Source organism: Kitasatospora sp. NPDC096140, assembly GCF_040303045.1.
Classification (GTDB): domain Bacteria; phylum Actinomycetota; class Actinomycetes; order Streptomycetales; family Streptomycetaceae; genus Kitasatospora.
In genome coordinates this window covers 200,994-247,106 of the sequence record NZ_JBEOUW010000009.1, presented here as the reverse complement: position 1 = coordinate 247,106, position 46,113 = coordinate 200,994, and the positions used below count along the sequence as shown (strand labels likewise).

At 72.2% G+C, this 46,113-nt stretch carries 42 protein-coding genes and 2 tRNA genes; 36 read left to right on the top strand and 8 right to left on the bottom strand.

The annotated features are described in order from the left end of the window. Positions 1 to 225: 225 nt before the first annotated feature. Positions 226 to 639 (bottom strand): SsgA family sporulation/cell division regulator, encoded by a 414-nt coding sequence (locus ABT048_RS12300; protein ID WP_030056266.1) that lies wholly within the window; start codon positions 637 to 639, stop codon positions 226 to 228. Positions 640 to 834: 195 nt separating this feature from the next. Here ABT048_RS12300 and ABT048_RS12295 point away from each other — a divergent pair, with 195 nt between their 5' ends. The 3 genes from ABT048_RS12295 (at position 835) to ABT048_RS12285 (ending at position 1,721) form a co-directional block, all read left to right on the top strand. Further along, entirely contained in the window at positions 835 to 1,293 is a 459-nt protein-coding gene (locus tag ABT048_RS12295; protein ID WP_350521283.1) for a TIGR02611 family protein, read from the top strand. A 78-nt stretch (positions 1,294 to 1,371) separates the two neighbouring features. Then, positions 1,372 to 1,443: transfer RNA gene (locus ABT048_RS12290), tRNA-Val, on the top strand. 206 nt (positions 1,444 to 1,649) lie between these two features. Then, positions 1,650 to 1,721: transfer RNA gene (locus ABT048_RS12285), tRNA-Val, on the top strand. Positions 1,722 to 1,800: 79 nt separating this feature from the next. Here ABT048_RS12285 and ABT048_RS12280 read toward each other — a convergent pair. Continuing rightward, positions 1,801 to 2,568 carry an exonuclease domain-containing protein gene (locus tag ABT048_RS12280; RefSeq protein ID WP_350521282.1) on the bottom strand — a complete coding sequence of 256 codons (768 nt, stop codon included), beginning with the start codon at positions 2,566 to 2,568 and terminating at the stop codon, positions 1,801 to 1,803. A 169-nt stretch (positions 2,569 to 2,737) separates the two neighbouring features. Here ABT048_RS12280 and ABT048_RS12275 point away from each other — a divergent pair, with 169 nt between their 5' ends. From ABT048_RS12275 to ABT048_RS12260, 4 genes are all read left to right on the top strand, one after another. After that, positions 2,738 to 3,292: a DUF4365 domain-containing protein gene (locus ABT048_RS12275; RefSeq protein WP_350521281.1), complete on the top strand. Its 555-nt coding sequence runs from the start codon at positions 2,738 to 2,740 to the stop codon at positions 3,290 to 3,292. Positions 3,293 to 3,324: 32 nt separating this feature from the next. After that, positions 3,325 to 4,482, top strand: a complete 1,158-nt coding sequence (locus tag ABT048_RS12270; RefSeq protein WP_350521280.1) for a hypothetical protein — start codon at positions 3,325 to 3,327, stop codon at positions 4,480 to 4,482. 88 nt (positions 4,483 to 4,570) lie between these two features. Next, on the top strand, positions 4,571 to 6,550 hold the full coding sequence (gene thrS / locus ABT048_RS12265) for a threonine--tRNA ligase (protein WP_350521279.1): 1,980 nt from the start codon (positions 4,571 to 4,573) through the stop codon (positions 6,548 to 6,550). Positions 6,551 to 6,631: 81 nt separating this feature from the next. Then, positions 6,632 to 7,192 carry an HIT family protein gene (locus ABT048_RS12260; protein ID WP_097238679.1) on the top strand — a complete coding sequence of 187 codons (561 nt, stop codon included), beginning with the start codon at positions 6,632 to 6,634 and terminating at the stop codon, positions 7,190 to 7,192. Between the two features lie 73 nt (positions 7,193 to 7,265). Here ABT048_RS12260 and ABT048_RS12255 read toward each other — a convergent pair whose 3' ends face one another. Beyond that, complete coding sequence (locus ABT048_RS12255; protein ID WP_350521278.1) at positions 7,266 to 8,912, bottom strand: AbeC-like domain-containing protein; 1,647 nt, start codon at positions 8,910 to 8,912, stop codon at positions 7,266 to 7,268. A 173-nt stretch (positions 8,913 to 9,085) separates the two neighbouring features. Here ABT048_RS12255 and ABT048_RS12250 point away from each other — a divergent pair, with 173 nt between their 5' ends. Continuing rightward, positions 9,086 to 9,544 (top strand): thiol-disulfide oxidoreductase DCC family protein, encoded by a 459-nt coding sequence (locus tag ABT048_RS12250; protein ID WP_350521277.1) that lies wholly within the window; start codon positions 9,086 to 9,088, stop codon positions 9,542 to 9,544. Positions 9,545 to 9,679: 135 nt separating this feature from the next. On the opposite strand, the gene ABT048_RS12245 is transcribed toward ABT048_RS12250, so the two are convergent. Then, positions 9,680 to 11,728 (bottom strand): elongation factor G-like protein EF-G2, encoded by a 2,049-nt coding sequence (locus ABT048_RS12245; RefSeq protein ID WP_350521276.1) that lies wholly within the window; start codon positions 11,726 to 11,728, stop codon positions 9,680 to 9,682. Positions 11,729 to 11,983: 255 nt separating this feature from the next. Here ABT048_RS12245 and pgsA point away from each other — a divergent pair, with 255 nt between their 5' ends. From pgsA to ABT048_RS12165, 16 genes are all read left to right on the top strand, one after another. Beyond that, positions 11,984 to 12,631, top strand: coding sequence for a phosphatidylinositol phosphate synthase (pgsA, locus tag ABT048_RS12240; protein WP_350521275.1), 648 nt, complete (start codon positions 11,984 to 11,986; stop codon positions 12,629 to 12,631). Between the two features lie 16 nt (positions 12,632 to 12,647). After that, positions 12,648 to 13,625, top strand: a complete 978-nt coding sequence (locus tag ABT048_RS12235; protein ID WP_350521274.1) for a phosphatidylinositol mannoside acyltransferase — start codon at positions 12,648 to 12,650, stop codon at positions 13,623 to 13,625. Between the two features lie 40 nt (positions 13,626 to 13,665). Further along, complete coding sequence (locus ABT048_RS12230) at positions 13,666 to 14,850, top strand: glycosyltransferase family 4 protein (RefSeq protein ID WP_350521273.1); 1,185 nt, start codon at positions 13,666 to 13,668, stop codon at positions 14,848 to 14,850. A 100-nt stretch (positions 14,851 to 14,950) separates the two neighbouring features. After that, positions 14,951 to 15,319, top strand: coding sequence for a 5-carboxymethyl-2-hydroxymuconate Delta-isomerase (locus tag ABT048_RS12225; protein WP_350521272.1), 369 nt, complete (start codon positions 14,951 to 14,953; stop codon positions 15,317 to 15,319). 43 nt (positions 15,320 to 15,362) lie between these two features. Next, the gene (locus ABT048_RS12220) at positions 15,363 to 15,908 is read left to right on the top strand and encodes a LemA family protein (protein ID WP_257032868.1); all 546 of its coding nucleotides are present in this window, start codon (positions 15,363 to 15,365) and stop codon (positions 15,906 to 15,908) included. 128 nt (positions 15,909 to 16,036) lie between these two features. Then, complete coding sequence (pdxS, locus tag ABT048_RS12215; RefSeq protein ID WP_350521271.1) at positions 16,037 to 16,948, top strand: pyridoxal 5'-phosphate synthase lyase subunit PdxS; 912 nt, start codon at positions 16,037 to 16,039, stop codon at positions 16,946 to 16,948. Positions 16,949 to 17,051: 103 nt separating this feature from the next. Beyond that, positions 17,052 to 17,675, top strand: coding sequence for a pyridoxal 5'-phosphate synthase glutaminase subunit PdxT (pdxT, locus tag ABT048_RS12210; RefSeq protein ID WP_350521270.1), 624 nt, complete (start codon positions 17,052 to 17,054; stop codon positions 17,673 to 17,675). A 112-nt stretch (positions 17,676 to 17,787) separates the two neighbouring features. Continuing rightward, positions 17,788 to 18,546, top strand: a complete 759-nt coding sequence (locus ABT048_RS12205; RefSeq protein ID WP_350521269.1) for a YebC/PmpR family DNA-binding transcriptional regulator — start codon at positions 17,788 to 17,790, stop codon at positions 18,544 to 18,546. 143 nt (positions 18,547 to 18,689) lie between these two features. Beyond that, positions 18,690 to 19,241 (top strand): crossover junction endodeoxyribonuclease RuvC, encoded by a 552-nt coding sequence (ruvC, locus tag ABT048_RS12200; protein ID WP_350521306.1) that lies wholly within the window; start codon positions 18,690 to 18,692, stop codon positions 19,239 to 19,241. Continuing rightward, positions 19,238 to 19,849, top strand: a complete 612-nt coding sequence (ruvA, locus tag ABT048_RS12195) for a Holliday junction branch migration protein RuvA (protein ID WP_350521268.1) — start codon at positions 19,238 to 19,240, stop codon at positions 19,847 to 19,849. The genes ruvC and ruvA overlap by 4 nt, the downstream gene beginning before the upstream one ends. Before the next feature lie 55 nt (positions 19,850 to 19,904). Beyond that, a complete protein-coding gene (gene ruvB / locus ABT048_RS12190; protein WP_350521305.1) occupies positions 19,905 to 20,975 on the top strand; it encodes a Holliday junction branch migration DNA helicase RuvB in 1,071 nt (356 codons plus the stop codon). Positions 20,976 to 21,236: 261 nt separating this feature from the next. After that, a complete protein-coding gene (yajC, locus tag ABT048_RS12185) occupies positions 21,237 to 21,644 on the top strand; it encodes a preprotein translocase subunit YajC (RefSeq protein ID WP_350521267.1) in 408 nt (135 codons plus the stop codon). Between the two features lie 148 nt (positions 21,645 to 21,792). Then, positions 21,793 to 23,613 (top strand): protein translocase subunit SecD, encoded by a 1,821-nt coding sequence (gene secD / locus ABT048_RS12180; protein ID WP_402800480.1) that lies wholly within the window; start codon positions 21,793 to 21,795, stop codon positions 23,611 to 23,613. A 4-nt stretch (positions 23,614 to 23,617) separates the two neighbouring features. Continuing rightward, complete coding sequence (gene secF, locus ABT048_RS12175) at positions 23,618 to 24,706, top strand: protein translocase subunit SecF (protein ID WP_350521266.1); 1,089 nt, start codon at positions 23,618 to 23,620, stop codon at positions 24,704 to 24,706. Positions 24,707 to 24,734: 28 nt separating this feature from the next. Then, complete coding sequence (locus ABT048_RS12170; protein ID WP_350521265.1) at positions 24,735 to 25,286, top strand: adenine phosphoribosyltransferase; 552 nt, start codon at positions 24,735 to 24,737, stop codon at positions 25,284 to 25,286. Positions 25,287 to 25,477: 191 nt separating this feature from the next. Then, entirely contained in the window at positions 25,478 to 27,892 is a 2,415-nt protein-coding gene (locus tag ABT048_RS12165) for a RelA/SpoT family protein (protein ID WP_396550483.1), read from the top strand. A 64-nt stretch (positions 27,893 to 27,956) separates the two neighbouring features. Here the strand turns inward: ABT048_RS12165 and ABT048_RS12160 are convergent, their stop codons facing one another. Both ABT048_RS12160 and ABT048_RS12155 read right to left on the bottom strand, forming a co-directional pair. Continuing rightward, positions 27,957 to 29,186, bottom strand: coding sequence for a DUF349 domain-containing protein (locus tag ABT048_RS12160; protein ID WP_350521264.1), 1,230 nt, complete (start codon positions 29,184 to 29,186; stop codon positions 27,957 to 27,959). Between the two features lie 276 nt (positions 29,187 to 29,462). Further along, positions 29,463 to 30,305, bottom strand: a complete 843-nt coding sequence (locus ABT048_RS12155; protein ID WP_350521263.1) for a peptidylprolyl isomerase — start codon at positions 30,303 to 30,305, stop codon at positions 29,463 to 29,465. Between the two features lie 250 nt (positions 30,306 to 30,555). Here ABT048_RS12155 and ABT048_RS12150 point away from each other — a divergent pair, with 250 nt between their 5' ends. The 8 genes from ABT048_RS12150 to rpsD all read left to right on the top strand — a co-directional run bounded on the left by ABT048_RS12150 (position 30,556) and on the right by rpsD (position 38,968). After that, on the top strand, positions 30,556 to 31,263 hold the full coding sequence (locus tag ABT048_RS12150; protein ID WP_350521262.1) for an MBL fold metallo-hydrolase: 708 nt from the start codon (positions 30,556 to 30,558) through the stop codon (positions 31,261 to 31,263). 11 nt (positions 31,264 to 31,274) lie between these two features. Next, a complete protein-coding gene (gene hisS, locus ABT048_RS12145) occupies positions 31,275 to 32,537 on the top strand; it encodes a histidine--tRNA ligase (protein ID WP_350521261.1) in 1,263 nt (420 codons plus the stop codon). Beyond that, a complete protein-coding gene (aspS, locus tag ABT048_RS12140; protein WP_350521260.1) occupies positions 32,534 to 34,324 on the top strand; it encodes an aspartate--tRNA ligase in 1,791 nt (596 codons plus the stop codon). Before hisS ends, aspS begins: the two co-directional genes overlap by 4 nt. Before the next feature lie 97 nt (positions 34,325 to 34,421). Continuing rightward, a complete protein-coding gene (locus ABT048_RS12135; RefSeq protein ID WP_350521259.1) occupies positions 34,422 to 34,928 on the top strand; it encodes a GNAT family N-acetyltransferase in 507 nt (168 codons plus the stop codon). A 143-nt stretch (positions 34,929 to 35,071) separates the two neighbouring features. Then, a complete protein-coding gene (ppk2, locus tag ABT048_RS12130; protein WP_350521258.1) occupies positions 35,072 to 35,875 on the top strand; it encodes a polyphosphate kinase 2 in 804 nt (267 codons plus the stop codon). A 72-nt stretch (positions 35,876 to 35,947) separates the two neighbouring features. After that, complete coding sequence (locus tag ABT048_RS12125; RefSeq protein ID WP_350521257.1) at positions 35,948 to 36,559, top strand: antibiotic biosynthesis monooxygenase; 612 nt, start codon at positions 35,948 to 35,950, stop codon at positions 36,557 to 36,559. A 53-nt stretch (positions 36,560 to 36,612) separates the two neighbouring features. Further along, positions 36,613 to 38,043, top strand: a complete 1,431-nt coding sequence (locus ABT048_RS12120; protein WP_350521256.1) for a replication-associated recombination protein A — start codon at positions 36,613 to 36,615, stop codon at positions 38,041 to 38,043. Between the two features lie 310 nt (positions 38,044 to 38,353). Continuing rightward, the gene (gene rpsD, locus ABT048_RS12115) at positions 38,354 to 38,968 is read left to right on the top strand and encodes a 30S ribosomal protein S4 (protein WP_196952100.1); all 615 of its coding nucleotides are present in this window, start codon (positions 38,354 to 38,356) and stop codon (positions 38,966 to 38,968) included. Between the two features lie 147 nt (positions 38,969 to 39,115). On the opposite strand, the gene ABT048_RS12110 is transcribed toward rpsD, so the two are convergent. Continuing rightward, positions 39,116 to 39,442, bottom strand: a complete 327-nt coding sequence (locus tag ABT048_RS12110; protein WP_350521255.1) for a tetratricopeptide repeat protein — start codon at positions 39,440 to 39,442, stop codon at positions 39,116 to 39,118. Positions 39,443 to 39,490: 48 nt separating this feature from the next. Further along, positions 39,491 to 41,719: an ATP-binding protein gene (locus ABT048_RS12105; RefSeq protein ID WP_350521254.1), complete on the bottom strand. Its 2,229-nt coding sequence runs from the start codon at positions 41,717 to 41,719 to the stop codon at positions 39,491 to 39,493. Positions 41,720 to 41,939: 220 nt separating this feature from the next. On the opposite strand from ABT048_RS12105, the gene ABT048_RS12100 reads away from it, so the two are divergent. Genes ABT048_RS12100 through ruvX form a run of 4 tightly spaced genes read left to right on the top strand, consistent with a single transcriptional unit; the run spans position 41,940 to position 45,985 of the window. Beyond that, positions 41,940 to 42,419 (top strand): DUF948 domain-containing protein, encoded by a 480-nt coding sequence (locus ABT048_RS12100; protein ID WP_350521253.1) that lies wholly within the window; start codon positions 41,940 to 41,942, stop codon positions 42,417 to 42,419. A 4-nt stretch (positions 42,420 to 42,423) separates the two neighbouring features. Beyond that, on the top strand, positions 42,424 to 42,837 hold the full coding sequence (locus ABT048_RS12095) for a DUF6167 family protein (RefSeq protein WP_350521252.1): 414 nt from the start codon (positions 42,424 to 42,426) through the stop codon (positions 42,835 to 42,837). Continuing rightward, positions 42,837 to 45,506 (top strand): alanine--tRNA ligase, encoded by a 2,670-nt coding sequence (gene alaS, locus ABT048_RS12090; RefSeq protein ID WP_350521251.1) that lies wholly within the window; start codon positions 42,837 to 42,839, stop codon positions 45,504 to 45,506. Before ABT048_RS12095 ends, alaS begins: the two co-directional genes overlap by 1 nt. Further along, positions 45,506 to 45,985 carry a Holliday junction resolvase RuvX gene (ruvX, locus tag ABT048_RS12085; protein ID WP_350521250.1) on the top strand — a complete coding sequence of 160 codons (480 nt, stop codon included), beginning with the start codon at positions 45,506 to 45,508 and terminating at the stop codon, positions 45,983 to 45,985. The genes alaS and ruvX overlap by 1 nt, the downstream gene beginning before the upstream one ends. Positions 45,986 to 46,113 lie beyond the last annotated feature (128 nt).

Sequence of the window (46,113 nt, the reverse complement as noted above, 5' to 3'; positions counted from 1 at the left end):
GGCGCCCCCCGGCCCGGCGCCGCGCCCCCCGTCGGGGGGGGCCGGCCTCGGTGCCGGGCGCCTGCGGTGCTGCGGGCCCGCTCCGGTGGGAACGGGCCGTCCACCGGCCCCGAGACCGCGTCGTGCGCGGCTGAGTGCGCTGCCGTGCCCCCGAGTAGGACGGCTGCGATGACGGCAGGGGGATCGACCCCGCCGACGGCGGGGCGTGACCTCCTCCGGTCGGGGTCAGCTTTCGGCGAGGATGTGGGACAGCTCCCGGTCGAGGTCGAAGTGACGGTGTTCGGTGCCGGGCGGCACCGCGGCGTCCGTCCGCTTGAGGAACGACTCAAGCGCCCGGGCCGGGGCCTCCAGCAGGGCTTCTCCTTCCGGAGAGCTCAGCGCGATGCAGACCACCCCTTGCCCGTGACTGCGCGACGGCCACACCCGGACGTCGCCGGTACCGGTGGGTCGGTGCAGCCCCTCCGCGAGGAGATCTCGGGCGAACACCCACTCCACGGTCTCGTCGGCGCCCGTGTGGAACGTGGCGTGCACGGCGTAGGGGTCGGCGGTGTCGTAGCGCAGGCCCGCGGGGACGGGCAGTGAGGACTCGCTGGACACGATGAGGCGCAGGTGCAGCTCGCAGCTGACCGTGGTGTTCATAAGCGCCATGGCCTTTCGCTCAGTGTGCGCTCGGGGAATCGCACGTCGGCGAACGGACCATCCCACCCCCAAGACCGATGTAAACCCCTCTGTCCCGATTCGGGCGCGAGTCGTACCCCTGACGGCGCATTGCGGAATCACCCCGGAGCGGCCGGGCCCGGCATTACCGAGGCACTTCTTGGTTAGTTTCCTGGCATGACTGTGCGAAACGACAAGACGGCCGGGAACACGAGAACGGGTGAAGCGATCACGCCGGATGACGGACCCCCCGACGGGGGCCGGGCGGTCGGCTCCCTGGCCCCGGCCTTCGTGCGCCGCTCCCGCGCGCTGCAGCGGGCCTGGCAGGTGGCGATCTTCCTGGCCGGCCTGGCCGTGGTCGGGCTGGGCGTGGTGCTGCTGCCGCTGCCCGGGCCGGGCTGGGTGGTGATCTTCCTGGGCATGGGGATCTGGGCCACCGAGTTCGTCTGGGCCCGGCTGGTCCTGCGCTGGACCCGCCGCAAGGTCGCCGAGGCGGCCCACCGGGCCATGGACCCGCGGGTGCGCCGGCGCAACCTGACGATCACCGCCGTCGTGCTGGCCGCCGTCGTCGGGGCGGGCGGCTGGTACCTCGCCCGGTACGGCCTGGTCGTCCCCTGGCAGCTGGACGGGAGGTGAGCCGCCCGGGTCCGGGGCGGAGAGCAAGGAGGGTGTTCGGACCACCCTCCGGGATGCGGTAATGTTTTCCCTGCACCCGGGCGATTAGCTCAGCGGGAGAGCACTTCGTTCACACCGAAGGGGTCACTGGTTCGATCCCAGTATCGCCCACCGGAATGCATTGTGATATGTGAGGCCCAGCCGATTATCGGCTGGGCCTCACATGTTTTTCCGGAATCCCTTCGAGGAGTCCGGTAATCGACTGAGGCACAGTCACCTTCCGCGCGGAGCGCGAGTTCTGCGGATGCGTCGGCGCACCTCGGAAGGGCGAGTTGTACGACGACCTCCGAATGGTGCTACAGTTCATCTCGTTGCCCGGGCGATTAGCTCAGCGGGAGAGCACTTCGTTCACACCGAAGGGGTCACTGGTTCGATCCCAGTATCGCCCACCGGACAGCACGCAGGCCCTGACCAGGAAACCGGTCAGGGCCTGCGGCGCGTTCCGGCTCTGGTGCGCCGGGCCGCCCGCTACGCCGCCGCCTCGCAGCCGTGCTCCGGCTCCAGCCGCCGCCCGCAGCCGCACCGGGCCGGCCGCAACGGCCAGGACGGGTCCACGCGCTCCGCCACCCCCGAGCGGTCGAACCAGCCCTGCAGCCCGCGCGCCTGCGCCGCGTGCCAGACCGCCTGCCGAAGGTGCAGCTCCGCCGCCGTCAGCCCGCCGACCGCCGCCGGGTAGCGGGCACCTATGCACCGGGTCAGGCCCAGCGCCGCCGTCGCGTCCGCCGCCGCGTCGTGCGCCCCGGCCAGCTCCACGCCGTAGTGCGCGCACAGGTCGGTCAGCGTCCGGCGGCCCTTGCGGTAGCGGTCCACGTGCTTGTCCAGCACCCGTGGATCCAGCACCAGCAGCCCGGCCGCCGCCAGGCCGCCGACCAGCGTCAGCCCGTGATGGCGGCGCAACTCGCGGTCCAGCAGCGTCAGGTCGTACGGCGCGTTCATCACCACCACCGGGTGCCCGGCCCGGGCCTCGGCCGCCAGCGCGCGGGTGACCTCCGCCACCACCGCGCGGGCCGGGCGGCCGTGCAGCCGGACGTGCTCGTCGGTGATGCCGTGCACCGCGCGGGCGCCGTCCGGGATCGGGACGCCCGGGTCGGCGAGCCACGTGGTGGTCCGCACCGGTGCGCCCGGGGCGAGTTGGACGACCAGGGCGGCCGAGACGATCCGGTCGTTCTCCACGTCCACGCCGGTGGTCTCGGTGTCGAAGGAGGCGAGTGGGCCGGTGTACCAGTGCTGCTGCATGACTGCCCCTCAGGCGTGCGTTCCGCGCCCGGTTGATACCCGGTTCTGACGGACCTTCAACCCGTTTGGCCCAGGCCGGACCGGGGATCCTGCCCATGACTGTCCCGTTCGAATCGACCGGCCCGTTCGAATGCCGGACGGGCCCGCAGCCGGGGGAGGCCACGGGGCGATGGCACTGACACAGCCGCAGCCCGAGGAGGCGGCGGCCGTCCTGCGGGGGAACCTCGCGGTCACCGCCTGCATGGAGACGCTGCAGGTCGGCTACCTGCACGCGGTCGCCGCCGCGGCCGGCTGCTCGCTCTCCCAGCCGTTCCCGGACAACGGCATCGACTGGCAGGTCAACCACGGCTCCCGGGCGCACCAGGTGGACGACGAGGTCACCATCAAGATCCAGCTCAAGGCCACCCAGCAGATCGCGCCCGACCCGGCCGGGCGCTTCTTCAGCTTCACCCTGGACAACGACCACCTGCGCAAGCTCGCCCGGTCCCGGGTCGCCGTCCCCCGGATCCTGGTCGTGATGCTGCTGCCGAGCCGGGTCGACCACTGGCTGCGGGCCCGCCCGGACGCCCTGGAGCTGCGGCACTGCTGCTACTGGGTCAACCTGGCCGGCCACCCCGTCACCGGACAGCGGCGCACCAACGTCCGGGTTCCCACCGACAAGGTCTTCGACGACCGCGCGCTCTGCGACATCATGGCCCGGGTCGGCGCGGGCGGCAGCCCGTGACCGCCCGGCCCCGGCAGCGAGGAGCCGACCCCATGACACCGCCGCACGGACCGGGCGAGCCGCCCCTGCCCGACCCGGCCACCCTCGACCCCGCGGTGCTGACCACCCTGCTCGCCCGGCACGGCTGGATCCGCCGCGGTGGCCCGGCCGCCCGGTACGGCCGGTGGACCCCGCCCGACGGCGAGCCCGGCACCAGCCTCCTCGTCCCGGCCGCGGACGGCTTCGACGACGCCGTCGAACTCCTCACCGACGCCGTCACCGCACTCTCCCGCTCCCGCACCCCCTCGGCCCGCTCGATCCTGCTCGCCCTCGCCGTCCCCGGCGACGAACTGCGCTGGCGCCGCGAAGCGCCCGGCCCCGCCGGGGCCACCCCCTGGGACGACGCCGAGCGGCTCCGCCGGGCGGCCCGCGGGATGCTCGCCGCCGGGGCCAAGGCCGCCCGCGCCAGGGCCGCCTACTTCGGCGCCCGGCTGGACGGCCCCGCCGCGGACTTCCTGGACCGCGTCCTGGTGGTCGAACACGGTGCCGCGCTCACCGCGTACACCCCCGCCCCCGAGGGCCGCGCCGCCGTCACCACGCTGGTGCGCGCCCTGGAGGCACTGCGCGACGCCGTCGACTACCGCCGGGTCAGCGGCGGGCCCGAGGCCTTCGAGAACGCCGTCCGGGCCGGCGTCAGCCGGGAGCTCGTCCAGTCCGTCGGGGAACTCGTCCGCGGCACGACGGCGGCCCGGCTCACCGTCGCCTGGTCACCCGCCGCCGGAACGCCGGGCGGCTTCGGCGACCGCCGGATCGACCTCGACTTCTCACCCGGAGACCTGCCCGCCCTGACCGAGGCCGCCGACCTGCTGGAACGGATCGAGCCCGCCGTCGCCGTCACCGTCGTCGGCGTCGTCACCCGGCTCAAGCGCGCCGACCCGGCCGGCCCAGGCTCGGTACGGCTGCGCGTCCTCACCGGCGCCGAGGTCCGCGAACTCAGGCTCCGGCTGCCCGACCCCGACTACCGGCTCGCCGCCGAGGCCCACCTCGCGGGCCTGCCCGTCCGGGTCTCCGGCCGGCTGGAGCGGCACGGCGGTTTCCGCCGACTGACCCGCCCGCACGGACTGGAACCGTGCGGCTGGGAGGAAGGGGACCGCGAGCGCCTGCTGAAGTCGCTCGGGGAGAAGGCGGACGGAGGGGGAGAAGGGGCGTAGGTGGACGGCGGGGGCGGCGCTCTCGGTACCATCGTCACGCGCAGCGCTGTGCTGCGTCCTCTGAAATCCAGTACGTCAGGAGAGACCGGTGACGGACGTCCGGGTAATCATCAGCCGCGAACCCGATCGGGAAGAGCGCGTGGTGACGACGGGCACCACGGCCGCCGAGCTCTTCGCCGACGACCGCTCGATCATCGCCGCCCGCGTCGCCGGCCAGCTCAAGGACCTCGCCTACGCCGTCCAGGACGGCGACGAGGTCGAGCCGGTCGAGATCGGCAGCAAGGACGGCCTCGACATCCTGCGCCACTCCACCGCGCACGTGATGGCCCAGGCCGTGCAGCAGCTCTACCCCGAGGCCAAGCTCGGCATCGGCCCGCCGGTCAAGGACGGCTTCTACTACGACTTCGACGTCGAGAAGCCCTTCCACCCCGATGACCTCAAGGCCATCGAGAAGAAGATGCAGGAGATCATCAAGCGCGGGCAGAAGTTCTCCCGCCGCGTGGTCACCGACGAGTCCGCCCGCGAGGAGCTGGCCGGCGAGCCGTACAAGCTGGAGCTGATCGGCCTCAAGGGCTCCGCCGCCACCGCCGGCGAGGGCGCCGACGTCGAGGTCGGCGCCGGCGAGCTCACCATCTACGACAACCTGGACGCCAAGAGCGGCGAGCAGTGCTGGGGCGATCTCTGCCGCGGCCCGCACCTGCCCAGCACCCGGCACATCCCGGCGTTCAAGCTGATGCGCAACGCGGCCGCCTACTGGCGCGGCAGCGAGAAGAACCCGATGCTGCAGCGCATCTACGGCACCGCCTGGCCGACCAAGGACGAGCTGAAGGCGCACCTCGACTTCCTGGTCGAGGCCGAGAAGCGCGACCACCGCAAGCTCGGCAACGAGCTCGACCTCTTCTCCATCCCGGAGGAGATCGGCTCCGGCCTCGCCGTCTTCCACCCCAAGGGCGGCATCATCCGCCGGGCGATGGAGGACTACTCGCGCAAGCGGCACGAGGAAGAGGGCTACGAGTTCGTCTACACCCCGCACGCCACCAAGGGGAAGCTCTTCGAGAAGAGCGGCCACCTCGACTGGTACGCGGACGGCATGTACCCGCCCATGCAGCTCGACGAGGGCGTGGACTACTACCTCAAGCCGATGAACTGCCCGATGCACAACCTGATCTTCGACGCGCGCGGCCGCTCGTACCGTGAACTGCCGCTGCGCCTCTTCGAGTTCGGGACGGTGTACCGCTACGAGAAGTCCGGCGTGGTCCACGGCCTCACCCGTGCCCGCGGCTTCACGCAGGACGACGCGCACATCTACTGCACCCGCGAGCAGATGGCCGAGGAGCTCGACTCCACGCTGACCTTCGTGCTCAACCTCCTTCGCGACTACGGTCTGACCGACTTCTACCTGGAGCTGTCGACCAAGGACCCGGTGAAGTACGTCGGCAGCGACGAGACCTGGGAGGAGGCCACGGCCGTCCTCGCCAGCGTGGCCGAGAAGCAGGGCCTGCCGCTGGTGCCGGACCCGGGCGGTGCGGCCTTCTACGGCCCGAAGATCTCGGTGCAGGCGAAGGATGCCATCGGCCGTACCTGGCAGATGTCGACCATCCAGCTCGACTTCAACCTGCCGGAGCGCTTCGACCTCGAATACACCGCGGCGGACGGCTCGCGCCAGCGCCCGGTCATGATCCACCGTGCGCTGTTCGGCTCGATCGAGCGGTTCTTCGCGGTGCTGCTGGAGCACTACGCCGGCGCCATGCCGCCGTGGCTGGCCCCGGTCACCGTGACCGGCATCCCGATCACCGACGAGCACGTGCCGTACCTGCTGGAGGTCGCGGCCGAGCTCAAGAAGCACGGGATCCGGGTCGAGGTGGACACCTCGGACGACCGCATGCAGAAGAAGATCCGCAACGCGCAGCGCAGCAAGGTGCCGTTCATGCTGATCGCCGGCAACGACGACGTCGAGGCGGGTGCCGTCTCCTTCCGCTACCGCAACGGCGAGCAGAAGAACGGCGTCCCGGTCGCGGACGCGGTCGCCGAGATCGTGGATGCGGTGAAGAACCGCATCCAGGTGTGATCCGGTAGCACGACCGTCACGCGCGGGGCAGGCTCTCGATGAGTCTGCCCCGCGCGGCTTTGCATCCACCGTCGGGCGAATATGCTGATCAGCATGACGACTGAGCCGGAACTGCAGCGGGGCGTCGGTGAGCCGGACGGCTTCCGCCGCTTGTGGACCCCCCATCGGATGGCGTACATCCAGGGTGAGAACAAGCCCACCGGCCCGGCTCCGGACGACGGTTGTCCGTTCTGCTCGATCCCGTCGCTGAGCGACGAGGACGGGCTGGTCATCGCCCGGGGCAGCGCCGTGTTCGCGGTGCTGAACCTGTACCCGTACAACGGCGGGCACCTGATGGTGGTCCCGTACCGGCACGTGGCCGACTACACCGACCTGGACGAGGCGGAGACGGCCGAGCTTGCGGACTTCACCAAGAAGGCGATGACCGCGCTGCGGGCGGCCTCCGGGGCGCACGGGTTCAACATCGGGATGAACCAGGGCGCGGCGGCCGGTGCCGGGATCGCGGCGCACCTGCACCAGCACGTGGTGCCGCGCTGGGGCGGGGACACCAACTTCATGCCGGTGGTCGGCCACACCAAGGTGCTGCCGCAGCTGCTGGCGGACACCCGGAAGATGCTGGCCGAGGTCTGGCCGCAGGGCTGATCCGGAGAACGCGGAAGGGGCCCGCCACCGAGGAGATCGGTGGCGGGCCCCTTCCGTCCGTCGTGGGCCGGGCTCAGCCGGCGTTGAAGGTGTCGACGTCGTACGGCCGGGGGCTCTGCGCCTCGGACTTGATGATCGAGGTGCGGGTCTTGAAGAACCGGTCGGCGTCGAGGTCGTGCTCCTCCAGGAACTCCAGGGTGGCGGTGTGGACCGCGTTGAGCACCGGGACGGAGGCGTTCATGGCGTTGTCGACCATGGAGCGGTTGTCCCAGGCGCGGCCGGCCCAGACGTGCCGCAGGCCGAACGGTTCGGGCAGGCCCAGCCCGCCGCCGAGCCAGCCGAGCAGGCCGGGAATCCGGTAGAAGGGGGCGCGGACGGCCTGGCGGACGACCTCGTCGTTGTCGATCAGGGGGAGCTTGACGGTGCGGTCCTCCCAGAACTTCACCGTCTTGGAGACCGTCTTCTCCTTGTCCTTGGGCTTGTCGAAGAAGACGCCCTTGACCGGGCCGAGCGCGTAGCCGGCCACCGAGATGGTCAGCACGTTGGCGAGCAGGGTCACCGTGATGGTGAAGGTGAGGACGAGCTTGCCGTCGTGGGTGATGAACTGGGTGGCGAGGTAGTGCCGGGGGCCGCCGGAGAAGGTCTGCTTGTCGGCGATGCTCTGCACGGCGAAGTCGCGCATCCGGTCGCCGTCCATGTCGGCGTTGCCGGGGCGGCTGATCTCGTCGGCGCCCTCGCCGATGTCGAAGACCACCCACTGCTTGATGGTGACGTTGGGCATGCCGCTGTTGGCGACGTGGCTGATGCCGAGGCCCTTGAGGTGGGTGGAGATCCGGCGGACCAGGTCCCAGGGGTGGAAGGCGCGGAAGTCGACGTGGCCCTCGGCGGGGTGGAGGGTGTCGGCGAGGCGCCACTCGCCCCAGCGGCGGCCGGCGCCGAGGATGCCCTTGGGGCCGGCGTAGTGGTGGACGTTGGTCTCCTGCTCGGCGTCCAGGCGGCCGAGCTTGTCGCGCAGGTCGACGGCCTTCTTGTCGAGGTCGTCGCGGGGGACGGCCTTGGCGACGGTCGCGGCGACGGCGGAGCCCTCGACCAGGGACTGCCAGCGGGCGCGCAGGTCCTTGGCGGAACGCTCGACGATCCGGCGGGCGAGGTACCAGCCGATGACCGGGGCGAGCATCGTGATGCGCAGGTAGATGCCGAGGACGCCGGCGGCCGGCGGGCGCAGCACGAGGAAGACGGCGAGGGCGGCGGCCAGCGCGAGGGTGATGCCGCCGTAGACGCCGGCGTTCTTCGGGTTGTCCCGTTTGAGCCAGGCGCGCACCTGGAAGGCGGCGAGCCAGACCAGGGTGCCGGGGAGGAAGAGTCCGCCGGTGACCAGGGTGACGGTGGTGAGGTGGCGGTCGCGGGTGTTGCGCAGTTCCTCGGCGGCCAGGCAGTGCTCGACGACCTGGCGGGTGTCGACGCCGAAGGCCGGGACGATGGGCTTGCGGTCGCCGCCGAGGGCGCGGGAGACCAGCGCCTTGCTGAAGGCCTCGCCGAGGTTGGGGCGGAAGAGGGCGAAGCGGCCCTTCTTCTCCTTGGCGTCGGTGACGGCTGTGACGAAGCCGCCGATCTCGCCGTCGCGGTAGGCGGCCGAGGAGAGCGCCTGGGTGACGGCGGTCTGCGGGCCGGCGTCGGTCCGGGGTATCTGCGCGCCCGGGGTCATGTCGAGTGTGGTCACGGTGGCGTCCCCTCCTCCCCTTGTCAGCGGCAGGTTACCGTGCCGCGGCCCCCGGGCGCGGATGATCGTCTGAAGTACCGTCACGATCGAGCCGTACCGGGGCTGAGAGGCATGATGCCCGGGTTCGGGTGCATCGATACCCGCCGGAGCGGTCGGGTGTGGGGTGGAGGAGGATGGTGGTGGAGACGAGGAAAAGGGGAGCCGTTGTGAAGGATCCGGTGCTGGTCTTCGACGGGGACTGCGCGTTCTGCTCGTCGTGCGTGCGGTGGGGGGAGCGGTACCTGCGGCAGACGCTGGCCTCGGGGGGCTGGGAGGCGGTGGCGTTCCAGTTCGCGGACCTGGCGGCGCTGGACGCGCTCGCGGGCGGCCGGGGCGAGGTGTCGGCCGAGCGGGCGGAGCGCGAGGTGCTGTGGGTGACGCCGAGCGGGCGGGTGTACGGGGGCGCACAGGCGGTTGCGCGGCTTCTGATGCGCTCCGGCGGCGCGTGGGCGTACCTGGGCGCGGTGTTGACGGCGGCGCCGGTGCGGCCGGTGGCGGGTGTGGTGTACCGGTGGGTGGCGCGGAACCGGCACCGGATGCCGGGGGGTACGGCGGCGTGTGCGCTGCCGAACCGCGGGGCCGTCCGGCCGTGAGCCCGTCCGGCGGGCCCGTCCGGTCGCGAGTCAGCCGGTCGCGAGCCTGTCGGTCGCGAGCCTGCTGGTGGTGAGTCGGCCCGGCGGCAAGTCCGCCCGCTGGTGGGGCCGTTCGGCCGGTGCGCCGGTCGGTGGTCAGTCCGTGTAGCGCTCGGCCAGGGCGGTGGGCATGGGTTCGTGGCGCAGGTAGGCGCGGGAGAACTCGGCGGTGCCGTGGGTGAGGGAGCGCAGGTCGACGGGGTAGCGGACGAGTTCGAGTTCGGGGACCTCGGCGCGCAGCAGGGTGAGGCCGGTGCCGCCGGTCTCGGTGCCGAGGACGCGGCCGCGGCGGGCGGAGAGGTCGCCGAGGACGGCGCCGAGGTAGTCGTCGGGCAGCAGGATGCTGACCGCGGCGACGGGTTCGAGCAGGCGGATGACGGCGTGCTCGGCGGCGTCGCGCAGGGCGAGGGCGGCGGCGTTCTGGAAGGACGCGTCGGAGGAGTCGACCGAGTGGGCCTTGCCGTCGGTGAGGGTGACCCGGACGTCGACGAGCGGGTACCCGGTGGAGACGCCCTTGGCGAGTTGGGCGCGGATGCCCTTCTCGACGGAGGGGATGAAGTGCTTGGGGACGGCGCCGCCGACGACGTGTTCCTGGAACTCGAAGCCGGATCCGGCCGGGAGGGGCTCGACTTCGAGGTCGCAGATGGCGTACTGGCCGTGGCCGCCGGACTGTTTGACCAGGCGGCCGTGGCCGGCGGCCGCGGTGCCGAAGGTCTCGCGGAGGGCGACCTTGGGGGCGACGGTGTCGACGTGGACGCCGTGGCGGGTGCGCAGGCGGTCGAGGACGACGTCGGCGTGGGCCTCGCCGGTGCACCAGAGGACGAGCTGGTGGGTGTCGGGGTTCTGTTCGAGGCGTAGGGCCGGGTCCTCGGCGGTGAGCCGGGTGAGGGCCTGGGAGAGCTTGTCGTCGTCGGCCTTGCTGTGGGCTTCGACGGCGATCGGCAGCAGGGGCTCGGGGAGGGTCCAGCCGTCGAGGTCGACGGGGTGGCCGGGGTCGTGGACGGTGTCGCCGGCGCGGGCGCTGGTGAGCTTGGCGGCGCAGACGAGGTCTCCGGCGACGGCGTGCGGGACGGGGCGCTGGAGCTTGCCGAACGGGCTGGTGAGGGCGGTGACGCGTTCGTCGCCGTTCTGGTCGGCGGTGTGGGCCGGGCCGACGAGGTGGATCTTGGTGTCGGGGCGCAGGGTGCCGGCGTACAGGCGCAGCAGGCTGATCCGGCCGACGTAGGCGTCGCCGGTGACGCGGACGACCTGGGCGGCGAGGGGGGCGTCGGGGTCGCAGTCCGGGCCGGGGCGGGTGCGTTCGGTGGGGTTCGGGAAGGCGTGGACGACGAGGTCGAGGAGTTCGGCGGCACCGAGGCCGTTGTCGCTGGTGGGGACGGCGGGGTGGAGGGTGCAGTCGAGGACCTCGCGGCGCAGTCCGGCTTCGAGGGAGTCGGTGTCGAGGGTGTCGCCGGAGAGGTAGCGCTCCATGAGGGTGTCGTCCTGGCCGGAGATGGCCTCGACGAGGCTGTCGTGGGCGGGGCCGGTGTCGGGGAGCGGGGTGGCGTCGCCGTAGGTGTCGCCGGTGAGGAGGTCGACGCTGCCGTCGGGCCGGCCGTCGTGGAGGACGGGGAGGAAGAGCGGGCGCAGGGTGTCCGGGCCCAGCCCGAAGGCGTCGTGGCAGGCCGTGAGGATCTCGTCGAAGCCGGTGCGGGCGAGGTCGAGCTTGGCGACGGCGATGGCCCGGGGGATCCCCTCGGCGGCGCACTCGCGCCACAGGGCGCGGGTGGGTGCGGTGACGGGGTCGGTGGCGGAGACGACGAAGACCGCTGCGTCGGCGGCGTGCAGGGCGGCGCGCAGGTCGGCGGCGAAGTCGGGGTGGCCGGGCGGGTCGATCAGGTTGATCTTGACGCCCTTCCATTCGAGGGGCAGCAGCGAGAGCTGGACGGAGCGTTGCTGCTGGTGCTCGATGTCCTCGTGGTCGGAGACGGTCGTGCCGTCGGTGACGCGGCCGGCGCGGCCGGTGGCGCCGGCGGCGTGGGCGAGGGATTCGGCGAGGGTGGTCTTCCCCACACCGCTGGAGCCGATGAGGACGACGTTGCGCAGGTCCCGGGGGCCGGTGACGGCGGGTGCCTGGCCGGCTCGTGCCGTGCTGCGGTCGGGCATCGGGGTCTCCTCCCGTGGCGCCGAGGCTGTCCATCGCAGTCTAGGACCGGGTGTCGCGGCGGCGCGTGTCGTACGGCCGCTCGGTGACCGTGCGTGTGCGTGCCGTGGTGGGTGCGTCGCGCGGCGGTGCGTGCGGTGGAGCGCGTCTCCGGCGTGGCTACGATGGGTGCGCCGGACGGGCTTATCCGTCGGGCCGTCTGCCGTGTCGTGTTGCGCCAGGCGGGTATCTGGGAGATCGGAGCGGCTGGGAAGGCCATGCTCAACAAATACGCGCGTGCCTTCTTCACACGTGTTCTGACCCCGTTCGCCGCGTTCCTGATCCGGCTGGGCGTGAGCCCGGACACCGTGACGCTGGTCGGTACGGCCGGTTCGGTGACCGGTGCGCTGGTGTTCTTCCCGCGTGGGGAGTTCTTCTGGGGCACCATCACGATCACGCTGTTCATCTTCTCGGACCTGGTGGACGGCAACATGGCCCGTCAGCTGGGTCGGAGCACGAAGTGGGGGGCGTTCCTCGACTCCACGCTGGACCGGGTCGCGGACGCGGCGATCTTCGGCGGCCTGGCGATGTGGTACGCGGGCAAGGGTGACAACAACCTGCTGTGCGCGGTGGCGATCTTCTGCCTGGCGAGCGGCCTGGTGGTGTCGTACACGAAGGCGCGGGCGGAGAGCCAGGGCCTGCCGTGTGACGTGTCGGGGCTGGTGGAGCGGGCCGAGCGGCTGGTGGCCAGCCTGGTGGCGGCCGGCATCGCGGGCCTGCACGAGTTCGGTGTGCCGTACGTGGAGTGGCTGCTGCCGGTGGCGCTGTGGCTGGTGGCGGCGGGCAGTCTGGTGACGGTGTTCCAGCGGATGCTGACCGTGCGCCGGGAGGCGTTCGAGGCCGACCGAGCGGCGGCCGGGAGCTGATGGGGGGCGTCCTGCGGTGACGGACCGACTGGTGTACTGGGCGTACGCGCTGGGCTGGGGGCTGCTGAAGCACCTGCCGGAGCGGGTGGCGCGCGGGTTGTTCGAGCGGCTGGCGGACTACGCCTGGCGCAAGCGCGGCAAGCGGGTGCTGCAGCTGGAGGCGAACCTCCGGCGGGTCCGTCCGGAGCTGGACGAGGCCGCGGTGCGGTCGCTGTCGCGGGCCGGGATGCGCTCGTACCTGCGGTACTGGATGGAGTCGTTCCGGCTTCCGGTGTGGAGCCCGGAGCGGGTGGCCCGGGACGTGCAGGTCGAGGGCTTCGAGCACCTGCGGGAGGCGATGGAGTCCGGTCGGGGCGCGGTGATAGCGCTGCCGCACATGGGCAACTGGGACCTGGCGGGCACCTGGGTCGCGCAGCGGGGCTACCCGTTCACGACGGTCGCGGAGCGGTTGAAGCCGGAGCGGCTGTTCGACCGGTTCGTCGAGTTCCGGGAGGGCCAGGGCATGGAGGTCCTGGCGCTGACCGGCGGTTCGGTGAACGTGATCGGCACGCTGGCGCGGCGGCTGCGCGAGGGCCGGCTGGTGTGCCTGGTGGGGGACCGGGACCTGTCGGAGGCGGGCATCGAGGTGTCGTTCTTCGGCGAGGCGACCCGGATGCCGGCCGGTCCGGCGGCGCTCTGCCAGCGGACTGGGGCGGCGCTGCTGCCGGTGACGCTCTGGTACGACGGCCCGCTGCTGCGGGCGCGGATCCACCCCGAGGTGACGGTCCCCGAGGGGGACGACCGCAAGGAGCGGACGCGGGCGATGACCCAGGCGATGGCGGCCGTGTGGGAGCGGGGCGTCCGCGAGTACCCGCAGGACTGGCACATGCTGCAGAAGTTCTGGCTGGCCGACCTGCCGGTCCGTGAGACGGTGAAGGAGTCCTCCGCGGTGCGCGCGGAGGCGGTACCCGCGGCCGAGGCCCCCGAGCCCGCGGCCGAGGCCTCCGGGTCCTGAGCCCGGCCCGTACGACTGTCCGAAGGAGCTTGAGGAACCCGTGAAGATCGGCATCGTCTGCCCGTACGACTGGGACGTCCCCGGCGGGGTGCAGTTCCACATCCGGGACCTGGCCGAGCACCTGATCCGTCTGGGGCACGAGGTCTCGGTGCTGGCGCCGGCCGAGGACGACGAGGCGCTGCCGCCGTACGTGGTCTCGGCCGGGCGGGCGGTGGCGGTGCCGTACAACGGGTCGGTGGCGCGGCTAAGCTTCGGCATCCTGTCGGCGGCGCGGGTGCGGCGGTGGCTGCACGACGGTCGCTTCGACATCCTGCACGTGCACGAGCCGGCCTCGCCGAGCCTGTCGATGCTGGCGGCCTGGTCGGCGACCGGGCCGATGGTCGGGACCTTCCACACCTCGAACCCGCGCTCGCGGGCGATGATCGCGGCCTCGCCGATCCTGCAGCCGGGCCTGGAGAAGATGCGGGCCCGGATCGCGGTGTCGGAGTACGCCCGGCGGACCCTGGTGGAGCACCTGGGCGGGGACGCGGTGGTGATCCCGAACGGCGTGGACGTGGGCTTCTTCGCGGACGCCGAGGCGGACGAGCGCTGGATGGGCCACGCGGCGAAGGGGGAGCCGGGCACGATCGGCTTCATCGGCCGGATCAACGAGCCGCGCAAGGGCCTGCCGACGCTGCTGGCGGCGCTGCCGCGGATCCTGGCGGAGCGGCCGGGGGTGCGGCTGCTGGTGGCGGGCAAGGGCGACGAGGAGGAGGCTGTCGCCGGCCTGGCGCCCGAGGTGCGCCGGCAGGTGGAGTTCCTCGGCATGGTGAGCGACGAGGAGAAGGCCCGGCTGCTGCGCAGCGTGGACCTGTACGTGGCGCCGAACACCGGTGGCGAGAGCTTCGGGATCATCCTGGTCGAGGCGATGTCGGCGGGTGCGCCGGTGCTGGCGAGCGACCTGGACGCGTTCAAGCAGGTGCTGGACGGCGGGGACGCCGGCGAGCTGTTCCCGGTGGAGGACGCGGACGCGCTGGCCCGTACGGCGCTGCGGCTGCTGGGCGATCCGGCCCGGCTGGAGGAGCTGCGGAAGGCCGCCTCGCGGCACGTGCGGCGCTTCGACTGGTCGACCGTGGGCGCGGACATCCTGGCGGTGTACGAGACGGTGACGGCGGGGGCCGCGGCGGTGGTCGAGGAGGACGAGCGCAGCGGGCGGCGCGGCCGGTTCGGGCTGGCCAGGGACTGATCGGGGGCCGGCCGGGGGCTGCGGCGGGGCCGTGGTCGGCCCGGCCGTTGGTGGGGTTAGGGTCAGGCGACCGTACCGCTTCACCGCATGGGGGAAACCGATGCCGCAGATTTCCGTGGACTACTCGGCCGGCCTGGCCGGCACCTTCGACCGCCGTGGGCTGGGCCTGGCGATCAACCGGCTGACGGAGCGGACGATCGACGCCAAGCCGGAGTCCTGCAAGACGGTGTTCCGGCAGAGCGAGGAGCTGGTGGTCGGCACCAGTGGGGTGACGGGGGACGTCCAGGTGTTCGTGGAGTTCCAGATCTTCCCGGGGCGGACGCCGGAGGCGAAGGCGGCGCTGAGCGAGGGCGTGTTGGAGCTGGTGGCCCGGTTCGTGCGGCCGCGGCCCGGGAGCCGGCTGTTCACCGCGGTGAACATCGCCGACATCGATCGGGAGTGCTACCGCAACGCCGTCGCGGTCGGCTGACGCCGGTCTGGCCGGCCGGTGACACCCGGTAACGTAGCGGCCCGTGACTACCTGGATCTGGGCCGGCGTGGCCGTGGTGCTCTTCGGCATGTACCTGAGTTGGACGGCCGGCCGGTTGGACCGGCTGCACGCCCGGATCGACGCCGCGCGGGCGGCGCTGGACGCGCAGCTGGTCCGCCGGGCCTCGGTGGCGATGGAGCTGGCGACGTCCTCGCTGCTGGACCCGGCGGCCTCGCTGCTGCTGCTGGACGCGGCGCACGCGGCCCGGCAGGCCGACGACGAGCAGCGCGAGGTGGCGGAGAGTCAGCTGAGCCTGGCGCTGCGGGCGGTGCTGGAGGAGCCGGAGCAGGTGGCGGCGCTGGTGGCCGAGCCGGGCGGCGAGGACGCCGTTCGTGATCTGACGGCCGCGGTGCGGCGGGTGCCGATGGCCCGTCGGTTCCACAACGACGCGGTGCGGGCGGCACGTGCGGTGCGTGAGCACCGGTTGGTGCGGTACTTCCGGCTGGCGGGCAAGGCGCCCTTCCCGATGGCCTTCGAGATGGACGACGCTCCGCCGCCCGCCCTCACGCCCGAGGGGGCGCCTGCTTAGGGTGTCCTCGGATACGGCCCGATTGTCGTATCCCGTCGTCCCGGCTGGACTGGGTGGCACATGGAGGCGTCACCCGGTCCGCCTACCATAGGGCGATAGCACTGGTTCATCTTCGAGTGAGGTCTCACGTGTCCACCACCCCCACCACCGCAGACCAGCCGCAGATCGGCACCGCCCGGGTCAAGCGGGGCATGGCCGAGCAGCTCAAGGGCGGTGTGATCATGGACGTGGTCAACGCCGAGCAGGCCAAGATCGCCGAGGACGCCGGCGCGGTGGCCGTCATGGCGCTGGAGCGGGTTCCGGCGGACATCCGCAAGGACGGCGGCGTGGCCCGCATGTCCGACCCGAACATGATCGAGGAGATCATCGAGGCGGTCTCCATCCCGGTGATGGCCAAGTCCCGCATCGGGCACTTCGTCGAGGCCCAGGTCCTGCAGTCCCTGGGTGTCGACTACATCGACGAGTCCGAGGTCCTGACCCCGGCCGACGAGATCAACCACTCGGACAAGTGGGCGTTCACCACCCCCTTCGTCTGCGGTGCGACCAACCTGGGCGAGGCCCTGCGCCGCATCGCCGAGGGCGCGGCCATGATCCGCTCGAAGGGTGAGGCCGGCACCGGCAACGTCGTCGAGGCCGTCCGCCACCTGCGCCAGATCAAGAACGAGATCGGCCAGCTGCGCGCCCTGGACCACAACGAGCTGTACGCCGCCGCCAAGGAGTTGCGCGCCCCGTACGAGCTGGTCAAGGAGGTCGCCGAGCTCGGCAAGCTGCCGGTCGTGCTGTTCTCCGCCGGTGGCGTGGCCACCCCGGCCGACGCCGCGCTGATGCGCCAGCTGGGCGCCGAGGGCGTCTTCGTCGGCTCCGGCATCTTCAAGTCGGGCGACCCGGCCAAGCGTGCCGCCGCCATCGTGAAGGCCACCACCTTCTTCGACGACCCGAAGATCATCGCGGACGCCTCCCGCAACCTGGGCGAGGCCATGGTCGGCATCAACTGCGACACCCTGCCGGAGACCGAGCGCTACGCCAACCGCGGCTGGTAGTCGCCCCGCAGGTTCCGAGGGCCCGGGCCCGCCGCAGCGCTTCGGCGCCGCGGCGGGCCGCGCCACGTCATTCCGTAGCAACGATCGATTGAGGTTGAAGACCGTGAGCACTCCAGTCATCGGCGTCCTCGCCCTGCAGGGCGACGTCCGCGAGCACCTGGTCGCGCTGGCCGAGGCCGACGCGCTCGCCCGCCCGGTGCGCCGTGCCGAGGAGCTGGCCGAGGTCGACGCGCTGGTGATCCCCGGCGGGGAGTCCACCACCATGTCCAAGCTGGCGCTGCTGTTCGGCGTGATGGACCCGGTGCGCGAGCGGGTGGCCGCCGGGATGCCGGTGTACGGCACCTGCGCGGGCATGATCATGCTGGCGGACAAGATCCTGGACGGCCGCGAGGACCAGGAGACCGTCGGCGGCATCGACATGACGGTGCGCCGCAACGCCTTCGGCCGCCAGAACGAGTCCTTCGAGTCCGGGATCGCCTTCAAGGGCCTGGACGACGCGCCGGTGCACGGCGTCTTCATCCGCGCCCCCTGGGTCGAGGCGGTCGGCGCGGGCGTCGAGGTGCTGGCCGAACTGCCCGCCGCGGACGGCCCGGACAGCCGGATCGTGGCCGTGCGCCAGGGCAACCTGCTGGCCACGTCGTTCCACCCGGAGCTGACCGGCGACCACCGCGTGCACGCGTACTTCGTGAAGATGGTCGAGGAGCACCTCGCGGCCGCCGCGGGCTGAGCCCTCACCGGGAGCGTCTCGGCCGCGCACGGACCGTGTGCGCCTCACCGGTGACGACACCGGTAAGATCTCATCTGTTTCATTTCCATTTGGCGACGTAAAGGAGCTGGCGATGTCCGGCCACTCTAAGTGGGCTACCACCAAGCACAAGAAGGCCGTGATCGACGCCAAGCGCGGCAAGCTCTTCGCCAAGATGATCAAGAACATCGAGGTGGCGGCGCGCACCGGCGGTCCCGACCCGGCGGGCAACCCGACCCTCTACGACGCCATCCAGAAGGCGAAGAAGAGCTCGGTCCCGATCGACAACATCAACCGCGCCGTCAAGCGCGGTGGCGGTCTGGAGGCCGGCGGCGCCGACTACCAGACCATCATGTACGAGGGCTACGGCCCGAACGGTGTCGCCGTCCTGATCGAGTGCCTCACCGACAACCGCAACCGCGCCGCCTCCGACGTGCGCGTGGCGATGACCCGCAACGGCGGCTCGATGGCCGACCCGGGCTCGGTGTCGTACCTGTTCACCCGCAAGGGTGTCGTCATCGTCCCCAAGGCCGACGGCGTGGACGAGGACAAGCTCTTCGAGGTCGTCCTCGACCAGGAGCCCGAGGAGATCAACGACCTCGGCGACTCGTTCGAGATCGTCTCCGAGGCCTCCAAGATGGTCGCCGTGCGCACCGCGCTGGTGGACGCCGGCGTCGACTACGACTCGGCCGAGGCCAACTTCCTCCCGAGCATGCAGGTCGAGCTGGACGTCGACGGCGCCCGCAAGATCCTCAAGCTGATCGACGCGCTGGAGGACAGCGACGACGTGCAGAACGTCTTCGCCAACTTCGACATCTCCGACGAGGTCGGTGCGGAGCTCGACGCCGAGTGACACGGCGTCGCCCGATCGACGGCGAGTGATCGTTCTCACTGCCCGGCCCGGTGGTCCCAGGACCGCCGGGCCGGTGTCGTCGGCGGGGTTGTCGGACCCGGACGGTAGCCTTCGCAGGTCGAGGACGGGAGGCGGGGCCGGTGGTGCGGGTACTGGGTGTGGACCCGGGGCTGACCAGGTGCGGGGTCGGCGTGGTCGAGGGTGCGCCGGGCCGGCCGCTGCGGATGGCCGGGGTCGGGGTGGTGCGCACCCCCGCCGAGGCCGAGATCGGGCAGCGGCTGCTCCTGGTCGAGGAGGGCATCGAGGCCTGGCTGGACGAGCACCGGCCCGACCTGGTCGCCGTCGAGCGGGTCTTCGCCCAGCACAACGTGCGCACCGTGATGGGAACGGCCCAGGCCAGCGCGGTCGCCATGCTCTGCGCGACGCGCCGCGGCATACCCGTCACCCTGCACACCCCCAGCGAGGTCAAGGCGGCCGTCACCGGCTCCGGCCGGGCCGACAAGGCCCAGGTCACGGCCATGGTGCAGCGCCTGCTGCGGCTGGACGCCCCGCCCAAGCCCGCGGACGCCGCCGACGCGCTGGCGCTCGCCATCTGCCACATCTGGCGCGGCGGCGCGACCAACCGCCTGGAGGCCGCCGTCCGGGCCGCCCGCGCCACGACCCGCTCCACTCCTCTGAAAGGCAGCATCCGGTGATCGCCTTCGTGCAAGGGCCCGTGGCGGCCATCTCCTCCGGGCTCGCGGTGGTCGAGGTCGGCGGGGTGGGCATGGCGGTGCAGTGCACGCCGAACACCCTGGCCGGCCTGCGACTGGGCGAGCCGGCCCGGCTGGCGACCTCGCTGGTGGTCCGGGAGGACTCGCTGACCCTGTTCGGCTTCGCGGACGACGACGAGCGCGCGGTCTTCGAGATCCTGCAGGCCGCGCCGGGCGTCGGCCCCAAGCTGGCGCAGGCGATCCTCGGCGTGCACAGCCCCGACGCGCTGCGGGTCGCGATCGCGAACGGCGACGAGAAGGCGCTGGTCGCCGTCCCGGGCATCGGTAAGGCGAAGGCCGCCAAGCTGCTGCTGGAGTACAAGGACAAACTGGGCGCCCCGCACGGCGCGGTGCCCGCGCAGAAGCCGATCGCGGCCGGCCCGGCGCCGTGGAGCGAGCAGCTGCACTCCGCGCTGACCGGCCTCGGCTACGCCCCGCGCGAGGCGGACGAGGCGGTCGCGGCCGTCGCCCCGGAAGCCGAGGCGCAGCAGACGCCGGACGTCGGCGCCCTGCTCCGGCTCGCGCTGCGCGGCCTCAACCGCGCCCGCTGAGTCCGTCTGACGATCTGTCCCTTTGTCGACCTCGGAATACCTGGAGCCCGTGACGATGTACGACTCGGAACCCGCCGACCGGCTGGTCACGGCCGCAGCCGACGGTGAGGACCAGGCGGTGGAGGCGGCGCTGCGCCCCAAGCTGCTGGACGAGTTCATCGGCCAGGAGCGGGTGCGCGAGCAGCTGTCCCTGGTGCTCCAGGCCGCCCGCAAGCGCGGCAGCGCGCCCGACCACGTGCTGCTGAGCGGTCCGCCCGGGCTGGGCAAGACCACCCTGTCCATGATCATCGCGGCCGAGCTGGGCGCCCCGATCCGGATCACCTCCGGCCCGGCCATCCAGCACGCGGGGGACCTCGCGGCGATCCTCTCCTCGCTCACCGAGGGGGAGGTGCTCTTCCTCGACGAGATCCACCGGATGTCCCGGCCGGCCGAGGAGATGCTGTACATGGCGATGGAGGACTACCGGGTCGACGTGATCGTCGGCAAGGGCCCGGGCGCCACTGCCATCCCGCTGGAGCTGCCGCCCTTCACGCTGGTCGGTGCCACCACCCGGGCCGGGCTGCTGCCGCCGCCGCTGCGCGACCGCTTCGGCTTCACCGGCCACATGGAGTTCTACGCCCCGGCCGAGCTGCAGCGGGTGGTGCACCGCTCGGCCACGCTGCTGGACGTGGAGATAGACCCGGCCGGCGCCGCCGAGATCGCCGGGCGCTCGCGCGGCACCCCGCGCATCGCCAACCGGCTGCTGCGCCGGGTGCGCGACTATGCGCAGGTCCGGCACGACGGGGTGGTCACCGCGGGGATCGCCGCTCAGGCGCTGGACGTCTACGAGGTGGACGCCCGCGGCCTGGACCGGCTGGACCGCGCGGTGCTGGACGCGCTGCTGCGGCTGTTCGGCGGCGGTCCGGTCGGTTTGTCGACACTCGCGGTCGCGGTGGGCGAGGAGTCGGAGACGGTCGAGGAGGTCGCCGAGCCGTTCCTGGTCCGCGAGGGCCTGCTCGCCCGGACCCCGCGCGGCCGGATCGCCACCGCCGCGGCCTGGCAGCACCTCGGTCTGACCCCGCCGGTTCAGACCACTCGCGGCGGTGTCCCGCCCCAGTCGGAGCTGTTCCCGGCCGACGGGAGTTGACCGTCATCGGCTGAACGGGTGAGCCGGGGCGGTGCGTTCCCGCCGGGTGCGGCCGGGGCGCGGCAAGGGGGAGCCCGGAACGGGGTCCGCGGAAACTGTGCAGGCGGAGGGTCGCCACTTTCGGCAGCAGGATGCGATGCTTGGCGTTGTCCGATCGATTCGGGGTTGCATAGACTCCGCCGGACCGCCCCTCTCACCCGACGGGCCGATCCATTACCACACAGGCCGCCGGCCGGCGGCCCGTAAAGGACCCTGGCTGCAGTGAACCTCATCATCCTTCTCCTCCCGATCATCGCGATCGTGCTCATGTTCCGGTCGCAGAAGAAGCGCCAGCAGCAGCAGCAGCAGATGCAGACCGCTCTGGAGCCCGGGGCGGGTGTTCGCACCATCGGCGGTCTGTACGCCCAGGTGAAGGCGGTCAACGAGGAGACCGTCGAGCTGGAGATCGCGCCCGGCGTGTTCACCCACTTCACCAAGAGCGCGATCGCGGCCGTCCTGGACCCCCAGGAGTACGACGCGATCATCAACGGCCGCCCCGCCGACGACGAGCTCGCCGAGCCGGAGGCCGAGGACGCCGACGCCGAGCCGGTCGAGGACAAGCCGCTGTCGCTCACCAAGGACGGCGACGAGAAGAGCGACGTCGAGGGCGGGGCTCCCGCGAGCAAGTAGTACGGCCGGGCAACCCGCCCGGTCGCGCGGCGCAGTGCCGCGAGCCCACAGGACCTCAGGGCCGCAGAACCACCCGGACCCCTGTCCAGCCACGAGCCGGACGGGGGTCCGGTCGGGGAGGTGGCATGGACAGGGAGAAACGAGCAAGGTGGCAACACCCAAGTCGCGCCCGCGCGACGGCTACCCAGGGCGGGCGCTGGCCCTCATCCTGGTCGTCACCGTCGGACTGGTCGCCCTCATGTTCGGGACGGGCAACACGAAGCCCCGGCTCGGGATCGACCTCGCAGGCGGCACCAGCATCACGCTGACTGCGAAGTCGACCGACCCCAAGGCGATCAGCAAGTCCAACATGGACATCGCCACCGGGATCATCGAGCGCCGTGTCAACGGTATGGGTGTCTCCGAGGCGGAGGTCCAGACCCAGGGCGACAACACGATCATCGTGAACATCCCCAAGGGCGGCGACCGGCAGAACGCGGCGGACCAGGTCGGTACCACCGCCAAGCTGTTCTTCCGCCCGGTCCTGGCCGTGGCCCCCAGCGGCGTCACCGCTCCGGCCCCCACCGGCACCCCGTCCGCCCCCGCCACCGGCACCCCGGCCGCGACCCCGTCGGCCACCGCGCCCGCCGCGACCGGCACGCCGTCCGCGGGCGCGAGCGCCACCAAGCAGGGCCGCACCGTCGGTGAGGCACTGGCCGCCGAGGGCACCACCCCGTCGCCCGCCGCCACCGGCGCGAGCGCGGCCCCGTCCGCCGCCGCCACCGGCAGCGCCGCTCCCAGCGCCGCCGCGACCCCGAGTGCCGCCGCGACCCCGCCGAGCGCCGCCGACCTGAGCGCCGCGATGACGCAGGGCACCGTTCCGCCGGAGCTGTCCACCGCGTTCGCCACCCTCGACTGCTCCAAGCCCGAGGTCCGCAGCGCCCAGACCGGCCCCGAGGACAAGGCCGTCGTCGCCTGCTCCCAGAAGGCCGAGAACGGCTACTACGAGAAGCTGGCGCTCGGCCCCGTGGCCGTGAAGGGCTCGGACGTCTCCAAGGCCCAGCCCTCGCTCGACACCCAGACCGGCGCCGGATGGCAGGTCCAGCTGCAGTTCAACGGCACCGGCACCGACGCCTTCGCCAAGATCACCGGCCAGCTGGCCACCCAGGCCCCGCCGACCAGCCAGTTCGCGATCGTGCTGGACAACCAGGTCGTCTCGCACCCGCAGGTCAACGGCCCGATCTCGGGCGGCAGCGCGGTCATCACCGGTCGCTTCACCCAGACCGAGGCGCAGGACCTGTCCAACGTGCTGGGCTACGGCGCCCTGCCGCTGGAGTTCGCCAAGAGCGACATCACCACCGTCTCCCCGGCGCTCGGCAGCGACCAGCTCAAGGCCGGCCTGGTCGCCGGTGCGATCGGCATGCTGCTGGTGGTCGCCTACTCGCTGGTCTACTACCGCGGCCTCGGCCTGGTCTCGATCGCCGGTCTGCTCGTCTCGGCGGCCCTGACCTACTCGATCATGAGCCTGCTCGGCGGCGGGATCGGCTTCGCGCTGAACCTGCCCGCGGTCTGCGGTGCGATCGTCGCGATCGGTATCACCGCCGACTCCTTCATCGTGTACTTCGAGCGCATCCGCGACGAGGTCCGCGAGGGCGCCCCGCTGCGCCCGGCGGTCCAGCGGGCCTGGCCGCGCGCCCGGCGCACGATCCTGGTCTCGGACTTCGTGTCCTTCCTCTGTGCCGCCGTGCTCTACGTGGTCTCGGTCGGCAAGGTCCAGGGCTTCGCGTTCACCCTCGGTCTGACCACCGCGCTCGACGTCGTGGTGATCTTCCTGTTCACCAAGCCGCTGATCACGCTGCTGGCCCGCCGCAAGTTCTTCCTCGACGGCCACCCGTGGTCCGGTCTGGACCCGAAGCGGCTGGGCGCCCGCCCGCCGCTGCGCAGCAGCCGTCGCCGTAGCCCCTCCTCTGCCGCCGTGAAGGAGGCCTGACACCGTGTCGCGCTTCTCCAACCTGGGCCACCGGCTCTACCAGGGCGAGGTCAGCTTCGACTTCGTCGGGCGCCGCAAGCTCTGGTACTCCATCTCCGGCGTGATCGTGCTGGTCGCGGCGATCGGTCTGGCCATGGGCCTGCACCTGGGCATCGAGTTCAAGGGCGGCTCGGTCTACACCGTGTCCAAGCCCGGCCTGACCGTCTCGCAGGCGCAGGACAAGGCCGACCAGGTCGTCTCCTCGCACCCGCTGGTGCAGTCCACCGACAACGGCAAGATCCGCATCCAGGTCAGCACCGAGGAGCCGAAGAGCTCCGACGAGGTGCGCTCGCAGCTCGCCGAGAAGATCGGCGTTCCGCTGGACACCGTCGAGGCCCAGGTGATCGGCCCCAGCTGGGGCAAGCAGATCTCCAACAAGGCCATGACGGGTCTGATCATCTTCATGATCCTGGTGACGGTCTACCTGGCGATCGCCTTCGAGTGGCGGATGGCGGTGGCCGCCCTGGTCGCCCTCATCCACGACCTCCTGATCACCATCGGCGTCTACGCCCTGGTGGGCTTCGAGGTCACCCCCGGTACGGTGATCGGCTTCCTGACGATCCTCGGGTACTCGCTCTACGACACGGTCGTCGTCTTCGACACCGTGAAGGAGAACACCAAGGGGATCGCCAAGCAGAACAAGCTCACCTACAGCGAGGCGGCCAACGCGGGCCTCAACCAGACCCTGGTCCGCTCGCTCAACACCACCGTGGTGGCGCTGCTGCCGGTCGCCGCGCTGCTGTTCATCGGTGGCGGCATCCTGGGCGCCGGCACGCTGAACGACATCTCGCTCGCGCTCTTCATCGGTCTCGCCGCCGGTGCCTACTCCTCGATCTGCGTCGCCACCCCGCTGCTGGCGCAGCTCAAGGAGGAGCAGCCGGAGATGAAGGCGCTGCGCAAGCGGGTCCTGCAGCACCGGGCCGCGGCCGGCCGGACCGAGGACGCGGTGCCCGGGGACGAGCTCGCGGACGAGGGCCAGCCTGCGGGTATGGTCGGTCAGCGTGGCCGCTCGGCCGGCACCCGTGCCAAGGGCCGTCCGTCCACCAAGCGCTGACCCGAACCACGACCCCGAGGACACCACCGTGACCACCGCCGACACCGCACTGGCCGAGCTGTTGAACAGCCGGATCCGGGACGTCCCGGACTACCCGAAGCCGGGTGTGCTGTTCAAGGACATCGCGCCGCTGCTCGCCGACGCCGAGGCCTTCGGCGCCCTCACCAGGGCGCTGGCGGACCGGGCGAAGGAGCTCGGGGCGACCAAGGTGGTGGGCCTGGAGGCCCGCGGCTTCGTGCTGGCCGCCCCGGCGGCCTTCTCGGCCGGGCTCGGCTTCGTGCCGATCCGCAAGCAGGGCAAGCTGCCCGGCGAGGTGTTCCGGCGCTCGTACGAGCTGGAGTACGGCTCGGCGACGCTGGAGATGCAGTGCGACGCCTTCGTGCCCGGTGAGCGGGTGCTGGTGGTGGACGACGTACTGGCCACCGGCGGGACCATCGGCGCCTCGCTGGACCTGGTCAAGGAGGCCGGCGCCGAGCTGGTGGGCGTCGTGGTGCTGATGGAGCTGGGCTTCCTGGACGGCCGCGCGCGGCTGGCCGGGCACCTGGCCGGCGCTCCGCTGGAGACGCTGGTCACGGTCTGAGGCACCCCCGCGAAGGGCGGCAGTCGGAACATCCGACTGCCGCCCTTCCGTTTCCTGGCCCGGCCGGATGAACACCGGGGCGCCCGGCTCGGTACCATGAAGATTCATCCCCTCCCGGTTGTGTCCGTCCGTTCGGGCCCCGGCAGGGGTCGGCCCGGTGCCCCGAGGAGTTGTCCTTGCCCGACGAGGTTGTGCCCACGGCCGCAGCGGCCACCCCCGAAAACCGTCCCACGCCCTCGGGGGCCACCCCGGCACGCCCGGCGCCGACCTCCTCGCGATCGCTCGCTCCCTCGGGCCGCGGCTCCACCGGCGGCATGCGCGCCCGCCTGGCCCGCCTCGGCGGCCAGCGCTCCAGCGTGCTCAACCCCGTCCTGGAGCCGCTGTTCCGCTCGATCCGGGCGAACGACCCCAAGGCCGACCCGGCACTGCTGCGCGACATCGAGAAGGCGTACGCGGTCGCCGAGAAGTGGCACCGCGGGCAGAAGCGCAAGAGCGGCGACCCGTACATCACCCACCCGCTGGCCGTGGCGACGATCCTGGCCGAGCTCGGCATGGACGCCCCGACCCTGATGGCCGGGCTGCTGCACGACACCGTCGAGGACACCGACTACGGCCTGGAGACCCTGCGCAAGGACTTCGGCGACTCGGTGGCCCTGCTGGTGGACGGCGTCACCAAGCTGGACCGGGTCAAGTTCGGCGAGGCCGCGCAGGCCGAGACCGTCCGCAAGATGGTCGTCGCGATGGCCAAGGACCCGCGCGTCCTGGTGATCAAGCTCGCCGACCGCCTGCACAACATGCGCACGATGCGCTACCTCAAGCGGGAGAAGCAGGAGAAGAAGGCCCGCGAGACCCTGGAGATCTACGCCCCGCTGGCGCACCGGCTGGGCATGAACACCATCAAGTGGGAGCTGGAGGACCTCGCCTTCGCGATCCTCTACCCCAAGATGTACGACGAGATCGTCCGGCTGGTCGCCGAGCGTGCCCCCAAGCGGGACGAGTACCTGGCGACCGTGATCGACCAGGTCCAGGCGGACCTGCGCGGCGCCCGGATCACCGCCTCCGTCACCGGCCGGCCGAAGCACTACTACTCGGTCTACCAGAAGATGATCGTCCGGGGCCGGGACTTCGCCGAGATCTACGACCTGGTGGGCATCCGGGTCCTGGTCGACACCGTCCGCGACTGCTACGCGGCACTGGGCACCATCCACGCGCGGTGGAACCCGGTGCCGGGGCGGTTCAAGGACTACATCGCGATGCCCAAGTTCAACATGTACCAGTCGCTGCACACGACGGTGATCGGTCCCGGCGGCAAGCCCGTCGAACTCCAGATCCGCACCTTCGACATGCACCGGCGGGCCGAGTACGGCATCGCCGCGCACTGGAAGTACAAGCAGCGCGCGGTCGCCGGGGCGTCCAAGGTCCGCACCGACACCCCGACCCAGACCCGCAAGGACGACAAGGCCGGCGCCGTCAACGAGATGGCCTGGCTGCGGCAGCTGCTGGACTGGCAGAAGGAGACCGCCGACCCGGGTGAGTTCCTGGAGTCGCTGCGCTTCGACCTGGCCAGCAACGAGGTCTTCGTCTTCACCCCCAAGGGCGACGTGATAGCCCTGCCGGCCGGTGCGACCCCGGTCGACTTCGCCTTCGCGGTGCACACCGAGGTCGGCTACCGGACGATAGGCGCCCGGGTGAACGGGCGGCTGGTGCCGCTGGAGTCGACGCTGGAGAACGGCGACACCGTCGAGGTGTTCACCTCCAAGGCGGAGAACGCCGGTCCCTCCCGGGACTGGCTGGGCTTCGTCAAGTCGCCGCGCGCCCGCAACAAGATCCGCGCCTGGTTCTCCAAGGAGCGCCGCGAGGAGGCGATCGAGCACGGCAAGGAGGCGATCGTCCGGGCGATGCGCAAGCAGGGCCTGCCGATCCAGCGGATCCTGACCGGCGACTCGCTGGTCACGCTGGCCCACGAGATGCGCTACCCCGACATCTCCTCGCTCTACGCCGCGATCGGCGAGGGGCACGTCGCCGCGCAGAACATCGTCCAGAAGCTGGTCCAGGCGCTCGGCGGCGAGGAGGGCGCGACCGAGGACCTGGCGGAGACCGCCACCCCGACGCACGACACCCGCCGCGCGGTGCGCCGCCGGGCCAAGGGCGACCCGGGCGTGATCGTCAAGGGCGTCGAGGACGTCTGGGTCAAGCTCTCCCGCTGCTGCACCCCGGTGCCGGGCGACCCGATCGTCGGCTTCATCACCCGCGGCAACGGCGTCTCGGTGCACCGCGCCGACTGCGTCAACGTGGAGTCGCTGAGCCAGCAGCCGGAGCGCATGATCGACGTCGAGTGGGCGGCCACCCAGTCCTCGGTCTTCCTGGTGGCCATCCAGGTCGAGGCGCTGGACCGCTCCCGCCTGCTCTCCGACGTCACCCGGGTGCTCTCCGACCAGCACGTCAACATCCTGTCGGCGGCGGTGCAGACCTCCCGGGACCGGGTGGCGATGAGCCGCTTCACCTTCGAGATGGGCGACCCGAAGCACCTCGGCCACGTGCTCAAGGCGGTGCGCGGCGTCGAGGGCGTGTACGACGTCTACCGCGTCACCTCCGCCCGCAAGTAGCGGACGCACGAGAGGGGCCCCGGGATCTTCCCGGGGCCCCTCTCGGCGTTCGACGGCCGTCGGATCAGCCGCTGAACTCGTCCTGGCTCTTGTGCGCCTGGTCCAGCAGGGTCTGCACACCGGCCAGCTCGGACTCCAGCTTGGCGATCCTGCCGGCGTTGCCGGCCGCGCGGGCCTTGTCCAGGTCGGCCTGGATCTTGTCCGCCTTGGCCTGGAAGAGCCCGACCATGCCGGCCGCGCGGGCCTTGGCCTCCGGGTTGGAGCGCTTCCACTCGGCGTCCTCGGCCTCGCGGATCGCCCGCTCGACCGCGTTCAGCCGGCCGTCCAGCTTCGGACGGACCTCGCGCGGCACGTGCCCGATCGCCTCCCAGCGCTCGTTGACCTCGCGCAGCGCGGCCTTGGCGGCCTTCAGGTCGGTGATCGGCAGGATCGCCTCGGCCTCGACGGCCAGCGCCTCCTTGAGCTTCTGGTTCTCCACCTGCTCGGCGTCCCGCTCGCTGAACACCGCGGAGCGGGCCTGGAAGAAGACGTCCTGCGCGCCGCGGAACCGCGCCCACAGCTCGTCCTCGATGTCGCGCTGGGCCCGGCCGGCGGCCTTCCAGCGCGCCATCAGGTCGCGGTAGGCGGCCGCGGTGCTGCCCCAGTCCGTGGACGAGGACAGCGCCTCGGCCTCGGCGACCAGCGACTCCTTGGTCTGCCGGGCCTTGTCGCGCTCGGCGTCCAGGGTGGCGAAGTGCGCCTTGCGGTGCTTGGAGAAGACCGAGCGGGCGTGCGAGAAGCGGTGCCACAGCTCGTCGTCGCTCTTGCGGTCCAGGCGCGGCAGGCCCTTCCAGGTGTCCACCAGGGCGCGCAGCCGGTCCCCGGCCTCCCGCCACTGGGTGGACTCGGCGAGCTGCTCGGCCTCGGAGACCAGCGCCTCCTTGGCCGCGCGGGCCTCGTCCTGCGCCTTGGCGCGGGCGGCCTTGCGCTCCTCCCGCCGGGTCTCGATCTCGCCGGCGAGCGTGTCCAGTCGCTTGGCCAGGGCGTCCAGGTCGCCGACCGCGTGCCCCTCGACCACCTGCGCGCGCAGGTGCTCCAGCGCGGTCTGGGCGTCCTTGGCGGCCAGGTCGGTGGTGCGCACCCGCTTCTCCAGCAGGCCGATCTCCACCTCGATGCCCTGGTACTTGCGCTCGAAGTAGGCGAGGGCCTCCTCGGGCGAGCCGGCCTGCCAGGAACCCACGACGCGTTCGCCGTCGGCCGTCCTGACGTAGACCGTGCCCTGCTCGTCCACACGGCCCCACGGGTCGCTGCTCATAGCGCGTCCTCCACATGACGTCGCGCCCGCGCCGGGGCGGCGCGCGTCCGTCGTCCACAGTTGATGTGCGGCGGACCGATGAGTCCGCCGTCCCCGTCCGCCGTGCCTTTCTGCCGAGGGTGACGGCTAGGCGGGTCCGGGCACCCTATACAACGCCAACATAGGCGACCAGGCCCGGTGCTGTCCGCATCCGGGCCGGGCGATTTCGGGCCGGGGCCGGGCGAGGACGGCGGCGGTGCGCCGGCTCGACAAGGGTTCCACCGGCCCCGGAGCCGATCAACCCTTCGACACCGTAACGGAGTTGAAGGTGACATCGGCCATCGGGTGGCCGTCCGGGGAGCCCTCCAGGGTGCCGGCGGCGGCGATCTTCTGCACCACGTCCAGGCCGCCGCTGATCTTGCCGAAGGGGGTGTAGTTCGGCGGCAGCTTGGTGTCCTTGTAGACCAGGAAGAACTGGCTGCCGTTGGTGCCCGGGCCGGAGTTGGCCATCGCCACGGTGCCCGCCGGGTACGTCGCGCCGGCCAGGTTCTCGTCCGCGAACTTGTAGCCCGGGTCGCCGGTGCCGCCCGGGACGGTCGCGCTGGCGGTCGGGTCGCCGCACTGGAGCACGAAGATGCCGTCCGTGGTGAGGCGGTGGCACTTGGTGTGGTCGAAGTACTTCTCGCCCGCCAGGAAGGAGAAGGAGTTCACCGTGTGCGGCGCCTTGGCCGCGTCCAGCGCGATCGTCACCTTGCCGCAGTTGGTGTCCAGCGCCATCGTGTACGACGCGCCCGGGTCGATCGACATGGCCGGCTCGGCCTGCCACTGCTTGCCGTTGGGGGCGCCCGGCGCCGGGTCCGTGCAGCCCTCGACCGGCTTGCGGGTCGGGGCGGTCGGCTCGCCGGTCTGGGTCGGCGCGGCCTGCGCGCTGCTCGCGGCCGAGGTCTTGTCCTTGTCGTCCGAGCTGAACGCGCCGGTGGCGATCAGGGTCCCGCCGCCGGCCAGGACCACGACGGCCAACGAGGCGCCCAGGACCGTGTTGCGGCGCCGGCGCGCGGCCGCGACCTCGATCCGCCGCTCCATCTGGCGCTCGTACTTCTCGCGGGCGAGCTGCCGCCGCCGCTGTTCGCTGCTGACCACCGGCCGTGTCTCCTACGCATGTGCGGAAAAAGTGGATGGATTCCGGAGCGGATCATCGCATCCCCCGGAGGCCAAGTGTAGGGACCGGGCCCGTAAGGGCGAGGTGAACCTGACACGCGGCCCCTCCCGCCACCCCTATCTGGTTCGCAACCGGAGCCGGACCGCCGGTAGGCTGCCCCTGAGTAACCAATAGGCAGCATCACTACAGGTGGTTCTCGCAAACCGACCGCCGCACACCCGAAGGACGCGCGTGTTCATCGCCGGATTCCCCGCTGGAGCCTGGGGCACCAACTGCTACCTGGTCGCTCCGGCGGCGGGCGAGGAGTGCGTCATCGTCGATCCGGGCCACCAGGCGGCCCGCGGCGTCGAGGAAATGGTCCGCGAGCACCGGCTCAAGCCGGTCGCCGTGCTGCTCACGCACGGCCACATCGACCACGTGGCCTCGGTGGTCCCGGTCTGCGGCGCCCGCGGCGTCCCGGCCTGGATCCACCCCGAGGACCGGTACATGATGTCCGACCCGGAGAAGGCGCTCGGCCGCTCCCTGGGCACCCAGCTGATGGGCGAGCTCACCGTCGGCGAGCCCGACGACGTGCGCGAGCTCACCGACGGCAGCGTGCTGGAGCTCGCCGGCCTGCAGCTCACCGTGGACCACGCCCCGGGCCATACCGGGGGGTCGGTGACCTTCCGGACGCCCGGTGCCGAGGACCTCCCCCCGGTGCTGTTCTCGGGCGACCTGCTGTTCGCCGGCTCCATCGGGCGTACCGACCTCCCGGGCGGGGACAGCGAGGCGATCATGACGTCGCTGGCCCGGGTGTGCCTGCCCCTCGACGATTCCACCGTGGTCCTCTCCGGCCACGGCGGTCAGACCACCATCGGCCGCGAGCGCGCCACCAACCCCTACCTCCGACAGGCAGCAGGGGCGGCAGGCGCCCCGGCTTTCCCGCGACGAGGAATGTGACGGAAGAGAAGTTGAGCACCTTCACCGCCCCCAAGGGCACCTACGACCTGCTGCCCCCCAGCTCCGCGACCTTCCTGGCGATCCGCGAGCGCATCGCAGCGCCCGCCCGCCGGGCCGGCTACGGCTACGTCGAGACCCCGGTCTTCGAGGACGTGAAGCTCTTCTCCCGCGGCGTCGGCGAGTCCACCGACATCGTCACCAAGGAGATGTACAACCTCACCACCAAGGGCGGTGACGAGCTCGCGCTGCGCCCCGAGGGCACCGCCTCGGTGCTGCGCGCCGCGCTCCAGGCCAACCTGCACAAGCAGGGCAACCTGCCGGTCAAGCTCTGGTACTCCGGCTCGTACTACCGCTACGAGCGCGCCCAGAAGGGCCGCTACCGCCAGTTCTCCCAGGTCGGCGCCGAGGCGATCGGCGCCGAGGACCCGGCGCTGGACGCCGAGCTGATCATCCTGGCCGACGACGCCTTCCGCTCGCTGGGCCTGCGCGACTACTCGCTGCTGCTCAACAGCCTCGGCGACAAGCAGTGCCGCCCGGTCTACCGCGCCGCGCTGATCGAGTTCCTCTCCGGCCTGGACCTGGACGAGGACACCCGCCGCCGCGCCGAGATCAACCCGCTGCGCGTGCTGGACGACAAGCGCGAGTCCGTGCAGGCCCAGCTCACCGGCGCCCCGATGCTGCGCGACTACCTGTGCGAGGACTGCAAGGCGTACGACGAGAAGGTCCGCGAGCTGCTCACCGCGGCCGGCGTCGCCTTCGTGGACGACCCGAAGCTGGTCCGCGGCCTGGACTACTACACCCGCACCACCTTCGAGTTCGTGCACAACGGCCTCGGCGCCCAGTCCGCGATCGGCGGCGGCGGCCGCTACGACGGCCTCTCCGAGATGATCGGCGGCCCGGCGCTGCCGTCCGTCGGCTGGGCCCTCGGCGTGGACCGCACCTTCCTGGCGCTGGAGGCCGAGGGCGTCACCCTCGACCTGCCGGCCGCCACCGCGGTGTACGCGGTCGCGCTCGGCGAGGAGGCCAAGAACGTCCTGTTCGCCAAGGTGATCGAGCTGCGCCGGGCCGGCGTGGCCACCGACCTCGCCTTCGGCGTCAAGAGCATCAAGAACGCCATGAAGTCCGCCGACCGGTCCGGCGCCCGCTTCGCCCTGATCGCCGGGGACCGGGACCTCGCCGAGGGCGTCGTCCAGCTCAAGGACCTGAGCACCGGCGAGCAGACCCCCGTCGGCCTCGACGCACTCGTCACCACCCTGAAGGAGAAGCAGCTGTGATCCGCACGCACGACGCGGGCACGCTCCGCCCGGAGCACGCAGGCACCACCGTCACCCTGGCCGGCTGGGTCGCCCGCCGCCGCGACCACGGCGGCGTGGCCTTCATCGACCTGCGCGACGCCTCCGGCACCGTGCAGATCGTGGTCCGCGACCTCGACTCGGTCCACGGCCTGCGCGCCGAGTACTGCGTCAAGGTCGTCGGCGACGTCCGCGTCCGCCCCGAGGGCAACGAGAACCCCGACATCCCGACCGGTGCCGTCGAGGTCGTCGTCAGCGAGATCGAGGTGCTCTCCGAGGCCGCCCCGCTGCCCTTCCCGGTCGCCGAGTACGAGCCGGGCACGGTCAACGAGGAGGTCCGGCTGCGCTACCGCTACCTGGACCTGCGCCGTGAGGGCCCGGCCAAGGGCCTGCGCCTGCGCTCCAAGGTCAACAACATCATCCGCCGGGTGATGGAGGAGAACGACTACCTCGACATCGAGACGCCGTACCTCACCCGCTCCACCCCCGAGGGCGCCCGCGACTTCCTCGTCCCGGTCCGCCTGCAGCCCGGCCACTGGTACGCGCTGCCGCAGTCGCCCCAGCTGTTCAAGCAGCTGCTGATGGTGGCCGGCATGGAGCGCTACTACCAGATCGCCCGCTGCTTCCGCGACGAGGACTTCCGCGCCGACCGGCAGCCGGAGTTCACCCAGCTGGACATCGAGGCCTCGTTCGTCGACCAGGAGGACATCCTGGCCCTCGGCGAGAAGATCATCGGTGCGATCTGGCGCGAGGTGCACGGCTACGAGGTCCCGAACCCGCTGCCGCGGATGACCTACGCGGACGCCATGGCCCGCTTCGGCTCCGACAAGCCGGACGTCCGCTTCGGCCAGGAACTCACCGACCTCACCGAGTACTTCAAGGGCACCGAGTTCCGCGTCTTCCAGGCCCCGTACGTCGGCGCCGTGGTCATGCCCGGCGGCGCCTCGCAGCCCCGCAAGCAGCTGGACGCCTGGCAGGACTGGGCCAAGGCGCGCGGCGCCAAGGGCCTGGCCTACGTGCTGATCGACGCCGAGACCGGCGAGCTGCGCGGCCCCGTCGCCAAGAACCTCTCCGAGGAGCACCTGGCCGGCCTGGCCGCCGCCGCGGGCGCCAAGAACGGCGACGCGGTCTTCTTCGCGGCCGGCAAGGAGCGCGCCTCCCAGGAGCTGCTCGGCGCCGCCCGCCTGGAGATCGGCCGCCGCTGCGAGCTGATCGACGAGTCCAAGTGGGCCTTCCTCTGGGTCGTCGACTTCCCGATGTTCGAGCCGATCGAGGACGACAAGGGCGCCTTCCAGGGCTGGCACGCGGTGCACCACCCGTTCACCGCCCCGACCAAGGAGTCGCTGGACACCTTCGACACCGACCCGGGCTCGGCGCTGTCCAACGCGTACGACCTGGTCCTCAACGGCTCGGAGCTGGGCGGCGGTTCGATCCGTATCCACCAGCGCGACGTGCAGAAGCGGGCGTTCGACGCGATCGGCCTCTCCGAGGAGGAGGCGGCCTCGCAGTTCGGCTTCCTGCTGGACGCCTTCAACTACGGCCCGCCGCCGCACGGTGGTGTCGCCTTCGGCCTCGACCGGATCGTCACGCTGCTCGGCGGGTACGACACCATCCGGGACGTCATCGCCTTCCCGAAGACGTCCACCGGTGGCGACCCGCTGACCGGCGCGCCGACGCCGATCACTCCGGCGCAGCGCCGCGAGGCCGGCGTGGACGCCAAGCCCAAGGTCCGCGAGGACGCCAAGTCCGAGGCTGAGCCCAAGGCCTGACGAAGCGTCACATCCGCTAACCTGCAACGGCCCCGGACGGTCCACCCACCGTCCGGGGCCGGTCCACAACGACGTGTGACACAGGGAGAGTTGACCGATGCAGGTCATAACGAGAGTGGAACGTCCGGCGGACGCCCCGGCGACCAGACGCGTCCACATGGCCGCGTTCCCCGGCCCGGACGAGGCGGACCTGGTGGATGCGCTGCGCCGCGATCCCGCCTGGCTGCCCGGGCTGTCCGTGGTCGCGGTCGACGGGACCGGCCTGGTCGTCGGCCACGCCCTGCTGACCCGGCTGCGGGTCGGGGACGGTGAGGCGCTGGCGCTCGCGCCGGTCGCCGTGGCACCGGAGTGGCAGCGCAGGGGAGTCGGCGAACTCGTCGTCCGGGCCGCGCTGTCGGCGGCCGAGGACGCGGGGGAGAAGCTCGTGGTCGTCCTCGGCGACCCGGCGTACTACGCGCGGTTCGGCTTCTCGCCGGCCGGGCGGCACGAGGTCGTCGGCCCGTTCGAGGTGCCGGACGCGTACTTCCAGGCACTGCCGCTGGCGTCGTACGACGGCGGCCCGCGCGGGCTCTGCCGCTACCCCGAGCCCTTCGTCGCGGTCTAGACCGCCGCCGCTCCTCCTCGGTCCGTCCCGCCGGTTCCTCCCGCCGCCGGTCCGTCCCGGTCCGGCCCGGTCCGCCCTGCGGACCCGCCGTGCTGCGCCTACGGTGAGTGTGCATCAGCACGGGTCGGACGGAGGATCAGAGGGTGGCCGCGAAGCCGGAGCGACTGGCGAGGAAGCCGTACGAGCGGGAGCTGCTGCGGCTGCAGCAGGAGCTGGTGAAGCTCCAGGAGTGGGTGCGGGTCGAGGGCGCCCGGCTGGTGGTGGTCTTCGAAGGACGTGACGCCGCGGGAAAGGGCGGAGCGATCAAGCGGGTGACGGAGTACCTGAACCCGCGCATCGCCCGGGTCGCGGCGCTGCCCACGCCGACCGAGCGGGAGAAGACCCAGTGGTACTTCCAGCGGTACGTGGAGTACCTGCCCGCGGCCGGGGAGATCGTGCTGTTCGACCGCAGCTGGTACAACCGCGCCGGGGTCGAGCGGGTGATGGGCTTCTGCTCCGACGAGGACTACTGGCAGTTCCTGCACCAGTGCCCGAACTTCGAGCGGATGCTGATCGAGGCGGGCATCCTGCTGCGCAAGTACTGGTTCTCGGTGAGCGACACCGAGCAGGAACAGCGTTTCCGGGCCCGGCTGGGGGACCCGATGAAGCGCTGGAAGCTCTCCCCGATGGACGTCGAGTCGATCACCCACTGGGAGGACTACTCGCGGGCCAAGGACGAGATGTTCATCCACACCGACATCCCGGATTCGCCCTGGCACGTGGTGGAGAGCGACGACAAGCGCCGGGCCCGGATCAACATGATCGCCCACCTGCTGTCCACCGTGCCGTACCACGAGATCAAGGCGCCGCGGATCGACCTGCCGCCGCGCCCGGCCCCGCGCGGCTACCAGCGGCCCCCGCGCGACCTGCAGAAGTACGTCCCGGACCACGCTGCCAGACTGGAGTAGACGGGGCCCGCCGGGCGCTGCTGTCGAGAACCGGCCCCGTGTGGCGCCCGGGCGTCCGCAGGAGGCGCGCTCATGTTCGTCCGTACCGTCTACGCCACCGGCAACCCGGAGCGGATCGACCGGACCCTCGACGGGTTCAGGGCCGAGGCCGTCGGGCTGCTCACCGCCCAGCCCGGCTACCGGGGCTACGGGCTGTTCGCCGACCGCGAGCTCGGCAAGATCACCATGGGTTCGTGGTGGGAGTCCGCGCAGGCCGAGCGGGACAGCGACCGGGAGCTGCGGGCGCGCCGCGCCGAGCTGCTGGCGCCGTTCGAGGGCACGGCGGCCACCGCCCTGTGGGAGGTCGCGGTGGAGACCCCGCCCGGCGAGGCCGGGCCGGGCGCCTGGTTCCGCGTGGTGCGCACCGACGCCGACCCGGCCGGGGTGGACCGGATGGCGGAGGTCTTCCGGGACCGCGCGCTGCCGGTGCTGGAGAAGTCGCCGGGGTTCGTCTCCGCGGCGATGCTGGTCGACCGGGCGACCGGGCGCGCCTCGGTGGGCGCGATCTTCGCGGACCGGGAGACGCTGGTGGCCTCGCGCGGTCCGCAGGCCGACGCCCGGGCGAGGGCGGTCGCGGCGGCCGGCGTCACGGTGTGGTCGCTGGAGGAGTTCGAGGTCGTCCTGCTCGACCACCGTCGCTCGTAGGGCCAGGCCCCGGACGGCCCCGGCGTGTCGGCGGCCTCGCATAGGCTTCCGGTGTGGACGAACCGGACCTCTTCACCGCCGCCGCCGAGGAACTCCAGACCAGGGAGCCCGGCCGGGCGCCGCTGGCCGTACGGATGCGCCCGCGCACCCTGGACGAGGTGGCCGGGCAGCGGCAGCTGCTGAAGCCCGGCTCGCCGCTGCGGCGGCTGGTCACGAGCTCGCGCGGGCCGGCGGCCACCAGCTCGGTGATCCTCTGGGGCCCGCCCGGCACCGGGAAGACCACGCTGGCGCACGTGATCAGCCAGGCCGTCGAGGGGCGCTTCGTCGAGCTGTCCGCGATCACCGCCGGGGTCAAGGAGGTCCGGGCGGTGATCGACGGCGCCCGGCGCGCGGTCGGGATGTCCGGCCGGGAGACGGTGCTCTTCCTGGACGAGATCCACCGCTTCTCCAAGGCCCAGCAGGACTCGCTGCTGCCGGCCGTCGAGAACCGCTGGGTCACGCTGATCGCGGCGACCACCGAGAACCCGTACTTCTCAGTGATCTCCCCGCTGCTGTCCCGCTCGCTGCTGCTCACCCTGGAGTCGCTGACCGACGAGGACATCCGCGCACTGCTGCGCCGGGCGGTGGCCGACGAGCGCGGCCTGGAGGGCGCGCTGGAGCTGACCGAGGAGGCCGAGGACCACCTGGTGCGGCTGGCCGGCGGGGACGCCCGGCGGGCGCTCACCACGTTGGAGGCGGCGGCCGGGGCGGCGCTGGAGAAGGGCGAGCCGAGCATCACGCTGGCCACCACGGAGACGGCCGTCAACCACGCGGCGGTCCGCTACGACAAGGACGGCGACCAGCACTACGACGTGGCGAGCGCGCTGATCAAGTCGATCCGCGGCAGCGACGTGGACGCGACCCTGCACTACCTGGCCCGGATGATCGAGGCGGGGGAGGACCCGCGGTTCATCGCCCGCCGGCTGATGATCTCGGCCAGCGAGGACGTCGGCCTGGCGGACCCGACGGCGCTGCAGACGGCGGTGGCGGCCGCGCAGGCGGTGGCGCTGATCGGCTTCCCGGAAGCGCGGATCATCCTCTCCCAGGCGGCGATCGCGCTGGCGCTGGCGCCCAAGTCCAACGCGGCGTACCTGGCGATCGACGCGGCGCTGGCGGACGTCCGGCAGGGCCTGGCGGGTGCGGTGCCGGCACACCTGCGGGACGCCCACTACGGCGGCGCGGGCAAGCTCGGCCACGGCAAGGGCTACCGGTACCCGCACGACCTGCCGGAGGGCATCGCCGCCCAGCAGTACGCACCGGACGCGGTGCACGGCCGGGAGTACTACCAGCCGACCCGGCGCGGCGGCGAGGCGCGGTACGCGGACGTCGTGGAGTGGACCCGGGGGCGGCTGCGCGGCGAGCGGCGCAGCGAGCAGCAGGCGGAGCGGCAGCCCGGGAAGGCCGAGCGGGAGCCGGAGCGGGAGCCCGGGCACAAGGGCGAGTGACCGGCGGCTATACTCGGTCGGAGTGCCATGTCCCGGGACGGCGGCGGGGGAGACCCCACCGACCGGCCGCACCAGCGGGACATCGGCGGTAGGCCCCTTCCGAGGGGCCCGCACCAGGAGCGTCGCGCACCGTTTCGGTGTCGCGGGTGGCCCAGGTTCTGGGCCGGCCCGTGTGACAAGCACTTTCGTGCCCGGCTCCGGAGAGCGGCTGATCCCATCGCGCAGGCGGCGGGGTTTTCTCCGGGTCGCGACATGCGACCTCCGTCAACACCTGGTGAAGCCGTATTCGTGAGCAAGGAAGGTTTGGTTCATGGCGAACCAGAAGCGTCCCAAGGTCAAGATCGCGCGTGCGCTCGGCGTGCCGCTGACCCCGAAGTCCGTCAAGTACTTCGAGGCCCGCCCGTACCCGCCCGGCCAGCACGGCCGTGGTCGCAAGCAGAACTCGGACTACAAGGTCCGTCTGCTTGAGAAGCAGCGTCTTCGCGCCCAGTACGACCTGAGCGAGAAGCAGCTGTCGCGTGCGTTCGACCGCGCGAAGAAGGCCGAGGGCAAGACCGGTGAGGCGCTCGTCGCCGAGCTGGAGACCCGTCTGGACTCCCTGGTCCTGCGTTCGGGCATCGCCCGCACCATCTACCAGGCCCGCCAGATGGTCGTCCACGGCCACATCGAGGTCAACGGTGGCAAGGTCAACAAGCCGTCGTTCCAGATGAAGCCGGGCTTCGTGGTGACCGTCCGCGAGCGCAGCAAGGAGAAGGTCCCCTTCCAGGTCGCCCGTGAGGGTGGCTACGCGGGTGAGGGCCAGACCCCGAAGTACCTTGAGGTCAACCTGAAGGCCCTGGCCTTCCGCCTGGACCGTGCGCCGCAGCGCAAGGAGGTCCCGGTGATCTGTGACGAGCAGCTCGTCGTCGAGTACTACTCGCGCTGACCCGCGAGCGGTTCCGCTCTTCGCAGGACCACGAGTGAGCCCCCGTCGCCTTTCGAGGCGGCGGGGGCTTGCCCCTTTTCCGGGCGCCGCCGGTTCTCCGGGTGCCGCCGGTTCTCCCGACGTCGCCGGTTTCCCGGGCGCCGCCGGTCAGACGCTCTCGCCGGCCATCGCGGCGGCCAGCCGCAGGTGCGGGCGGGCCTCCTCGGTGCGGCCCTGGCGCTCCAGGGTGCGGCCGAGCATCATCCGGGCGTAGTCCTCGGCCGGGTCGGCGTCCAGGATCCGGATCAACTCGGCCTCGGCGCGGCCGAGTTGGGCGGAGTGGTAGTAGCTGCGGGCGAGCAGCAGCCGGACGGAGAGGTTGGCCGGCTCCTCGGCCAGCACGCCCTCAAGCATGCGGGCGGCGTCGGTGTACGCCTTGGAGTCGAAGTAGAACGTCGCCATGCGGTACTCGTCGGCGGTGTTGTGGACGGCCATGGTGCTCCTTCCGGGTGGATCCTTGCCTCCTCAAGCAACGGACAAGTTTCAACTATTCCGGACCGGCGAGGGGGCCGGCGCGGGCGGCACCGAGCAGGGCCCCGGACCGCGCTCGGGGCCCTCCGCCGAGCCTCCGCCGCCGAGCGCCCGGCTGACGGCCTCGTCCACGTCCAGCCGGGCCCCGGCCTCGTAGCACTCCCGGTACTCCTGCTCGGTCAGCCCGGCCCGGGCCCGCTCCGCGCACTCCTGGTGGGTGCCGAAGAAGTTCCGCGAGCCGAGGAACGGCGTGCCGACCGCGCGCCAGATCCGGTGCGCGGCGCCCTGCAGCACCCGGGCCTCGCGCAGGTCGCCCGCCTCGTCCGGGCCGTTCGGCTCGGTCTCCAGCAGCGCCAGCAGGTCGATCCCCAGCACGATGCCGAGCAGGTCGTGGAAGAGGTGGTTCAGCCGCACGCACTCCCGGGCCAGCGCGCGGGCCGCCTGGACCGCGCCGTCCAGCCAGTGCGAGTACGCCGTCGCGTACAGCACGTACGCGTACGCCCACTGCTCGCCGTGCTCCTCGCACAGTTCGCGGGCCTGGCCGAACCAGAGCTCACCGCTGTCCAGGTCGCCCTGGAACAGGTAGGCCAGGCCGAGCTCCAGCATGGCCATCGCGACGTTGCTGTTGAGCTCGCCGATGGTCCGGTAGTGCCAGAGCGCCTCCTCGAACAGCTCGGCGGCGCGGTGCGGGTCGTCGCCGATCAGGGCGGCGCAGCCCTGGCGGTGGACGGCGTAGGCGAGGGCCCGGTCGTCACCGGTGTCCAGGGCCTGGCGGCGGCACTCCTCCAGGGCGGGACGGGCGGCGGCCAGGTCCCCCTGGAGCGTGGCCGTGTAGCCGGTCACCCAGAGCGCCTTGGCCCGGGCCTCGGTGGGTTCGCGGTCCAGTGCGAGTGCGCGGTCCAGCCAGTGCCGGCCCTCGCCGAGGTGGCCGCAGCCGACCCAGTAGAACCAGAGCGTGCCGGCCAGCAGCAGGGCGATCTGCTCCTCGCCGGGCTCGCCGAGGCAGAACTCCAGCGCCGCTCGGAGGTTGGTGTGGGCCAGCCCGGTGCGTTCGGCGGTCTCCGCCTGGCGGGGGCCGAACCACTCCACCTCGCCCCAGGTGGCGACGCCCAGGTACCAGTCCCGGTGGCGGCGGCGCAGCCGCGGCTCCTCGCCGGCGGCGCGCAGCCAGTGGCCGCCGTACTCGCGCAGGGTGTCCAGCAGCCGGAAGCGGACGCCGAAGGCGCTGTCCTCGCGCAGCACCACGGACTTGGCGACCAGCTCGTCGAGCAGGTCCAGCACGTCCTCGGGCTCGATGCCGTCGCCGGCGCAGACGTACTCGGCGGCCTCAAGGTCGAAGCTGCCGGCGAAGATCGACAGGCGGGCCCAGAGTAAACGTTCCTGCACCGTGCAGAGCTCGTGACTCCAGCCGATCGTCGTCCGCAGCGTCTGGTGCCGCGGCAGGGCCGTCCGGGAGCCGCCGGTGAGCAGCCGGAAGCGGTCGTCCAGGCGGGCGGTGATCTGCTCCACGGACAGCGCGCGCAGCCGCCCGGCCGCCAGCTCCACGGCCAGCGGGATGCCGTCCAGCCGTCGGCAGAGCAGGCCGACCGCCTCGGCGTTGGCCTCGGTCACCGCGAAGGAGGGCAGCACCGCCCGGGCCCGGTCGGCGAACAGCCGCACCGCGTCCGGCAGCGCGCCGGGCCCGGCGGGCCCGGCCGGCGCCGGGTCGACCGGCAGCGGCGCGAGGGTCAGCAGGTGCTCGCCGGAGGCGCGCAGCGCGGTGCGGCTGGTGGCCAGCAGGCGCAGGCCGGGCAGCGCCCGCAGCAGCGCGTCCGCCAGCTCGGCGCAGGCCTCGACCAGGTGCTCGCAGCCGTCCAGCACCAGCAGCAGGCGGCGGCCGGCCAGCCGCTCGGTCAGCACGTCCAGCGGCGGACGGGCGGTGCCGTCGGTCAGCCGCAGGGCCTCCAGGACGGCGTGGCCGAGCAGCAGCGGGTCCTGCACCGGGGCGATGTCCACCAGCCAGGTGCCGTCCGGGAACCCGCCGCCCGCGCGGGCCGCCGCGCGCAGCGCCAGCCGGCTCTTGCCCACCCCGCCCGGACCGGTCACCGTCACCAGCCGGGCCGTGGCCAGCAGACGCGCCAGTTCGGCCAGTTCCCGCTGCCGCCCGACGAAGCCGGTCACCTCGGCCGGCAGCCGGCCGTGCTCCGGCTCGCGCGGCCCCGCCGGGGGCTCCCCGGGCTGTGCTGTCCAGTCGCCGGCCAAGCGCTGCTCCCGTCTCCCAGGCCGGACCGTTCGCGGCCCGGACGTGCTCGGGCCGTCCGCGCGACGGCCTGCCTGGCAGAACGAGGTGACCGGCCGGTAGGTTACGCGCGCGGATCGCACACCCGGTCGGACCGACCGCGTCGACAACCCGGTCCGGAAACCGGGCGTGGGCGCGATAGGGTTCCGTCTGGAGAACAGCAAGGCGAGGGAGCGCGCAAAGGTGTCCGTGGGAGAGCTGGCCGGATTGCTCGTCGCCGTGTTCTGGGCGGTCCTGGTCACCCTGCTCGCCGTGGTCCTCGTCCGCCTCTCGCGGGTGCTGAAGGAGGCCGCCGTCCTGGTCTCCGCCGTCACCGAACAGGCCGTGCCGCTGCTGACCGACGCGGGCGCCGCGGTGCGCAGCGCCAACGAGCAGCTGGAGCGGGTGGACGAGATCACCGCCAACGTGCAGGACGCCGCCGCCAACGCCAACGCGCTCTCCTCCACCGTGGCCGCCACCCTGGGTGGACCGCTGGTGAAGGTCGCGGCCTTCAGCTACGGCGTCCGCAAGGCCGTCGCCAAGCAGCAGGGCCACCTGCCGTCCGTGCCGATGCAGACCGGCGAGCGCGACGAGCTGGCCCGGCTGATCCGGGCCGAGGTGCGTGCCGCGACCGCGCCCAGGGGCGGCCTGCTCTCCAGGGTCCGTCGAGCGGTGAGGGGCTGACGTCATGGCACGCATCTTCTGGATGGCGGTCGGCGCCGGTGCCGCGGTGTGGGCCATGAAGAAGGCCAACGGCGCGGTGCAGAGGCTCACGCCGGACAGCCTCTCCGGCACCGCCGCGCGCGGCGCGCTGCACCTGGGCGACCTCGCCAAGCAGTTCGCCCAGGACGTGCGGGCCGGCATGGCCGAGCGCGAGGAGCAGCTGAAGGACGACCTCGGGCTGCACGGCACCGCCGTGGCGGAGCCCCGAAGAGTCCTGCGCGGCGAGCCGCAGTACCGAGCTATCTCGGCGGCGCCCGGAAGCCGGGCCGCCGCCCTGCCCCCCGCCCGCGGTTCCCGAACCGCTCCCCAAGCCATTGAAGAAACGCCCCGCCGCGCCCTGCCGCCGCGGGGCGGCACCCCGAACCGGAAGGACCACTAATGGAGTCGGCTGAGATCCGCCGCCGCTGGCTGCGCTTCTTCGAGGAGCGCGGCCACACCGTCGTTCCGTCGGCGTCCCTGGTCGCCGACGACCCCACCCTGCTGCTCGTCAACGCCGGCATGGTGCCGTTCAAGCCCTACTTCCTGGGCGAGGTCAAGCCGCAGTTCTCGCGCGCCACCAGCGTCCAGAAGTGCGTGCGCACCCTGGACATCGAGGAGGTCGGGAAGACCACCCGACACGGCTCCTTCTTCCAGATGTGCGGCAACTTCTCCTTCGGCGACTACTTCAAGGAAGGAGCCATCAAGTTCGCGTGGGACCTGCTCACCACGCCCGTCGCGGACGGTGGCTACGGCCTGGAGGAGGAGAAGCTCTGGATCACCGTCTACAAGGACGACGACGAGGCTGAGCAGATCTGGCGTGACGTCATCGGCGTCCCCGCCGAGCGGATCCAGCGCCTCGGCATGAAGGACAACTTCTGGTCGATGGGCGTCCCCGGCCCGTGCGGCCCGTGCTCGGAGATCAACTACGACCGCGGCCCCGCGTACGGCGAGGAGGGCGGCCCGGCCGTCAACGGCGAGCGCTACCTGGAGATCTGGAACCTGGTCTTCATGCAGTACGAGCGCGGCCACGGCGACGGCAAGGACGGCTTCGAAATCCTCGGCGACCTGCCGAGCAAGAACATCGACACCGGCCTCGGCCTGGAGCGCCTCGCCGCCATCCTGCAGGGCGTCGACAACCTCTTCGAGATCGACACCAGCCGGATGATCCTCGACCGCGCCGCCGAGCTGACCGGTCACGCCTACGGCGCCGACCACAAGTCGGACGTCTCGCTGCGCGTGGTCACCGACCACATCCGCACCGCGCTGATGCTGGTCGGCGACGGCGTCACCCCTGGCAACGAGGGCCGCGGCTACGTGCTGCGCCGCATCCTGCGCCGCGCCATCCGCAACATGCGCCTGCTGGGCGCCACCGAGCCGGTGGCCAAGGAGCTCATCGACGTCGCCATCAAGGCGATGGCGCCGCAGTACCCCGAGCTGGAGATCGACCGCAAGCGCATCGAGACGGTCGTCGTCGGCGAGGAGGCGGCCTTCCTGCAGACCCTGAAGGCCGGCACCAACCTGCTGGACGCCGCGGTCACCGACACCAAGCAGTCGGGCGGCGTGGTGCTCTCCGGCGAGCAGGCGTTCAAGCTGCACGACACCTACGGCTTCCCGATCGACCTCACCCTGGAGATGGCCGAGGAGCAGGGCCTCCAGGTGGACGAGGCCGGCTTCCGCCGCCTGATGCAGGAGCAGCGGGACCGCGCCAAGGCGGACGCCAAGGCCAAGAAGATGGGCCACGCCGACGTCGCCGCGTACCGCGAGGTCGCCGACAAGTCCGGCGCGAGCGTCTTCACCGGCTACTCCCTCACCGAGGGCGAGGCCACCGTGGTCGGCCTGCTGGTGGACGGCGTGCCCTCGCCGGCCGCCTCCGAGGGCGACGAGATCGAGATCATCCTCGACCGCACCCCGTTCTACGCCGAGGGCGGCGGCCAGCTCGCCGACCACGGCCGGATCCGGCTGGAGTCCGGCGCGGTGGTGGAGATCCGCGACGTGCAGCAGCCCGTCCCGGGCGTCATCGTGCACTCCGGCGGCGTGCTGTTCGGCGAGGTCGTGCTGGGCGCCTCGGCGTACGCCACGATCGACACCGAGCGCCGCCGGGCGATCGCCCGCGCCCACTCGGCCACCCACCTGACCCACCAGGCGCTGCGCGACGCGCTCGGCCCGACGGCCGCCCAGGCCGGCTCCGAGAACGCCCCCGGCCGCTTCCGCTTCGACTTCGGCTCGCCCGCGGCCGTCCCGGGCACCGTGCTGGTCGACGTCGAGCAGAAGATCAACGACGTGCTGGGCCGCGAACTCGACGTCACCGCCGAGGTCATGACGATGGACCAGGCCCGCAAGGCCGGCGCCATCGCGATGTTCGGCGAGAAGTACGGCGACGAGGTCCGGGTCGTCACCATCGGCGACTTCTCCAAGGAGCTGTGCGGTGGCACGCACGTCGGCAACACCGCCCAGCTGGGCCTGGTGAAGCTGCTCGGCGAGTCCTCGATCGGCTCCGGCGTGCGCCGCGTGGAGGCGCTGGTCGGCGTCGACGCGTACAAGTTCCTGGCGCGTGAGCACACCGTGGTCTCCCAGCTCACCGAGCTGGTCAAGGGCCGTCCGGAGGAGCTGCCGGAGAAGATCTCGGGCATGCTCGCCAAGCTCAAGGACGCCGAGAAGGAGATCGAGCGCTTCCGCGCCGAGAAGGTGCTGGCCGCCGCGGCGGGCCTGGCCGACTCGGCCGAGGACGTGCACGGCATCGCCGTGGTCGCCGCGCAGGTCGCCGACGGCGTGGGTGCGGACGAGCTGCGCAAGCTGGTCCTGGACGTGCGCGGCCGCCTCGGCTCGCGCCCGGCCGTGGTCGCCGCCTTCACCGTGGCGAACGACCGCCCGCTGACCGTGATCGCCACCAACGAGGACGCCCGCGGCCGCGGCATCAAGGCCGGCGAGCTGGTCCGGACCGCCGCCAAGACCCTCGGCGGCGGCGGTGGCGGCAAGGACGACGTGGCCCAGGGCGGCGGCTCCAACCCGGCCGCGGTCGGCGAGGCCATCGCCGCGGTGCGCGGCCTGGTCGCGGAGCGCGCCAGCTGATGGAGCAGGAGGAGAGGCCCTTCCGGCGTGGGCGGCGGATCGCCGTCGACGTCGGTGACGCCCGGATCGGGGTCGCGTCCTGCGACCCCGACGGGGTGCTCGCCACGCCCGTGGAGACCGTCCCGGCCGGCGTGAAGTCGCAGGCCAGGATCGCCGCCATCGTCGACGAGTACGGCGCGATGGAGGTGATCGTCGGGCTGCCGCGCTCACTGAGCGGCAAGGAGGGCCCGGCGGCGGAGAAGGTCCGGGCGTACGCGGCGCGGCTGGCCAACCGGCTCTACCCGGTGCCGGTGCGGCTGGTGGACGAGCGGATGTCGACCGTCACCGCGACCCACGGGCTGCGGGCGTCGGGGGTCAAGGCGAAGAAGGGCCGCTCGGTGGTCGACCAGGCCGCCGCGGTGGTGATCCTGCAGACCGCCCTTGAGTCCGAACGGGTGAGCGGACGCCCGCCCGGTGAGAGCGTCGAGGCGGTCGGCTGAGGAGCCTGATCTAACGTCCCGATTGAGGGGTGCGGGGGGGGCGGGGGCGCCCGGCCCCCGCGCGGGGGGTTGCGCGGTCGGGGCGGGCGCAGTGGGGTGGGGTCCCGACGGGGAGGGGCGGCGCGCGG

Excerpts from the sequence above, each read along its gene's own strand:
- ABT048_RS12300 (WP_030056266.1), bottom strand. The coding sequence starts at position 639 with ATGAACACCACGGTCAGCTGCGAGCTGCACCTGCGCCTCATCGTGTCC.
- ABT048_RS12295 (WP_350521283.1), top strand. The coding sequence starts at position 835 with ATGACTGTGCGAAACGACAAGACGGCCGGGAACACGAGAACGGGTGAA.
- ABT048_RS12280 (WP_350521282.1), bottom strand. The coding sequence starts at position 2,568 with ATGCAGCAGCACTGGTACACCGGCCCACTCGCCTCCTTCGACACCGAG.
- ABT048_RS12275 (WP_350521281.1), top strand. The coding sequence starts at position 2,738 with ATGGCACTGACACAGCCGCAGCCCGAGGAGGCGGCGGCCGTCCTGCGG.
- ABT048_RS12270 (WP_350521280.1), top strand. The coding sequence starts at position 3,325 with ATGACACCGCCGCACGGACCGGGCGAGCCGCCCCTGCCCGACCCGGCC.
- ABT048_RS12260 (WP_097238679.1), top strand. The coding sequence starts at position 6,632 with ATGCTGATCAGCATGACGACTGAGCCGGAACTGCAGCGGGGCGTCGGT.
- ABT048_RS12250 (WP_350521277.1), top strand. The coding sequence starts at position 9,086 with ATGGTGGTGGAGACGAGGAAAAGGGGAGCCGTTGTGAAGGATCCGGTG.
- ABT048_RS12245 (WP_350521276.1), bottom strand. The coding sequence starts at position 11,728 with ATGCCCGACCGCAGCACGGCACGAGCCGGCCAGGCACCCGCCGTCACC.
- pgsA (WP_350521275.1), top strand. The coding sequence starts at position 11,984 with ATGCTCAACAAATACGCGCGTGCCTTCTTCACACGTGTTCTGACCCCG.
- ABT048_RS12225 (WP_350521272.1), top strand. The coding sequence starts at position 14,951 with ATGCCGCAGATTTCCGTGGACTACTCGGCCGGCCTGGCCGGCACCTTC.
- ABT048_RS12205 (WP_350521269.1), top strand. The coding sequence starts at position 17,788 with ATGTCCGGCCACTCTAAGTGGGCTACCACCAAGCACAAGAAGGCCGTG.
- ruvB (WP_350521305.1), top strand. The coding sequence starts at position 19,905 with ATGTACGACTCGGAACCCGCCGACCGGCTGGTCACGGCCGCAGCCGAC.
- ABT048_RS12160 (WP_350521264.1), bottom strand. The coding sequence starts at position 29,186 with ATGAGCAGCGACCCGTGGGGCCGTGTGGACGAGCAGGGCACGGTCTAC.
- ABT048_RS12135 (WP_350521259.1), top strand. The coding sequence starts at position 34,422 with ATGCAGGTCATAACGAGAGTGGAACGTCCGGCGGACGCCCCGGCGACC.
- ABT048_RS12125 (WP_350521257.1), top strand. The coding sequence starts at position 35,948 with ATGTTCGTCCGTACCGTCTACGCCACCGGCAACCCGGAGCGGATCGAC.
- rpsD (WP_196952100.1), top strand. The coding sequence starts at position 38,354 with ATGGCGAACCAGAAGCGTCCCAAGGTCAAGATCGCGCGTGCGCTCGGC.
- ABT048_RS12110 (WP_350521255.1), bottom strand. The coding sequence starts at position 39,442 with ATGGCCGTCCACAACACCGCCGACGAGTACCGCATGGCGACGTTCTAC.
- ABT048_RS12095 (WP_350521252.1), top strand. The coding sequence starts at position 42,424 with ATGGCACGCATCTTCTGGATGGCGGTCGGCGCCGGTGCCGCGGTGTGG.
- alaS (WP_350521251.1), top strand. The coding sequence starts at position 42,837 with ATGGAGTCGGCTGAGATCCGCCGCCGCTGGCTGCGCTTCTTCGAGGAG.
- ruvX (WP_350521250.1), top strand. The coding sequence starts at position 45,506 with ATGGAGCAGGAGGAGAGGCCCTTCCGGCGTGGGCGGCGGATCGCCGTC.